Here is a 56,890-nt window from a genome sequence, read left to right as displayed (position 1 = left end):
AACGACTCGTGCAGGATCTCCAGCGCCGGGATCAGTTGCCGCACAGCAGCTTCGGTGGCGGCGATGTGGGTGGCCGTGGGGAACGTGTCGTTGGAGCTCTGCGACATGTTCACGTGGTCGTTGGGGTGCACCGTCACACCGTTGGCCGCCGCGATCGAGGCGATGACCTCGTTGGTGTTCATATTCGAGCTGGTACCCGACCCGGTCTGGAACACGTCGATGGGGAACTGGTCGTCGTGCAGCCCGTCCGCGATTTCGCCGGCGGCGGCGATGATCGCGTCGGCCTTATCGGCGTCCAGCAGACCCAGGTCCTTGTTCACCTGAGCGCATGCCGCCTTCAGCAGTCCGAGCGCCCGGATCTGCGTGCGCTCCAACCCGCGCCCGGAGATCGGGAAGTTCTCCACGGCCCGCTGGGTCTGCGCGCGCCACAGTGCGCGGGCAGGTACCCGGACCTCGCCCATGGTGTCGTGCTCGATGCGGTAGTCGCCGTCGACTGCGCTCTCGGTCATTAGCTCCCTTTGCTCGTTTCTTACGGAAGTGGATAGGCGGCGGATGTGTCCCCGGTGAAGTTCACCGCGGAGTATTCGTTGAGCTTGGACAGGCGGTGATACGCCTCGATCATGCGGACGGTGCCGGACTTGGACCGCATCACGATGGACTGCGTGGTGCAGCCGCCGCCGAAGAACCGGACACCCTTGAGCAGGTCGCCGTCGGTGACGCCGGTGGCGGAGAAGAAGACGTTCTCACCGGACACCAGGTCCTCGGTGGTGAGGATCTGGTCCAGGTCGTAGCCCTTGTCGAGGGCGCGCTGACGTTCGTCGTCGTCGGTGGGGGCCAACTTGGCCTGGATGGCACCGCCCATGCACCGGATCGCGGCGGCGGCGATGATGCCTTCGGGTGTGCCGCCGATGCCGACGAGCAGGTCGGTGCCCGAGTCGGGACGGCAGGCCGAGATGGCGCCGGCGACGTCGCCGTCGGAGATCAGCCGGATGCGGGCGCCCGCGTCGCGGATCTCGGCGACCAGATCGGCGTGGCGGGGCCTGTCCAGGACACAGACGGTGATGTCGGCGACTGAGGACTTGCGTACCTTGGCGACCTTCTTGATGTTGTCCGCGATGGGGGCGGAGATGTCGATGACGTCGGCGGCGTCGGGGCCGACGGCGATCTTGTGCATGTAGAACACCGCCGACGGGTCGAACATGGCGCCGCGCTCGGCCACCGCCAGCACCGAGATGGCATTCGGCATGCCCTTGCTCATCAAGGTGGTGCCGTCCACCGGGTCGACGGCGAAGTCGCAGTCCGGCCCGTCGCCGTTGCCGACCTCTTCGCCGTTGTAGAGCATCGGCGCGTTGTCCTTCTCGCCCTCGCCGATCACGACGACGCCGCGCATCGAGACGGAATTCACCAGCTCACGCATGGCATCGACGGCGGCGCCGTCGCCGCCCTCCTTGTCTCCACGCCCGACCCAGCGGCCGGCGGCCATCGCCCCGGCCTCGGTGACGCGGACCAATTCGAGGGCGAGGTTACGGTCTGGAGCTTCGCGACGACGAGCGGGCGTTTCGGGCGCGGCATTCATGGGGGTGATTGTCCCATTAGCAGAAGCGGCGTAGGGAGCTGGGATACTGGACGCGTGAGTACGGAACCGCAGCAGACGCCGGGCAGCGCGAGCCCCGGCGTTCCGACGCCCAAGGAGGCCAAGCCGCGGGTACTGCAGGATGGCCGCGACATGTTCTGGTCGATGGCACCGTTGATTCTCGGATGCATTCTGTTGGCGGGGATGCTCGGTATGTGCTCGTTCCAGCCCAGCGGCCCGTCACAAGGGCCGATCCCGACCTATGACGCCGAAGGGGCGCTCGGCTCGGACGCCGAGACACTTGGCTTCCCGATCCGGATGCCGGTCCTGCCCGAGGGCTGGAAGCCCAACTCGGGGCGTCGTGACGGCCTCGACGGCGCACGCACCGATCCCGTCACCGGGCAGCCGGCGCGCGCGCTGATCTCCAACGTCGGTTACATCACCCCCGACACCAAGTACATGAGCCTGACGCAGAGCAACGCCGACGAAGACGACCTCGTCCGTTCCATCGCCGCGGGGGCCTACCCGACGGGCACCGTCGAGGTGGGCGGGCGGCAGTGGATCGTCTACGAAGGCGCCGCGGAAGACGGGCCCGACGAGCCGGTGTGGACCACCAGGATCGGCAGTACGCAGTTGGCCATCACCGGCGGCGGTTCACCTGAGGAATTCCGGACACTGGCCAACGCCACCCAGACGCAGGCACCGTTACCCGCCGCATGATCTGCAAGCCAGGAGGACCCCGTTGAACGCACCCGAGGCTGACCTTGCGGGCTGGAGCGCCGCGCCGTTCACCGGTGGCGGCTACACCCACGACGTCTACCGCAAGGGTGCGGGGCCCGGTGTGGTGCTGATCCCCGAGATGCCCGGGCTGCACCCCGGCGTGCTGGCGTTGGGCAACCACCTGGTGGACAACGGGTTCACCGTAGCGGCGCCGTCGTTGTTCGGCACGCCGGGCGCACCGGCACTGGCACCGTCGGCGGTGCCGACGCTGGCACGGGGATGTATCGCCAGGGAGTTCGCGGCGTTCGCCACCAACAAGCAGCGGCCTGTGGCGATGTTCCTGCGCGCGTTGGCGCGCGACCTCAATGCCAGCACACCGGGCAAGGGAGTCGGTGTGATCGGGCAGTGCTTCACCGGTGGCTTCGCTTTGGCCGCGGCGGTCGACGAGAGTGTGCTCGCGCCGGTGCTGAGCCAACCCTCGCTACCTCTTCCTCTGACTCCGAAACAGCGCCGCGATCCCGGCGTCTCCGAGGGAGAGCTGAAGATCATCGAGAAGCGCGCCGCCGAAGAGGGGCTGTGCGCCCTCGGTCTGCGGTTCAGCGCGGACTGGATGAGCCCGGGGGAGCGGTTCACCACCTTGAAGCAGCGCTTGGGCGACGCGTTCGAGGTCATCGAAATCGATTCGGGCCCAGGCAATCCCGACGGGTTCACCCGGGCGGCGCACTCGGTGCTCACCGATCAGGTGCGCGAGGCCGACGGGCACCCGGCCTACGAGGCGCGCAAACGCGTCGTCGAATTCCTCACTCAGCGCTTGGGTTAGCGTTCAGCCGGCGGTTGGGCTGCCGCCGGGCCCACGGACTATCTATGCCTTTCCCGTCCGCTCCCGGTGCTTGCACCCCGGCCAACAGCACGGCCGACGCATGCCGTCTTCCAACTCTTCCTGGGTACGCCGGATGCGTCGCTCGCGGGTCTTGTCCTGTTTGGCGTCCTCGACCCAACAGATGAACTCGTTGCGCGCCAACGGCGTGATGTCTTTCCACGCCGCCAGCGCGTCGGCGTTGGCTGCCAGGGCCGCACGCAGATCGGCGGGCAGTTTGTGGACCACCCCGCCGGGGACCCGTGGTGCGCTCATCAGTCCTCCGCAGGTGCAGGTGCAGGTGCAGGTTTCTTGAACCGGGATATCAGCGACTTCCACACCGACGTCCGGGGTTCGGTCTCGGCCTCTGCTTCGGTGCCGACGTGGTGGTCTTCGAGCTCGACACCTTTGTATACGGCCAGGTACACGCTGATGGTGGTGACGATGATGATCATCAGCACGGGCCCGAGCACGATGCCCCAGAAGCCGAACATCTGTAGCCCGGCGAACACCGACAGCAACATCAGTGCCGCATTGAGGTGGGCTTCCTTGGGTACCAACAGGGGGCGTAGCACGTTGTCGATGTTGGTGGTCACCACGATGTGGAACACCACCACGAAGATGCCGCCGATCACGTTGCCGAATAACGCCATTCCGATGCCCAGTGGAATGGTGACGATGCCGCTTCCAAGCGGGATGAACGACAGCGCCGTCAAGAAGATGGCGAACATGAAAATCGCGTCGTGGATGCCGCCGATGTAGATCGAGATCGCTCCGGCGACACCTTGGCAGACCGCGATGATGAACTGGCCTTTGACGGTGGCCTTCACCATGGCGCCGATCTTGGCGATGTAGAGGTCAGATACCTCTTCTCCCAACGGGTTCAGCTGTTTGATCAGATCGATCACCTTGTGGCCGCCGATGAGCAGCGACAAGAACACGTACAGGAAGATGATCGCTGAGGTGAGCGTGCTGAAGGCGCTTCCGGCCGAATCGCTGGCGAAGCGCAGGGCGGCTTCGCCCACGGTCTGCCCGACCTTGACCATGTTGTCGCGGATGGAGTCCATGGTCAGGGTGATGTCCAGGAACGGAACCTGGGACAGCGCTCGGTTGGCCGAGTCGAGCAGACGGTTACCCAGTGCGCTCAGGTCGGTGTGGCCCACCCAGTTGCTGATACCGGCCACCATCTCGGTGATCTGCACAACCGCCAGGGTGATCACCGCCGCCACCGGCACCGCCACAATGGCGATCGCGGCCAACAACGTCAGCGTTGCCGAGAGCCCGGTACCCATTCGGCGCCGAAACCGTTGGTACACCGGGGTGAACAGGTATGCGGCCACCGCGGCGACGACGATCAGGACGAAGTACGTGCGCAAGAAGTAGGCGCCAAAAGCGAGCGCAACCACGGTCAGGATGGCCAGGGCGCGCTTCTGCGTAACGCTGAACTCGTTGATCATCGGCCCCAATACTAGGGGGCTATTACGTCTGACCTGCGAACTTCATCAGATGCTCGTGGATGTTGGGGTAGCGCTTCAGGTGGGCACCACCGTTGAGGTCGATGACTTCACCTGTCAGCCACGAGGATTTGTCCGAACACAGGAACGCCACGGCGTCGGCGATGTCCTGCGGCGTGCCGGTGCGTCCGAGCGGGGTGTTCTCGACGTACTCCTCCACCACGCCGGGGATCATCGCGGCCGGCTCGGTGAGCGGGGTCGGAACGAACCCGGGGGAGACGGCGTTGACGCGGATGCCACGCGGCCCGAGTTCGAGCGCAGCCACCTGCGTCAGCATTGCCAGCCCGGCCTTGGCCGAACAATAGGCGCTCATCCCGACCGCCGGCTGCCGCGCGTTCAGCGACGTCAGCGACACGATCGAGCCACCCTCGCCCATCCGCTGCCCGGCGTGCTTGAGCACCAGGAAGCCGCCGGTGAGGCAGACGTCGACCACCTCCCGGAACTGTGCGATGTCCAGATCGGTGATGGGGCTGAAGCCGCTGAAGCCGGCACAGTTCACGGTGGCGTCCGGGACGATGCCCTCGAACAGCGCCTGCACGGAGGCTTCGTCGGTGACGTCGACGAACGCGCCCGCGTGGGGCGCACCGAGTTCGGCGGCGCGTTGCCGTGCCCCGTCGACGTTGCGGTCGGCGATGGTCACCGTCGAGTCGGCGGCCAGGGTCTGCGCAATAGCCCAGCCGATCCCGGAGGCGCCGCCGACGACCACGGCGTGCCGCGTCACTGCTGGCCTTTCGCGGTCTCCGGACGCGGGTCGCCCCATTTGGCGGTGACGGCACCCCATGGGTCGGCGTAGATTCCCGGCGCCTTGTAGTAGGCGGCGCGCCGCGTGAGGATCTGATGGGCGATGGGCGCGGCCAGTCTGATCAGCGGCCGCTTCCAGCCCGCGTTCTCGGCCGTCTCGATCAGCATTTCCGGCCACGAATGACGTTGGAAGTCAAGCACTTCCTGTGCCCGGCTGGTGTCCATCCAGTCGGTGGCGAACCACTTGAGGTCACTGTTGGGGTCGCCTTTGCGTCCGATGGGCAGCCCGCCCACCAGACCCATGGCCGCGGCGGTGGCCGGCCCGATGTCGCCCTGGGTCAGCCGGTGGGTGCTGTCGCCGCCGATGAGCAGCGTCTCGCCCAGGCAGTCGGCGGTGGTGGCGTTGGCGAAGGCGCGCGCGACATCGCGGACATCGACGGTCTGGATGCGCCCGTCGGTGGGCAGCAGGCCTTCGAAGAAGATGAAATCGGGGTTGAGATCGAATTGCAGTGCCACCGTGAGCACTCCACCCAGGCGCAGGATCGCCCAGTCGAGATCCGAGGCGCGCACCAGTCCTTCGGCTTCGACTTTGTGCGCCCCGTAGATGTCGTAAGGCGCCACCGGGGTGTCCGCGGTCAGCACGTCGGTGATGCGGTGCGGGTTGCGCGGCCCGTACACCGCGACGCTGGACGCGAGCACGAATCGCGGTGGCGCCGCCTGCCTGGTGGCGGCGGCCAGCAGATTGGCGGTGCCGTCGACATTCACCTTCTTGGCCAGTGCGTGGCGGCTGTAGCAATGCGGGGCGATCACGGCGGCCAGGTGGATCACCGACGTGGGCACGACGTCGGCGAACAGGGCGTCGACGGCGGCCGGGTCGGTCAGGTCGGCGTAGCGCACCAGCACTCCGGGCGGGAGTTTGGTGGCCGCCTCACGGTTGGCGGGGATGTCGAGGTCGGTGGCGACGACTCGGCGCCCCTCGGCGGCCAGATGAGCGACGGTGGCGGATCCGACCAAGCCGAATGCCCCCGTGACCAGTACCGTCATGCGTCTCCCTCAGCCCGATCTGGAACGTGTTCCAGACCCTACTAGGTGAGGCCCGTCGGGTCACTGAGGAAGGTGCGTCTTGGCCTCGTCATAACCTGCGGACCCGCTCTCGCCACCCGGGCCGTAGACCACGTACCGCACTCCTGTGGAGAAGGCCGTCGACGACAGCAGCCGCAACGGCAGCGAATCACCCTGATTAGAATTCATCGCCGGACGCAGCGGAACCCGATGTGGCTCATCCCCGTGTCGACGGCCTGAGGCCGGCGGGCAGCCGGGCGGTAGCGCCGGCAGTAGCTGTCGGCGCACAGGAAGGACCCACCCTTGATGACACGACGCGCAACCCCGGACTGCGGGTCTCTGGACTCCTCGGCGCAGCAGGATGCGCTGCCCCGGTCCGAGCTGTAGAAGTCGGTGGTCCACTCCCAGACATTGCCTGCCATGTCGTAGAGGCCGTAACCGTTGGGCGGGTAACTGCCCACCGCCGCCGACTGGCCGTAGCCGGTGTCGGGCAGGTACGGGAATTCGCCGTGCCAGTAGTTGGCCAGCTTCTGACCGGGCGGCTCGGGTTCCTCGCCCCAGGTGTAGACGGCGTGCGGGAGCCCGCCCCGGGCCGCGATCTCCCACTCGGCTTCGGTCGGCAGGTGCAGGCCCGCCCAGTCGGCGTAGGCCTGCGCGTCCTCGAACGCGATGTGCACGACGGGGTGGTGGTCGCGGCCGCTGAGTCCGGAGCGCGGTCCACGCGGATGGTTCCAGCAGGCGCCGGGTGTCCATGTCCACCACTGCGACAGGTGACGGAGGTCGACGGGCCCGGGCGTGCGCCGGAACACCATGGAACCGGGCTGCAGGTTCTCGGGAGGGGCCCCGGGGTAGTCCGCCGGGTTCAGCGGCCGCTCCGCGACCGTCACGTGACCGGTGGCCGAAACGAACTGTTCGAATTCGGCATTCGTCACCTGGTGGGGCTGGATCCAGAACCCGTCGACCGTCACCTGGTGTGCCGGGGCTTCCTCGGGATAGTGGTCGTCGGAACCCACCATCGCCGTCTGCCCCGGGATCCAGACCATGTCACTCGCTGAAGACATGGGTCCAATCGTCGCGCATGCTGGCCACCGACCACTTGCGAGCCGCCGCCAACTCCAGAGCCTTCTCCGCGCCCGCGACATAGTCGAATTCGCGGGCCGCGTCGTCATGTTTGACCAGCAGCGCCAGCGACGGCAACACACCGGAGGTGGTGTACTCCAGCATCTCGATGTCGCCGTTGGAGTTACCGGCGGCGAAGATCGGGCGGCGGCCGGTGCGGCTCCAGATGCGGACCGGCTTGATGGGGCCGTCGTCGAGGAACTCCGCCTGCGCGGTGGTGAACAGCCGACCGTCCTGGTAGATCAGTCCGACCGAACTGCCGATCACCCGCTCCGGCGGAATGCCGTACATCGGCCCGGTGACCGGCCGCATGAAATCGCGTCCACCGCCGGAGACGATGTAGTTGGTGAACCCGTGCGCCTCCAGGTAACGCAACAACTCGACCATGGGCGGGTAGCCCGTGGCGGTGTAGGGGCGGTCCAGGGTGGGATGACGGATGTCTGCGAAGAACGTGCGCACCCGTTCGGCATGTTCCTCGGTGGAGATCGCCGCATTCGCGGAAAGTATCCCCGCCGCAAGCACTTTCAGATCGCTGTCGTCACCCTCGTAGTGCTTGGTGACGGCGGCGCCGAACCATTGCAGGTCGCCGGCCGCGGCGGCCCGGTACGGTTGACGCTCGGCCAGCGACGGATCCTCGGCCACCTGTTGCGCGAGCCGGCGCACCAGGAAGTCCAGCTGCACATAGGCCGGTTTCTCACACCACAGTGTTCCGTCGTTGTCGAACACGGCGATGCGTTCTTGCGGCGCCACATAGCTTTCTCCGGGAGCGGTGACAAGCGCGACGAAGTCGACGATGGCCGCCTTCGTGGGCCCGTCTTTCCATGAGTCCAGCATTTAGTCCTTCGCCAGGAATTCGTGGAGCTTCTCCAACGCCTGGTCGATGGTGAAGCTGGCCGGTTCGTGCCGGGGCGGGAACTCCTTGAACGTCTCCAGGAACTGCGTCACGATCGCGCTGGCGTAGAAGACCAAGAAGCCGCGGCGAATCAGCCAGTCCCAGTACGTGTTCGAGGTGATGTCGGCGCGTTCGAACGGATCGGTGCGCAGGTTGAACAGCTTGGGCACCCGCAGCGGCGTGAACGGCTCGGCCCACACCTGCAGCGTGCCCTGGCAGCGCTGCTCCTGGAACACCACCTTCCAGTTGTCGTAGCGCAGACCCAGGACGTCGCCATCGTCGGAGAAGTAGATGAAGCCTTCTCGTGGGCTCGCGTCGACCTCGCCGGTCAGGTACGGCAGCAGGTTGTACCCGTCGATGTGGACTCGGAACTCTTTCTCACCCGCCGCGTGACCCGCCTTCAACTTCTCCACGATGTCGGGTTCGCCGGCGGCGGCCAGAAAAGTGGGAAGCCAATCATGATGCTGCACAATCTCGTTCGAGATCGAGCCGGCGGCGATCTTGCCGGGCCAGCGGATCAACTCCGGCACCCGGAACGCACCTTCCCAGTTCGTGTTCTTCTCGCTGCGGAACGGGGTGGTGGCGCCGTCGGGCCAGGTGTTGGCGTGCGGGCCGTTGTCGGTGGAGTAGATGACGATGGTGTCCTCGGCGATGCCGAGCTCGTCGACCGCGTCCAGAATCTGCCCCACATGGCGGTCGTGATCGATCATGGTGTCGTGATAGGGCGACTGCCAGCGGCCGGCCTGTCCGACGCTTTCGGGCTTGGTATGGGTGAACAGGTGCATGTGCGTCGTGTTCATCCACACGAAGAACGGGGTGTCCGCCGCGGCTTGACGTTTGATGAAGTCGACGCACGCTTCGGTGGTTTCGTCGTCGATGCTCTCCATCCGCTTGCGGGTCAGCGGACCGGTGTCCTCGATGCGTTGTCTGCCCACCGGTCCCCATCGTGGATGATCGGGCTCATCTGAGACTTCGTCGGTGGCCCAGCACCTCAGGACTCCCCGGGGCCGCGCCGCCTCGTACATGCGGGGGAACTGCTCCCGGTCCGGGTAGTCGGGGTTCTCCGGCTCCTCCTCGGCGTTGAGGTGGTAGAGGTTGCCGAAGAATTCGTCGAAACCGTGCACCGTGGGCAGGTGCTTGTTGAGATCGCCGAAATGGTTCTTGCCGAACTGCCCGGTGGCATAGCCGAGAGGTTTGAGGAGCTCGGCGATCGTGGGATCATCGGCGGCCCAACCGATATCGGCCCCCGGCACGCCGACCTTGCTCATCCCGGTGCGATAGACACTCTGCCCGCTGATGAACGCGGCCCGGCCGGCGGTACAACTCTGCTCGCCGTAGGAGTCGGTGAACCGCATGCCCTCGGTGGCGATGCGATCGATGTTGGGGGTGCGGTATCCCATCAGTCCGTCGCTGTAGCAGCTGAGGTTGGTGATGCCGATGTCGTCGCCCCAGATGACCAGGATGTTCGGTTTGCCGTTCGGCATGCTCGAGTCTCCGTTCCCCACGCGGCCCTGCTTGGGCCAGGCGGGGACAACGCTATTCGGTTGACGGACGTCAGGTGAGGTAGTTCACGAACTACTGGTCTCGTCGTTGCGGCAACGTCGCATAGGTGAAATCGAACAGATAGTCGTTCAGCGCCAGGGAGGCCGTCTCGGCGGCGTCGCCGTCGCCCTCAGCGATCGACGCCAGAATGTCGTGGTGCAGTTTGGCGGCCCGGGCCAGATCATCGGCCGGTGCGGAGAGGTTGCCGAACCAGAACCGCCGGGACAGGCCCTGCAAGGGAGCCATGGCAACTTCGACGAACTCGTTGTGCGTGGCGCTGACCACCAGGGCATGCGCTGATCGCAGGAACCGGGAGAAGTCCTCGACCGACAGCGGTCCGCCCAGTACGTCGTCGGCGAGCCGGCGGGCCGTGGCGCGTTGCTCGGCGCTGGCGCGTAGCGCGGCGAGGCGGACGGCGAACGGCTCGAGCGTGCGGCGCAGCTCCAGCAGCTTCAGCTGCGCCTCGATGGAGGCCACCGGCACCAACACGCCGCGGTTCGGGTGGATCTCGACCAGCCGTTCGCGCGCGAGCCGCTGCAAGGCCTCGCGGACCGGGGTGCGACCCAGGCCCGTTCGCTCCATCAGCTGCTTCTCCGAGACCAGCGTGCCGGGTGCCAGCTCCTGCAACACGATCATCCGCTCGATGTCGAGGAACGCCTGATCGGACTTGTTCGGGGTGACGCCGGTCATGTCGGTGCCTTGTCTGTCACGGGGTAGACATTATCGCGACAGTCCATGTACGGTCCGTCTATGACTGATATATCGGTTGAATGGCGGTTGGATGCCGGTTGTGGGGAGGTGGCTGCTCGCAAATTGCCGGTGCTCGCCGACGTGGACGTCGCCGTGGTCGGAGCGGGTGCCGCCGGTGTCGCCGCGGCCACCGTGGCTGCTGAAGCGGGCGCATCGGTCCTGGTGCTCGAGAAGTACGGATTCGCAGGCGGTGCTGCGGTGGCCGGGATGTCGGGCACCATCTGTGGCATGTACCTGGCGTCGGAGGACGCCGCCAGGCCCCACCAGGTGGTCTACGGGTTCACCGAACGATTCGCCGGAGAGTTGACCGCCCGCGGCGGCCTCACCGAGCCGCAGCGATATGGCAAGACGTTCACCTCCGCCCACGATCCGCTGGTGTGGCGCGAGGCCGCCGATGATCTGCTGACCGCCGCCGGCGTGCGAATCCTGTTCCACACACAGGTGCTCGACGTCGTGACCGAAGGGGAGCAATACCGCGGTCTGGTGGTTGCGTCGAACGCCGGTGTCGCCGTGATCCGCGCCGCCCGCATCATCGACGCCTCCGGCGACGGGGCGGTCGTCGCCCGCGGCGGAGGCGCCTACCGATTCGGCGATGACGGCCGTATCCAGAACCCGACCATGTTCTTCAGGCTGGGCAATGTGGACCTCGAGACGTTCTGGGCCGCTTGGGGTCCCGACACGATCAGCCCGCCCTGGGTATCCGAGGCCATCGAAGTGGCTCGGTCCGCAGGACAGGACCTGCCACGTAACAAGATCTGGGTCTTCGCCACCAGCAGACCAGATGAGCTGCTGGTCAACGCAACCCGGCTGACGGGACCCGATGGCCGGATGCTCAACGTCATCGACCCCGCCGACTTCACCCTCGCCGAGATCGGTGGACGCCGCCAGGTCCGCGAATACGCCCGATTCCTCGCCGAAGCCATCCCGGGGTGCGCCGACGCCTTCGTCGTCGATACCGGTGTCGAGGCCGGAATCCGCCAGACCCGCACCGTGGCCGGGGTGGAGACGCTGCTGGACAGCGACGTGGTGAACGGCACCAAACGGTCCGACACCATCTGCCGGTCACCGTGGCCCATCGAACTGCACGATGGTCAGCGGCCGAAACTGCACTGGCTGCTCGACGATTACTACGACGTACCCTTCGGGACGCTGGTCCCCGAGCGTGGCGAGAACATCATCGTCGCCGGCCGCTGCCTGTCCGCTGAGCACCAGGCACTGGCCTCGGCGCGCGTGACCGCGCAGTGCTTCGAATACGGTCACGCCGCCGCCGTGGCCACCTTGGCCTCGCTCGACTCCGGAGTGGCCTACCGGGAACTCGACGTGCGGACCGTCCAGGACCGCATGATCGCCAACGGAAGTGCGCTCTCGCCCGCGACCCCGGTCGCAGCGCACACGGAAAGCGCAGTGCACAAGGAAAGGGACAGCGCATGACCGACAACTTCGAACGCGCCACCGACGGAGGCTTGCGCAGCAACTTCACCCCGGGCAGCACCCGGTGGGCGGTGCGCCGCGCGCAGTGGAGCGCCATGGGCATCAGCGTGGACGATCAACAGAAGCCGAAAATCGCGGTGGTCAACACCTCGTCGAAACTGTCGGTGTGCTTCGCCCACCTCGACGATGTGGCGGTGCGGGTGGCCGACTCGATCCGTGAAGCCGGTGGCTTACCGTTCGAGATACGCACCACGGCGCCAAGCGATTTCGTCACCAGCGCCGGACGCAAAGCCCGTTACCTGATGCCGACCCGGGACTTGATCGTCAATGACGTCGAGTCCGCGGTCGAGGGTGCGGTGCTCGACGGCATCGTGTTCCTGTCGTCCTGCGACAAGACCACCCCTGCGCATCTGATGGCGGCGGCACGACTGAATCTACCGTCGATCGTGGTGATCGGCGGCTACCAGAAGGGCGGCCGGTACAGCGGCTGTTCGGTCGACATCGACACCGTGTACGAGTCCGTCGGCGCTCTGGCGTCGGGCACCATGACCGTCGACCAACTCGGTGAACTGGCCGACCGAGCCATCGAAGGCCCCGGCGTCTGTGCGGGGCTGGCGACGGCCAACACCATGCACTGCCTTGCAGAGGCGCTGGGCATGACCATCGCTGGTTCGGCGCCCACCCGCGCCAACTCCGAAGCCATGCTGGCCAACGCCAGCTCGGCCGGCCGGCGCATCGTGGCCATGGTCGAGGAGAACTTGACCGCGCGCCAGGTGATCACCGATGCTGCCATCGAGAACGCCATCGAAGTGGCTCTGGCACTGGGTGGTTCGGTGAACTGCATCCGGCACCTCACCGCGATCGCCGCGGAGGCCGACCTCGATGTCGATGTGGTGGGTCTGTTCGAGAAACTCGGCCGCGATGCCGTGCAACTGGCGGCGATCCGCCCCAACGGCGCGCATCAGGTGTGGGACCTCGACGGGATCGGCGGTGTCCAGACGGTGCTGCGCACTCTGCTGCCGCGGTTGCACGGCGACGCCCTGACCGTCGACGGCCGCACCGTGGCCCAACGCGCCGAGCAGGCCCGCGCCGCCGACGGCGACGTGTTGCACGGGCTCGACGACCCGATCAACGACGAGCCCGGACTGATCATCCTGCGTGGCTCGCTGGCACCGGACGGGTCCATTGTCAAGGTAGCGGGCGTCGGTAAAGCCACCCGGCGTGACTTCACAGGTCCTGCCAAGGTTTTCGTCGGTGAGGACGACGCGATCGCCGCGCTCGGCCAGGGCGGGATCGAGCGCGGCGATGTGATCGTGCTGCGCGGCATGGGCCCACGCGGTGGACCGGGAACGGTGTTCGCCGCCAGCTTCGTGGCCGCGCTCAACGGTGCGGGACTCGGCGGGCACGTTGCCGTTGTCACCGACGGGGAACTGTCCGGACTCAACCACGGTCTGGTGGTGGGGCAGGTCATGCCCGAGGCCGCCGACGGTGGACCGCTGGCCGGGCTCCAGGACGGAGACACCATCAGCATCGATCTCGACGCCCGGCGCGTGGACGTGCACCCTGTCCGCGACGGTGCGCCGGTACGCGCCGCAGGCGATGCCCCAGAGCGGGGCTGGCTCGGTCAGTACGCCGCCCTCGTCGGCCCAATCCAAGGAGGCGCCGTCCTGCGTCGACCTGCTCGCTGACACAACACCTTTCACCTCACCGAAGGACTCCGTCGCATGACAACCACTGGATCCAAGCAGGCCCGCAAGGCCGGGATCGCCGCTCTGGTCGGCACCACCCTTGAGTGGTACGACTTCCTCATCTACGGCACCGCAGCAGCATTGGTGCTCAACAGCCAGTTCTTCCCGAGCGTCGACCCCACCGTCGGAACCCTCGCGGCGTTCGCCACCTATGCCGTCGGTTTCCTGGCGCGGCCGCTGGGCGGCATCGTGCTGGGCAACATGGGCGACAAGGTGGGCCGCAAGAAGATGTTGGTCTTCACCATCGTGCTGATGGGTGTGGCCACCACCTTGATCGGTGTGCTACCCAACTATGCGGCCATCGGTGTGTGGGCGCCAATCCTGCTGATCGTGCTGCGGCTGCTGCAGGGCTTCGGTGCCGGGGGCGAATATGCCGGCGCCGTGGTGCTTTCCGTCGAACATGGTGACCAGAAGCGCCGGGGACTCGCCGGCGCGTGGGCACCCGCCGGGTTCGCGCTGGCGACGTTGTTGTCGACAGGAGTGTTCCAACTCGCCACCCTGCTGCCCGAGGACGCGTTCCAGAGCTGGGGCTGGCGGGTGCCGTTCCTTCTCGGATCGGTGTTGCTGATCGTGGGTTACTTCATCCGTCGCAGCATCGACGAGACCGACGCGTACGTGAAGGCCGTGGAGGCTGAACAGGCCGGTGTGGTCGAAGCGACGAAGATCCCGGTGTTGGAGGCTATCCGGCGTAACCCGCGCAACTTCCTGGTGGTGATCGGAGCCCGCATGGCGGAGAACGGTTTCGCCTACCTGTTCCCGGTTTTCGCCGTCGGATTCGCGGTGAACACTCTTGCGGTGGAGCGCAGTACCACCCTGTTGGCCGTGGTGATCGCGTCCGCGGTGCAGGTGTTGTTCATCCCGATCTGGGCGCATGTCAGCGATCTGGTGGGCCGCCGCCCGGTGTATGCCGGCGGTGCGCTGCTCTCGGTCATCTGGTTGGTGCCGTTCTTCCTGATGCTGGAGTCATTGAGTGCGCCGCTGCTGATCCTGGGATTTGTTGTCGGACTGGGCATCCTGTACCCGGCGATGCTCGCACCCCAGGCCGCCTACTTCGCCGAACTGTTCGACACGCGCACCCGGCTGTCCGGATTCGCGTTTGCCCGTGAGATCGGTTCGGTGCTGGCCGGCGGCTTCTTGCCGCTGATCGCCACCGCGCTGATCGCCGCGTTCGGGCACTGGTGGGTGATCGTGGTGTACCTGGGAATCCTGACCGCGCTGACGATGGTGGCGCTGGCGTACGGACCGGAGACCAACCGGCGTGACATCGTGGAGGCGGCCGAGCCCGAGGACGCGACGACGGATTCGGCCAAGGCCACCTCACTCTGAGTTGGTGTGTCACCCGGTGAACTCGTGGCGGTGCGTCTGCGCCCACCCGGGACCACCGGTTGACGCGTACTCGATCCATGACCGGTGCATCTCGCTTGCCAGCGCTTGTGGCGGGGTGAGCGGCCCCAGCAGTCCACTGGAGCCGCGTAGCGCGGGCTCGTCGATACAGTCGAAGACAAACGGCAGTTCGACCGCGTGCGCGGCACCCAGCCGTCCGTTGAGGGCCGGCGACCGCCAGATGAACCGATACTCGTGCAGCGGCGCCTCGCCACGTGATGTGTGCGCGTCCACGAGCTGCCGCGTGCCTGCGCCGAAGAGTGCGTCGCTCAGCAGAGCAGAGCGTCTCTCACCCCAAGTCGAATCGGGCAGGCGCGAAAGCAGTTCGGCGACAGTCGCGTCGGGATCTGCGCTGCTACGTGCGGCCAGCTCACGCACATCGGTCTCCGAGGACCTGTCCAGATCACCCTGCGGCGCCAAATAGAGATTGCCCTCCTCGGCGTTGGTGCCGATGAGGAGTGGGACCTGTGCGCCGACACCCGCCGCGACCACCTCCGCGGGCTGACGCTCCAGCACCACACTGAACGGACTGAGCCCCACAAGAGGATCACAACGGCTGCCTGTCTGCAGATCGACCCCCGTCAGCGCAGCGCCCAGCTCGACCAGCTGACCATCGGAGAAGCTCGAGAACGTGGTCGAACTGGGTGCTGTATCGAGGAGCAGACCGGCACGGTGGGTGACACGGGCGGCTTGCTCGAGATCAAAGGCGCCAACCCCGTTGCCACTCTGGATGATCGCCCGCCGTATCAGCACTCCGATGTCAGGCACGGTCAGGAGAGCACCGACCATGGTGGCCCCGGCTGACTGCCCGAACAGTGTCACATTGTCGGGATCTCCGCCGAACGCCGCGATGTTGGTCTGCACCCACCGCAGTGCGGCCAACACGTCGAGCATCCCGCGATTGGGCGGGGCGTCAGCCACATCCAGGAAGCCGATGACGCCCAGTCGGTAGGTGACTGTCACCAGCACGACGCCGTCCCGCGCGAAGGTCGCGCCGTCGTACAGCGGCGATCGGGTGGAGCCGGAGACGAACCCGCCGCCGTGCACGAACACCATCACCGGCCGCTGGGTGGCGCCTTCCGGGGCCCAGACATTGACTTTCAGATAGTCCGGATCGCCCACGCGGGCGACCCCGAAGAACGGCGACATGTTCAGCGCACCGAACCCGGTGCGTGGCTTCTGGGGCGCTGCCGGCCCTGGCCGGGTGGCATCGAGAACACCTGTCCATCCCGGATGTGTTGCAGGGGCCGCAAACCGGGCCGGACCTGTCGGCGGTGCCGCGTAGGGAACACCCAGGAACACCGACCCCGCAGCACCGTTGATCCCGCGGACGGCGCCGGTAGCGGTGGCCACGATCACCTCAGACATCGGTCACCCGCGCGAACGCTGCCCATTTCTTGATCGCAAAGCCGTCGCCCTGGTGACGCACCTCGGCACCGCCGTGCCCACCGAGGTGCGCAGGGAACACCAGGGTGTTGGTATCTGCCGCCTGAGCGAGTACCCGCCGCCGGGTGGCCATGGCCTGGGTAGGGTCCTCGCAGAAACAGCTGTTGATGTCAGGGTCGATCACCTGCAGCGCAGTGTGTAGCAGGTCGCCGACGAACACCGCTCGCTCGGTGCCGGATTGGAGGCGCAGGATCGACGATCCCGGAGTGTGGCCCGGGGCCAGGTCGAGCCGAAGATTGCTGTCGATGTCCAGCTGTGTGTCCCAAAGCTGGACTTGTCCGGCATCGTGCACCGGAGCGACGCTGTCCTCGAACACGATCCGGCTTCTGTCACCGAGGCGGGACGGCCGGCCGTTGGCGGGGTTCCAGAACTCGAAGTCGGCGCGCGACATCAGGTACGTGGCGTTCGAGAAGGTCGGCACCCACTCGCCGTCGCGCAGGACGGTGTTCCACCCGACGTGATCGTTGTGCAGATGGGTGTTGACGACGACGTCCACCTCGTCGGGTCGGACACCTGCTCGTGCGAGGTTGCCCAGGAAGTCCGTCTCGAGGTGGTCCCAGACCGTGCCGGGGCGTTCCTTGTGATTCCCGGCGCCGGTGTCGATGAGAATCGTCCTGCCCTCGCTGCGCAGCACCCAGGTCTGCAGGGCGGATACACACATCCCGGAACCGGGGTCGTAGAAGTCAGGCACCAGCCAGTCCTGATTGGCCTCCCACGATTCATGACAGCTGTCCGGGAAGAAGGTTGCCGGCGACAGATCGACCGATCCGAAGTATTCCATGACGCGGGTGACCGAGACGTCGCCCAGTTCGAGTTTGTCCATGTCTCCCAGGGTCCGGCTGGTGTACCGCCGCAACCAGCCCCGGCGATGCCTATCACTGGCAGGGTCAGGAACCGACGGGGCGCGGATGCGCGCAAAGAGCGATAGTGGAGATATGACGTACACCAGCCTCGGGGAGTTCCTGCGTGCCCGGCGTGCCCAACTCGATCCGCACGACTTGGGGCTGACCATGGTGTCAGGACGACGCCGCGTGGCCGGGCTGCGCCGTGAGGAACTGGCTCAGCTGGCCGGAGTCAGCGTCTCCTACTACACCCGCCTGGAACAGGGCCAGTCCGTCAATGCCTCCGACGCGGTGCTCGATGCGATAGCCAGGGCGCTGCGCCTCGACGAGCACGAACAACGACACCTGCACATGCTGGCCGGCGCCCGACCCAGACGGGCGACCAGGATTCCTGCCGAACGTGTCGACCCGTTGACCAGGGATCTGCTGCTGTCTCTGGGGAACCTGCCTGCGCTGGTGGTCGGCCTTCGCCTGGACATCCTGGCCTGGAACTCGGCGGGGCACGCGTTGCTGGCGGGTCACCTGGACCGCGACGCGGTACAACGTCCTGTGGATCGGCCCAATCTGGCACGGATGCTGTTCTTGGACAACCACACTCGCGAGCTCTACGTAGACTGGCAGCGCAAGTCACGCGCCGTCGTCGGTGCCCTGCGCCACGTCGCCGGTCGTTACCCGGATGATCCGGCGCTGGCTGCTCTGATCGGTGAATTGTCGATGAAGAGCCCAGAATTCGTCGCACTGTGGCGTGACCACCGGGTCAAACCGTGTGAAGCGGACTCATACCAGCTGAGGCACCCGACGCTTGGACCGCTGACCGTCACCCAGCACAACTTGGGGGTGGCGCGGGCCACCGGGCAATCCGTGTGCATCGTGACGGCGAGCCCGGGATCGCCGTCGGCGGACACGCTCGACCTGTTGGCCACCCAGGTCCGGGACAGGCCAGGCCCTGTCGCGGTACCGGCTGACCGCTGAGTTCACTCGAAGATGTCGGTGGGCACCATTGCCGAAACCAGCACGTTCGGTACGTCGACAAGCTGGCTGATCCGGAGGTCGACGGCGACGCTGCACAGCGCATAAGCCTGCGCACGGGTGAAACCGCGTTCGCCGGCGAGGTGATCGACCATGTGACGCAACGCATTGCGGGTGGCGAGGTTGAGGTCCTCGGGATGGATCCGGCCGTCGGCGTCGACCGGGGTGCCCGTCACCGCGAAGTGCGGCCGGCTCGCCACGTCAGGAGGGCCTACGGTCAGCCGCTCGTAGCTCAGGTGCCGCAGTTCGACTGCGGATCCCTTGCGCACGTCGAGGCGTACTACCACCCGTGTAGTGGTTTCCACTGCGGCACCGCAGGATTCACCGTCACCCTGGGCGAAGTGTCCATCGCCCACGGAGAACAGGGCACCGGGTACCCAGACCGGTAGATACACCCGGCTTCCCGCCGTGAGGTGTTTGATGTCGATGTTGCCGCCGGCTTCGGTGGGGGAGATGGTGCGGCGAGCCGGGTCATCTGGGCGGTCCGGCGGCACCGCCGAGACGGGGTTCGGCAGTTCGACCAGACCGCCGTCGTCGGCGGCCCGTCGTTCCGCGGCTTTGGTGCGCTCGAACAGTTCGCGGGACGGCGCCACCCCCATCACGCCCATGAAGGGCGCACCGGGCAACCGCACGCCCGGTAGATCAACGGAACGGGCGAAACCGTCGGCGATCTCCCAGCGCACGATGTGCGGCTCGGTGAACTCGTCACGCAGGAATCCGAATCCGGGAATGTTCAGCGTGGCACCGAAGTCGCCGGTTTCGACCGACAGCACATCGACCACCAGCAGATCTCCCGGTTCCGCGCCCTCGATGTGCACGGGGCCCGTGAGCGGATGAATCCGGGTGGCGTCCATCAGCAGCACGTCGGCCGCAGTGGAGTCCCGGGTGATCTGGCCGTCGTACCCGTCGCGAGCGCGGAGTGAGACGGTGTCTCCAGGGTTGCAATGCAATACCGCCGGGATGTCGGGATGCCATCGGTTGTGACCGGCCCTGGGGTCGTCAACCAGCGGTGAGGTCAGATCGAGTTCGATCTCGTGCACAGCGCTCATGATGCCGTATCCGGGGGAGACGGAAAGCCTCCGCGGGCACGCTCGAAAGTGTGCGCGACGCGTAGCACTGTCGCGTCGTCGAAGTGTCTGCCCACGATCATCATGCCAGTGGGCAGGCCGTCGACCATGCCCGCCGGGACGCTGCACGCCGGGTGCCCGGTGACGTCAAAGGTCGCAGTGTTCGCCATCATCTCCAGGGCCCGCGCCATGGATTCCTCGAGAGTGGCGTCCGCGTCGGGGATCACGCTGGCGAGGATCGGGGTGGTGGGCATGACGAGTACGTCGTAGCGTCCGAGGGCCTCGTCATAGGCAGCACGCAGATGCGGCACCAGGTTGCGCGCCATCCCGTAATGGGCGCCATGATTACGGTCGATGGTGTGGCGTCCGGCGAGCAGGACGAGCTTGACGGTATCCGGGAAGAGGGTTCCGTCGGCCCGCCACCTGCCGCCGTAGTGCGCCATCAACGTAGGATCGTAGTGGCCCTGCCAATTCATGCCGTAGGCGTTACCGTCGACCATCTGGGCGGTGCCGCCCTCGATGGAGATCACGTCCCAGATCCTCTTGCCGTACCGATGCCAGGGCACCGAAACCTGTTCACAGAGAAGGCCTTCGCCGCTGAGTACCTCGACCGCGGCGCGAACGGCCTCGTCCACGCCGGGCACCGACTCCGGATGGCCGAACCCTTCGCGCACCACACCCACCCGCAGTCCTGCCGTGGGCCGCGCGAGCTCGGCGGTGAAGTCAGGCACGCTCACGCCGCCATGTTGCCTGGGGTCCAGCCCGTCCGTCCCGGCGATGACCCCCAACACGAGTGCGGCATCGGCGACGGTCCGTGTCATCGGGCCCACGTGATCGAGGGTCTGCTCGATGGGGAAGGCGCCGGTGTACGGCACCAGGCCGTGGGTCGGTTTGTGCCCGACGATGCCGGTGAAGGCGGCGGGCAGCCGGACCGACCCGCCCTGATCGCCGCCGAGCGCGACGTCGACGGCACCCGAGGCCACCAATGCCGCACTGCCGCTGGACGAGCCGCCGGTGGTTCGTCGGTGATCCCAGGGGTTGCGGACGGGGCCGGTGGCGGCGGTGTGCGAGGCGCCGGAGAAGCAGAGGTTCTCGCACACCGCTTTCCCGGTGATCATCGCGCCGGCAGCCAGCAACCGGGTGACTACGGTGGCGTCGAGCTGCGGGATGAAGGTGTCGAGTAGCGCCGAGCCGTTCATCATCGGTACGCCGGCCACCGCGATGTTGTCCTTGATCGCCACCGTCCGACCGCGGAGCGGGCCGGTGCCCCGTGCAGTCACCTCGCACTGGACGTACCAGGCTCCGAGCGGGTTGTCCTCGGGCTGTTGCCATGTCCTGCTTATCGGCGCCGTCGCGATCTCATGGTGTAGTTCTGCAACAACATCCCACGAATCGAGCACGTCCTTCACCAGCGGGGCGAACGACACGAGGTCGGCCGCGGACAGCCCGAGACCATATCGGGCGGAAATAGTTTCGAGTTCGGAGACTCCGGGTCGGTGGACAGCCATGGCTCAGCCGACCTCCAGGGTCTCGCGCGCCTTGGTGGCGAGATCGGTGTTGACGTTGTTCTCGTACGAGGTGGCATCGGACGGGTACTCCGCGATGTTCTTGGTGAACAACGAGATCTCCATGTTCTTGTCCCACGACTCCTTGGTCACGGTGATGTCCTCTGCGTAGCCTCTTGCCTCGATCTCACGTTCTACTGCCGCTGCGACGATCTCACGGGACAGGTCGGGGAAATAGCCGGCGGCGATGTCGATCGTCGCTTCCGGATCTGAGTAGATGAACTTCGACGCCTTGGCGATCGCGGTGACCACGCCTTGCGCCGCTTCGGGGTTCTCTTGCAGGTAACGGTCGGTGGTGGTCAGACTCGAGAACGCGAACGGATACCAGTCCTTGTTCGCCGGGAACGAATACACGACCTCGAGCCCCTGATCGACCACGGCTTGGCTCACTGTCGGCTCGAAGGAAAGTGCGAGATCGGCCTGTCCACTCGCGACCGCTGCGAGTTCACTACCCAGCGCCACATTCACCAGCGTCACGTTTTGCAGACCCTGTTGATCGATCAGGTACTGCATGAATGCCCAGCTGGTGTCCGGTTCGGGGCTGACAACCACTCGTTTACCCTCGAACACCGACGGATTGTCGAGAGTGGCGTTACCGCCCTCACGGCCGATCACGAATACCGACGGTGCGTTCTGAATGGCTGCGACCACCACTCCGGGGCCACCGTTCTCGTGTGACTTCGGCACAAAAACCGGATCCTGGATCGAGAAGTCGGCGGATCCACCGACCACCGCCGCCCAGGACTGCGTGCCACCACCACCGGTGGCGATCTCGACCGTCACGCCCTGCTCGGAGAAGAAGCCCTGTTCCTGAGCCACATAGAGCGGCAGGTAGAGCAGCGATTGGAAGGCTTGGCTGATCCGCACCGTGGTGGTGCCTGCGGCCGATTCGGTGGCCTGCCCACCGCAGGCTGCGACGAACAGCATCGCGATGGCACTGACGAGTGCAGTGAAGGGGCGCAGGAGAATTCGTGTGGACATGTGTCTCAAGACCTTTCCCAATGACCGAGGAACCGCTCGAGGGCGGTGACGAGGAGGTTGAAGACCAGCACCATGGCCATGACGATGGCGATGCCGGCGATGACGAGTGTGATGGTGAAATTGGAGCTGCCCAGTAGGATCATGTGTCCCACACCGGCATCGGAGCTGATGTACTCACCGACAATGGCGCCCACCAGTGCGAAGCCGATGTTCAGCTTCAATCCAGAGACCACCCAGGTCATCGCGGAGGGGACGACGAGCTTGCGAAAGATCTGTGAGCGGGAGGCTCCGAATGACCGCATGAGGTTTATCAGGTCAGGGTCGGTGCGCCGGGCGCCGCGGTAGGAAGTGGTCAGTGAGACCACCACGCACGAAAACGCAACGATGACCACCTTGGAGGTCATCTCGGTGCCGAACCAGATGATGGTCAACGGCGCAACCGCCAGGACCGGGATCGACCCGATGGCCGCGATGAAAGGGGCGGTGAGGTCGGCGACGAAGCGTGAGTACCACAGCAGCAGTCCAAGCGCGGAACCGCCGACCGCGCCGATCAAGAAGCCCAGGATCACCTCGAGACTGGTGACGCCGATATCGGTCCACAACTCACCTGTCAGGGCGCGTTTGTGAAGCACTTCCCAGACCGCGCTCGGGCTGCCGAAGAGGAAGGAACTGATGGCTCCGCTTCGAGCGCCGAATTCCCATGCGGCCAGGAACATCACGACGATTGACGCTTGCAACGTGTGAAGGACGACGCGGCGGAGACGTGCCGAGACCTGGAGCGACCGGCGCCGGCTCGGACGTGCCGCAGCGGTGGACGGCGGGGTGAGGACGGTGGTCATCGGGCCTCCTTCGGGGTGCGTGTCATGCGATTGCCGGGCTCTGACCGATACCGCGCCAGATCTTTTCGTAGAACTCGTTGAATCGGGGCGCCAGGCGTCGCTCGTTGATGTCGGTGCTGGTGGTGCCCAGATCGATGGCGAGTTCGTGGACCACCTGGCCCGGATGCGCTTTCAGGACGTACACGCGGTCTGACATCGTTACTGCTTCCTCGATGTCGTGCGTCACGGCCACAACGGTTTTACCTGTGGCCCGGGCGGTTTCGAGGAGCTCACCCTCCAGCGCGATCTTGAGGGGATAGTCCAGCGCCTTGTACGCCTCGTCCATCAGGATGATGTCGGGGTCGGTCACCATGGTGCGCATGAGGGCCGCTCGCTGCTTCATCCCGCCGGATAGGTCGGACGGATACTTGTCCTCGTAACCTTCGAGTTTGTAGGCGCTGAACAATCCGCGCGCCCGTTCGCGAGCATCCTTCTTGCGTGTTCCTCGGACCTCCAGTCCGAGCACGACGTTTTCCAACACCGTCCGCCATGGGAACAGCAGATCCTTCTGCAGGACATAGCCGATGTGTTGGGACGTGGTACCGGTGACATCTTCGCCGTTCACCTTCACCGATCCGGATGTCGGCGCCACCAGGCCGGTGATGATGTTGAACAGAGTCGATTTGCCGCAACCGCTGGGCCCGACGATCGAGATGAATTCGCCGCGGTCGGCGTGCAGGGTCAAGCCCCGCAACACCTGCGTGACGCCGGTGTCGGCGCGGTACTCCTTATCGATCCCGACGACTTCCAATCGGTGGGTCATGCGCGGTCTCCGGTGCCGTGCGGATGACTCTCAGCAAATCGGTAGTCGACTGATATGTCACTCATGCCTAGCTTTGTCCGTTCCTCGATGGCGGAGTTCTCGGTGTGAAACATGGATGTAAAACTTGGGCGGGGGCGGCCTGTGAAGCCCGTGAGCCCATCGCGATGGACATAGCGAAGCACACCTGGACGGGTTGAGCAACCGATTGTTCATTTTCGCTTGTGCCGTGGACAACCGATTGCGCAAGCTGATTAAATGCAGCCGGGTCGCATGTCGGCCCGCTTCCCGAAATCGTGTCTATAGGAGACGCCGATGCCTATGCTCGACGGAATCCAGGTCGTGAGCTTCACCCACTTCCTTCAGGGTCCATCCGCTACCCAGCTACTAGCCGACCTCGGCGCTCGCGTGGTCAAGATCGAGCCGCCCGGCGGGGCGTTCGAACGCTCGTGGTCGGGTCCGGACGCCTACTTGAATGGCGAGAGTGTCTTCTTCCTGCTTGGCAACCGCAATGCCGAGAGCCTGGTGGTGGACCTCAAGGACAGTGAGTGGCTCGAGGTTGTGCTGCGGCTGATCGACGAGGCGGACGTCCTGATCGAGAGTTTCCGTCCTGGGGTGATGGATCGGCTGGGATTGGGATGGAATCGACTGCGCAAGAGAAACTCTCGTCTGGTGTATTGCTCGTTGTCGGGGTACGGCAGTGACGGACCCTACAGGGACCGTCCGGGACAAGATGTGTTGCTCCAGTCCATGTCGGGTATTGCGGCAGCAACAGGCACCGCCGCAGGCCCACCGACACCGGTCGGTACCTCGCTGGTGGACCAACACGGCGCTGTGCTCGGTGCATTCGGCATCCTGGCCGCTCTGCACGGGCGCGAACGTACCGGACAGGGGACGCGGGTGGAGAGCAACCTGCTCAGCGCAGCGCTGGATCTGCAGATAGAACCGCTGTCCTATTACCTCAACGGATTCCAGGGCAAGCGCAGCGTTTCAGGAATTTCGTCGCCGTACTACAAAGCGCCGTACGGGGTATTCGGCACTGCCGACGGGTACCTGACCCTCTCGCTCAACGCCCTCGCGCGGCTGGCGGAGGTGTTCGACGACGCCTGGTTTCTCTCTGTCGGCGAGGACCGCTCATACGAAAGGCGCGATGACGTCAACGACCGGGTAGCCAAACACATGCTGCAACGCACGTCGGCGGAATGGAGCACGGTCTTCACCGCAGCCAAGATGTGGTTCGCGCCCGTCAACACCTACGCCGATGTCTGTGAGGACCCTCAGGTCCGGCACAACGGGTCCGTTGTCGAGATCGACCACCCCCGAGCAGGTTCGGTGAAACTCCTGGCGCACCCTGTGCTCTACGACGGCGAGCGGCCCGGTGTCCGGGCCGTGCCGCCTGAACTGGGTGCGGCGAATCGGACCATTCTGACGGAGTTGGGATACGGCGCCGCGGACATCGACCGGCTGCAGGCGAAGGTGGGTAGGTGATGGCTGAGACCCTGGAGTTTCTTCGTCTGGAACGGCAGGCCGACGAGTGCATTCTCACCATCGTCCTCGAACGGCAGGACAAGCGTAATGCTCTCAATGTGGGCATGATTCGGGAACTCACACGTGTGATCGACGCACGAGAGCCCGGTGTCCGGGTGATCGTGATCAGCGGTGGAGGCTTCTTCTCAGCGGGAGCGGACATCGGTGTCTACGGTCGGGGCGACCAAGGTGAGATCGGTGAGATCACCCGGGCAGCCGGGGTGCTCGTCGAGACCATCAGCACCGCAACGGTCCCGGTGATCGCAGCCGTGGAGGGGATGGCGCTCGGTGGCGGATTCGAGGTAGCACTGGCGGCTGACTTGATCATCGCCGGTCAGACGGCGAGATTCGCACTGCCGGAGGTGTCACTCGGGCTGATTCCGGGATGGGGCGGTACACAACGCCTGGCCGCCCAGGTGGGCAGTCGAAAAGCCAAACAACTCATCATGTTCGCCCAGCGACTGACGGCACCCGAAGCTCTGGAGCTGGGACTCGTCAACGAAGTGGTCGAGGAAGGGGCCAGCTTGTCGCGGGCGCTCGAGTTGGCCGGGCAGTTGGGGGCATCTTCGCGTACCGCGCTGGCCGCGACCAAGCTGATGGTGTCCGGTGCCGAAAGAGCACTGGCTTACGGTGAGGAACGTGCCGTGCTGATGAGCCTGTTCACCTCACCGGACGGTCGAGAAGGGGTGGCCGCCTTCGTCGAGAAGCGGCCGGCGGACTTTCGTCGCTGACTGTCAGTCCCGAGACGGCGCGGCGCTGGTCTCCATGATCACGAGTTCGGGAGCTGGGTCATCAACTGTGACATCGGTCAGCGCCGCACCCCCGAGGTGCTCGATGAGCAACGTGGCGGCCACTTCGCCGAGTCGGCGCAACGGTAGCCGCACCGTCGTGATCGCGGGATACACCGTGTTCGACACCCACGTGGTGTTGATGCCGACGATGGACAGGTCCCCGGGTACGCGCAGGCCGAGACGTTGCGCGGTGGACAAGGCGCCCACTGCGGCGTTCACGCTCGCGACCACTACGGCCGTGGGACCGTCGCGCTGTCCCAGCCGCGCCGTGCGATGCAGTTGGTTGATCGCCGACGCCCCGGCGTCGGCTTCCCAGCCCGCGTCCACGATCCAGGCGGGATCGGACTGGATGCCGGCGGAGGTGACGGTATCGAGATAGCCCGCCTTGCGCCGTGCCGCCGTGTCGTGCATCTGGGTGCCGGAGATGAACGCGATACGTCGATGGCCAAGGGCGATCAGGTGTTCCGTGGCGATGGTCGTGCCACGGTGATCGTCGAGGATCGCCGATCCCACCCGGTCGGGGATCCGGGAGTTGATGGTGATCGCCGGGACGCCGGGTTGCAACACCGCACTCAGCATGGCGTCGTCGAAGTCTTCGCGCCGCTGGATCAGCAGGCCGTCCACCCGGCCCTCGCGGACCAGGCGGGACAACTGCTGGGTGCCGTCCGGTGGCGCGTCGACCTGTCCGAGCAGCACATCGGTGTCGTGGACCGCGGTGGCCTCCTGGACACCGAGCAGCATATCGGCGAAGACGGCGTTGTTGACGTCGGGAACTATTAGTCCGATTGCGCCCGAACGTGACTGGCGAAGTGCACGGGCTCGCGCGTTCGGGATGTAGTCGAGTTCGGCGGCGGCCGCCAGCACACGCGCCCGTGTCGACTCACTCATCCGTGCACGGACATCGCCGGTCAGCGCGCGAGAGGCGACGGACTTCGAAACCCCTGCAGCTCGTGCCACGTCATCGAGGGTTCCCATGGAGCTCATAGTAAGTGGCGCTTGCCCGCCGACCCGACGGGCCGTCAAGCTGGTGTCGGCGCAGGTTCGCCGGCGGCGGCTTTCATCTTGGCGAACAGCTCGGTGTAGTACGGCAGGCACTCTTGCAAGGCCTGCTCGGTGGTGAACAGCGGCTGGTAGCCGAGGTCGCGGCGCGCCTTGTCGATGGAAAAGTAGTTGTCCAGCGAAATGCGCTCGATGGCAAGTGGTTCCAGTAGCGGCTTGGGCAGCCCGAACCGGAAGTGCAGGAACTGCCACACCGTCATAACCGCGTGCACCAGCTTGCCGGGGATTCGGAACGTCGGCCACGGCTGGCCACAGGCCTGTACCACCGGGCGGGAGAACTCGAACATGTTGATCGGTTCGCCGTCGTTGATGAAATACGCCTGCCCGGGAGCGGTGCCGCCGGGGACGAGATGCTCTGCGGCCAGGATGAACCCGTGCACCAGGTTGTGCACGTACGAGTTGTCCAGCTTGACGTTCTTGCTGCCCACCAGCACCTTGACGTGCCCGGCGAGCACACTTTCGAACACCTTGCGGAACATCGTCTGATCACCGCGGCCCCAGATGCCGCTGGGCCGGATGGAACAGGTCAGCATGCCCTGCTCGCCGTTGGCGGCCAGCACGAACTTCTCTGCCACCACCTTGGTCTCGGTGTAGAGATCGTTGAATCGGCCGGTGTATGGGAGCGTCTCGTCACCGCCGGAGATCTGCTGACCACCCATCACGACGCTGTTGGACGCGGTGTAGACGAACCGTTCCACCCCTGCCCGTTGAGCGGCGTGGACCAGGTTCTTCGTGCCTTCGACGTTGACCGCGAAACTGCGCCGCCGGTACTCCTCGGTGACCGAGGCGCCGCCCATCAGGTCGATGATCGCAGCGGTGTGGAACACCGTGTCCACGCCTGCGACCGCGGCGGCGACGTCATCAGGGTTGCAGATATCGCCAACGGAGGTCGTCAGCGCCGCATGGTCGGGCAGCGACGACGGCACCCGGTCGAACGAATGCACCTGGTGTCCGCGAGCCAGGAGTTCGGCCACCAGATTGGCGCCGACAAATCCGGAGCCGCCGGTGACGAGGACTCGTCCGAGGTCGGTGGTCAGCGTTGCATCACCCCGCGAAGAAACCATGGGGGTCAGCATACCCAAGAAACTGGAACCTGTTCCAGTTCTCGTTCGGCGCGGTTTAAGCGGGCCCTCAGTCGTCGTCCTCGTCGTCGTCCGAACCCAGCGCATTCTCGACACGCTGACGGGCTCCAGCTAAGTGCTCTTCGCAGCGTTTGGCCAGCTTTTCGCCGCGTTCCCACAGAGTCAGCGACTCGTCGAGATCCAGCCCGCCCTGCTCGAGGGTGCGCACGACGTCGATCAATTCATCTCGGCACTCTTCATAGCCGAGTTCACTAAGGGGATTAGTCTCTTCACTCATCAACAGCCCCCTGTCTTCTGGGCCCGGCCCTCTTTCGCCCTCGTCCCTCGGGCTCGGAGACCGGGCCGTGTCTTTCGGGCCCGGCCCTCTTTCGCCCTCGTCCCTCGGGCTCGGAGACCGGGCCGTGTCTTTCGGGCCCGGCCCTCTTTCGCCCTCGTCCCTCGGGCTCGGAGACCGGGCCGTCGCTGGTCGCCGTCACGGCTCCGTCAGCCACCCTGATCCGCAACCGCGTTCCCGCCGGCGCGTCGGCCACCGAACGCAGCACCTGGGAACCGGCCTGCACCACCGCATAACCACGGGCCAGCGTCGCGGCCGGGCCCAGTGTGGCCAACCGCGCCGACAAATGCTCCACGCGGTCGGTCTCGGCGGCGATGAACCGAGTGATGTCGCGGCGCAGCGCCGCGACGGCGCGGTCGATCTCGTGGCCGCGGTCATCGATCGCCCGCAGCGGATCAGCCAGCACCGGGCGGCTGCGCAGCTGCGCGATATGGCGTTCCTCGCGGTGCACCCAGTTGCGCAGCGCCTGCGCGCTGCGGTGCCGCAGCTCGGCGACCAGCCGCTGCTCGGCCACCGCGTCGGGGACCACCCGCTTGGCGGCATCGGTGGGTGTCGCGGCGCGCAGGTCGGCCACCAGGTCGCACAGCGGGTTGTCCGGTTCATGCCCCACTGCGCTGACCACCGGTGTCGTGCACCTGGCGATCTCGCGGCACAGGGTCTCATCGGAAAACGGCAACAGATCCTCGACGCTGCCGCCGCCGCGGGCCAGCACGATGACGTCGACCTCCGGGTCACGATCGAGGGCGCGCAGCGCCTCGACGATCTGAGGCACGGCGTTGGCGCCCTGCACCGCGGCGTTGCGGATGGCGAACCGCACCGCCGGCCACCGCGCGGTCGCCACGGACGTCACGTCGTGCTCGGCGGCGCTGGCGCGGCCGGTGATCAACCCGATCTGCGACGGCAGAAACGGCAACGGCCGCTTCAACCGCGGGTCGAACAGCCCCTCGGCATCCAACAGCCGTCGCAGCCGTTCGATTCGGGCCAGCAGCTCACCGACACCAACCGCGCGAATCTCGCTGATGCGCAAGCTGAACGACCCGTTGCGGGTGTAGAACTGCGGCTTGCCCAGCATGATCACCTGGGTGCCTTCGGTCAGCGGCACCGGGGCATTGGCCACCAGATCCCGGGGACAGCTCACCGACAGCGACATGTCCGCCGCCGGATCGCGCAACACCATCCACGCCGTCGACTGGCGCACTTTGAGTTCGGTCAGCTGACCTTCGACCCACACCATGCCGAGCCGGTCGATGTACTTGGCGACGCGCGTCGCCACCGCCCGGACCGGCCAGGGATTGTCGGCGGACTTTCCCTGTTCAGCCTCGGTCACTTGGCAGAGGCGCGAGTGATCCTGTTGGCCAGCAGCGTCTGGAAGGGGGCCCGCGCCTTGGTGGACTCCTCGAACGCAAGCAGGGCCTCGAGTTCGCCGACCGAGAGCGACTGCAGCCGGGCGCGCAACTGAGCCAGCGTCAACGTGGTGTAGTCGATGTCGGCCACCACCTGCGGTGCCTCGCCGTTCACCGGTTCAGGCGGGGACACCGGGTTGGCCGGAACCTCGTCTTCGGACACCGAGTAGAGCGCGAAACGCCCCTCGGTGAGCCGCTCTCCGTTCGGTTCGGTGACTTCGACGTCGGGGATGTCCTCGTCGAACGTTGCCCATTCGGGTTGCTCGTTCTTCGGCGGAAACAGATTCTCCAGGGTTTCGTCACCCTTGTTCACCAGGTCGGCGACGTCCTGCTGAACCTTCATCACCAGTTGGGCGACCTGGCTGACCAGGGTCATCGGGTACGTGACGATGGTTTGCGGCAGCTTCATGGTCTCTTCGACTGCGGTGGCGGCCACGCCCACCAGCAGCCGAACTCCGTACGGTGCAGTCGACATGGCAGCCAGAGTACTTCTGTCCGGTCGACGAGCCCGAGGGACGAGGGTGAAGGAGGGCCGGGCACATGACGTCTGTCCGGTCGACGAGCCCGAGGGACGAGGGTGAAGGAGGGCCGGGCACATGACGTCTGTCCGGTCGACGAGCCCGAGGGACGAGGGTGAAGGAGGGCCGGGCACTATGACTCTGAGCTGCTGAGTGGCCCGCCGAGACCGCGGGAAAGTACCCTGGAGCCCATGCCGCCAACCGTCAACATGGGGATTCCCGGTGCCACCGTCTCGGTCGCTCGATCTTCTGCGGGGCAGGCGGCGGTGAAGCGAGTCCTTCTCGCCGAACCTCGCGGCTACTGCGCCGGGGTGGATCGGGCCGTCGAAACGGTGGAACGCGCGCTGGAGAAGCACGGAGCTCCGGTGTACGTGCGCCATGAAATCGTGCACAACCGCTACGTCGTCGACACCCTGGCCAAGGCCGGGGCAGTGTTCGTCGAGCAGACCGACGAGGTACCCGAGGGCGCCATCGTCGTTTTCTCGGCCCACGGTGTGGCCCCGACGGTTCACGAAGAGGCCGCTGCCCGCAATCTGCAGACCATCGACGCCACCTGCCCGTTGGTGACGAAGGTGCACAACGAGGCCAAGCGCTTCGCGCGCGACGACTACGACATCCTGCTCGTCGGTCACGAAGGCCACGAAGAAGTGGTCGGCACCGCCGGCGAGGCGCCCGACCATGTTCAGGTGGTCGACAACCCGGACGCCGTGGACAAGGTCACCGTGCGTGACCCGAACAAGGTGATCTGGCTGTCGCAGACCACCCTCAGCGTCGACGAGACCATGGAGACCGTGCGGCGGCTGCGGGAGAAGTTCCCGACGCTGCAGGATCCCCCGAGTGACGACATCTGCTACGCCACCCAGAACCGCCAGGTGGCGGTCAAGGCGATGGCACCCGAGTGTGAACTGGTGATCGTCGTCGGTTCGAAGAACTCGTCGAACTCGGTGCGTCTGGTGGAGGTGGCGCTGGGCGCCGGATCCCACGCGGCTCACCTGGTGGACTACGCCGAGGACATCGACCCGGCCTGGCTGTCCGGGGTCACCACCGTCGGCGTCACCTCCGGTGCCTCGGTGCCCGAAGTGCTGGTGCGGGGAGTGCTCGAGCGGCTGGCCGAATACGGTTACGACACCGTGCAGCCGGTCACCACCGCCAACGAGACCCTGGTGTTCGCGCTGCCGCGCGAGATCCGGCCGTCGCGCCGCAGCAACTGATCGCCGCTCGCTTGGCCTTGATCGCTCAGCTGTCGTAGCGCCAGCGATCCGAATCCATGCTGTGCCGCGCCGTGGTGCGCGGGCGGGTGCGGTGCTCGACGCGATCGTCACCCTCGTCGGAGCCGCGGTAACGCACCCGCGACACCGGGTGGTGGGTGCTGCCCGATCCGCTGCCGGCCGCAGGCCGCCGGGGCCGCGGCGGGGGAGCGTCGTAGGACTCTGACGGCTCGTAGGACTCATACCGGTTGGGTCGGCGACGCGGCCGTTCGTACAGATCGGAATCCCGGGGATCGCGATCACGCGGATCCCGCTCCCGGGAGCGGTACTCCCTCGACGACCGCGAGCCGGGCTCGCGGGGTTCTCGTTGCTCCCGTGGGGGGCGGGGGCGGCGCCGCGGTGGTTCGTCCTGCTCGCCGAGATCGCGGGCGGAACGACGGCGCCGGGGCGGCTCGGCATCCAGGTCGTCGATCGGCGGGCGGGCGTGCCGCGAGCGCGTGGGCGGCGGCCGCTTCGGGTTCCGGCTGCCCGCGGTGCGACGGGTGCCGCTCTTGCGGGCGGTCGCGGCAGAACGCTCGACACCGTGCGCGCGGGGGCGCGGCGTGGACTCGTCGGCGTCGTCGAGATCCCCGGGGTCGGTGCCGTTGATCAGCGCTGACAGCTTGGCGCGCAGGCCGGCGAAGGCCGGCTTGGCGTCGTCGCCGGCGCTGTCCTGGTCGGCCTCCGGGGCGGCGTGGGAGCCGAAGTACCAGCGAGCTGCGCCGATCACCAACACCGCCACGGACGTGGTGAGCATCAGCAGGAACCGTTCAATCAACGGGTAACCGCAGTTGATCAGGATGTCTTTGATGCCGTTGATGCTGGCGCTGTTGAACAGGTAGTAGGCGCTCGGGACCGCGACGAACAACAGCAGCGGTGGCTGTACCACCGCGGTGAAGACGCTGTTCTGGCGCACGGCGAGCACGGCCGCTACACACCCGATGAAGTACAGGGCGCCGAAGACCGAGGTGAGCTCTTTGTTGCCCGAGCCGGCGTCGAACGCGAACCCGATGGTGGTGGCTGTCACGGCGATGACAACGGCACCCCACCACGGCACACCAGGGAAATTCGGGTGGGCCGAGCGGTGAGTGGCCGGCGTCCGCGACCTCGCTCCCTGCACTGACACACGTCGACCGTACCGGCTTTGTATGCGCGACGACGCCCAGCGGGCGTCTACTCCGCATGTCGAGTCTCTACACTTTGGGTCCTGTGAGCTTGAACCTGGGAATCGTGGGCCTGCCCAACGTCGGAAAATCGACGTTGTTCAATGCGCTGACGCGCAACAACGTGCTGGCCGCCAACTATCCGTTCGCGACGATCGAGCCCAATGAGGGTGTCGTGCCGTTGCCCGATCCCAGGCTCGGTGAGCTGGCCAAGGTCTTCTCGTCGGAGAAACTGGTGCCGGCAACTGTGACGTTCGTCGATATCGCAGGCATTGTGAAAGGGGCCTCAGTCGGGGAGGGGCTGGGCAACAAATTCCTGGCCAACATCCGCGAATCCGACGCCATCTGCCAGGTGGTCCGCGTCTTCGCCGACGAGGACGTCGCCCACGTCGACGGCCGGGTCGATCCGAAATCCGACATCGAGGTCATCGAGACCGAACTGATCCTCGCGGATATGCAGACGCTGGAGAAGGCGGTGCCGCGGCTGGAGAAGGAGGCCCGCAACAATAAGGACCGCCGCCCGGTGCACGAGGCGGCGGTGGCGGCGCAGGAAGTGCTCAACAGCGGCAAGACGCTGTTCTCGGCTGGTACCGATGTCTCGTTGTTGCGCGAGCTGAACCTGCTGACCACCAAGCCGTTCCTTTACGTCTTCAACGCCGATGAGGCGGTTCTGACCGACGAGTCGAAGGTGGCCTCGCTGCGCGAGTTGGTGGCCCCGGCCGACGCGGTGTTCCTGGACGCCAAGATCGAAGCCGAACTGGCCGAGCTCGACGACGAGTCCGCGATGGAGCTGCTGGAATCGATCGGCCAGACCGAACGCGGCCTGGATGCCTTGGCGCGCGCCGGTTTTCACACGTTGAAGCTCCAGACCTATCTGACGGCCGGCCCGAAGGAGGCCCGGGCGTGGACCATCCACCAGGGTGACACCGCGCCCAAGGCAGCCGGGGTGATCCACACCGATTTCGAGAAGGGCTTCATCAAAGCCGAGATCGTGTCCTATGACGACCTGATCGCCGCCGGGTCCATGGCCGCCGCCAAGGCCGCCGGCAAGGTGCGCATGGAGGGCAAGGACTACGTGATGGCCGACGGCGACGTGGTGGAGTTCCGCTTCCAAGCAACGTCTGGTCACCAGAAGTAAGGCGCGAGGGTGGCTCGCAATATCAGGCAGGCAGTCGCAGCAGACCTGGATGAAGCCTCCCGAACACTCGGTGCGGCATTCGAGTCATACCCCTGGACGCGATGGTCGATTCCAGCAGACGACTATGCACATCGACTCGAACAGCTACAACGTTTGTACCTGGGCTATGCACTCGATGAGGGCCTCGTGCTGGTCACCGACGATCTGCACGGCGTGATCGCTCTGCTGCCGCCGGTCACGTCTCCACCGACAGACGACTTCCAGGAACAGGTGGCCAGGTTGCACGGAGAGCGACTGGCACTAGTTGCGCAGGTCGGTATTCCGGCTCAACCGGAAGGTGCCTGGAACCTGGCCACCCTCGGAGTCCATCCGAGTAGTCAAGGCGAGGGTGTTGGTGGCGCGATGATTCGGGCCGGGCTGAACGCGGTTGACGTCACGCACTCGGGACACTGTGCCTGCGTCGCCTTGGAGACCTCTGATGAGCGGAATGTCCGACTCTATGCACGAGCCGGGTTCGAGGTGACTGCGACGACACTCATCGAGCACGGGCCGGCGGTCTACTCGATGGTGCGTACCGAGGCATAGATGAAGCGAGACGTGGTGGAGTTTGCATGGAGTCGTAAAACCCTGCGGACCTCTCGTAGTCGAGCACGGCGAACTCGACATGACTGCAGTACCACCCCGGCTATTACGCGGTCTTTTCTTCGACGATCCGATCAATGGGATCCATCGGGAGTTGGCCTGGGTACTCAGAATTCCGAGCCCCCGCCAGGTCTTGGCGTACTACCGGGCACTTCGTGGGTTTGCGAGGGACCGCCAAGATCTGGCGAACACGGTGTCTGGCCTCATCTTGCAGTCAAAGCGCCGACTCCCGCGACGATGACGAATTCGGCCCTGACGATGAGAGGGGACGTGGTGGAGTTCCGGTTCGGAACAACGTCTACGTCAAAGAGCAAGACATAGGATGGCGCGCCCGCGCAAATTGAGCCCCATCGGTGGGAAACTGTCGTATGCCCCCCGGCAAGTCCCCGCTCGTCCTACTGCATGGCCTTGCAATGTCGGGCAACGCATGGCGCGAAGTCGTCCCGCTCGTAGGTGCCTATCACGAAACACATGTACCGACAGCTGCGGGCCACCGAGGCGGTCCCTCGGTGCAGCGACGCCCCGCAACGATGACCGACATAGTCGATGCGGCCGAGAGGTACCTGGACGAATGTGGCCTTGATCGTCCCCATCTTGCTGGCAATTCGATGGGCGGATTCGTAGCCATAGAGCTGGCCCGGCGGGGTCGTGCAGCGACCGTCTGCGCCTTCTCTCCGGGCGGATTCTGGGCGTCTGGCGACGGCTTCCAGCAGCGAGCGTTCGGCAGACTGCAACGGGGCATCGCGCTCGGTCGTCGCACGCGTCCGCTCCTCCCCGTGATCTACAGGTCGCCGACGTTGCGTCGGCTCATCTTGCGCGACGTGGCCTGCCACGCGGATCGGATATCGGCGGCCCGCGCCCTCGAGTTCATCGACGACGGGATCGGGTGCTCAGTGCTCGCTGACCTGTGCGCCGCCGAATGGCTCGTCGAGAAGGTGGACCCGCCACCATGTCCGATCACGGTCGCTTGGGGTGAGAAGGAGACTCTGCTACCGGCTGGGGTCCTCGGCGAGATTGAACCCCTCCCGCATGCGTCGGTGAAAATATTGCCGGATGTCGGTCACGTCCCGATGGTGGACAATCCGGGATTGGTGGCTCGCACCATATTGACCACCACTGGTGCTGTCCACAGTAAGGATTAATAGACGGCGACCCGGTGGAGTTCCGCTTCAACGTGTAGGCGCGGTCGCGGCCCCGGCAGGACAACCAATCGCCTGCAGGTCGTCATCAAGTGTTGACGGTCGCGAGTCGGTAGTCAGGCCAGACCGCGGCGAGTCAAGAGTCGGTGTCTTCCCTTGAGTGTCAGCGATTGATGACGCCGCGCGAACGTCTGTGTTCACGGGGCATGGTGCCGCGTAAGCGACTGGCGGCGGTCCGGTGATTGCGGGGGAGTCGCGGCGTTGTCCGACGACGGCATGCCGTGGAGTTCCGCAATCGCCTACAGGTCGTCATCACATGTTGACGGGTTTGCAGTCGATGGTCAGCCGTTGATGACGCCTCGCGAACGTTTGGGTTCACTGAGCACGGTGCTCAGGCGAGTGTGACACCCGCGCTTCCTGCCGTCGTGGAGCGCATCAATGATGCGCATGGGGGGTGTCGCATGCGGACCACCGTCACGAGGACTTCAGACGCTGATACAAAGCGGGCGGCGTCTTGCGCCGCTCAGTAGAGCGGATTAGCGGCCAAGGCTGCGTCCGCTCACGGAGGTGTCGGTAACGATTGACATTGCTGGACATCGCTATTCGGCGGAGGTGAGATTCAACGTCCAGGCAGCAACAGATGTATCCCTGCGTGTGTTGCAGGCACCTGACGGTTCCGGAACCGCCCGGGCATTTCTCCCTCTGCGGAATCTGCTTCTGGGAGGACGACGTTATCCAGCTTCGTTGGCCGACCATGAGCGGTGGGGCAAATGATGCAGATGAGATCGTCGAGGTTGGGCGGCGACAGCTGGATGAGGCGCGTGACCGTTTCGAGTCGCCGGAGTCGCAGCCCCAAGCGGACTGGCCTGACGACAGCACCGTGCTCTACTGGTGGCGGCCAACCTACTGGAGGCGCGTCCCGCGACGCGTGGCGTGCCGGTGGTCGGGTTGAACGTGGGCCACTTGCGAGCGATGAGATCGGGATAGCGGTGGGAAAACAAGATCTGCTCGCGGTCTACCGCGACTACCTGGCTTGCCTGAACGCACGACGGTGGGACGAACTCGAACGTTTTGTGGGCGAGGAGGTGGTCCACAACGGAAGACTGCTGGGTCTGCGTGGCTATCGGGCGATGCTGGAGGCGGACATCGAGGCGATACCAGATCTCCGTTACGTACCCGAGATCCTGATCGCCGACGATCGCGTGGTGTCCTGCAGACTCTTGTTCCACTGCACCCCGCAGCGAGAATTCCTCGGATTCGCGCCCACGGGTGGGCGAGTCTCGTTCTCGGAGCACGTCTTCTACGCGTTTCGCGAAGGGCGTATAACGGAGGTCTGGTCACTGATCGACAGGGAAGCAGTTCGCGCACAGCTGTCGTGACGTGGTGTGGCGTTGCCCGGCGAGGCTGCGGGCTGTGCGGAAGTGGTTGCGAGAGGAGCTGTTCAGACAACTGCAGATTCCCAGCAACGGTCGGGGTGCGAGCGCGGTTCGCCAACCCGTGTGGTCCAACCCGTGCCGCGGAGTTCTGCAGCATGGGTTGGCAAATCGAATCTGCCACAATGTATTTGCGCTGTCAGGTAGGCCGTGGCGCCGCGGCCCCGAACTTGGGTCAAAACCGCCGCAACCTCCCGTCACACTCTTAGTGTTGACGGCGATTGAATACGAAGAGATGTTCACCCGCGCAAAGTGAGAAGCGATGAAGCGACTGGCGGTTGCCACCGCGGTGGCGGCAATGGTGTTCACCATGTCACCGTCAGCGCATGCCGAGGTCGACTACGGGATGGGCTCGGGGGCACGCGTCGCCGCGCTGGCCGGGGCGTTCGGGACGCCGCAGGTGACCATGCGGCAGTTGCAGGGCAAGGTGTGTGCCGCGCCGAATGTCTGCGAGCCGGTGTATTACTTCAACCCCGGGTCGTTCCTCGGCGGGAACATGGGTTTGATGAGCCTCAACGACGGCGTGGCGAAACTCGACCAGTGGGTCCGCGCCACGCCGGGAAAGAAGATCGCCTACGGCCACTCGCTCGGCTCGTCGGTGATCTACAAGTGGCTGCGACTGCATTCGGCCGACCCGAGCGCGCCGCCTCCGAGCGAGCTGAGCTTCATCACCAGCGGCGCCCCGGAACGTCGGGGGACCGGGTATGTCTACAGCGACCCCACCGGCTTGTATGACTACCGCAAGCAGGAAGGGTTCGGCATCCCGGCCGACACCCCGTATCGGGTCGTCGATGTGTGCCGCAAATGGGACGGCTGGTGCTACTGGATACCGGGTGACGGCCGCTGTGAGAACGGCCGGAACCAACTCCACATCGACTACACCATGGTCGACATCAACGACCCCGTCATGGAGGTCTCCGTCGAAGGCAACGTCACCTACGTACTGGCCCCGACGCCAGGATGGGACTGACGCTAGGTCAGAACCGAAATCTCCTTGCCCAATTCATATCCCGGAACCAGCGGCAGCTCGTCGCCGCTCCAGAACGAGCCTGGGTCGAAGTAATTCTCGCGCTTGTCGGTAGAGATCAACCCCATCTCCTCGTAGGTGATGGCGACGGTCTCAGCACAGTACGCGGTCTCCAGAGCGGCACGGCGGGTGACCTTGCTGCGCTCGGCGGACTCGCGGACCCGTCTGTGTACCAACGGAAGTCCGCGAGTCCAGTCGCTGACCGTGGGCAGCCGGCCGCGTATCCACCGGCCGGTCAAGCGCGCGGTGGTGGGGAAAGCGGTGCCGTCCATGCGGGCGATCACCCGTAGCATCGCGTCTTCCTGCTCGCGGGTGGCGAACGGGGTGAGCTGTCGCAACCAGCACCGCTGCCCGTACTTCGTCGCCCACTGCTGCACGGCGGCGCGCAGGTCATTGAGCTGAACGCCGCGGTGATGACTGCCCGTCCACATGTCCAGCAGTGTGTCGCCCAGTTCGGCATGCCAGATCAGCGGCGGCAGGTCGTCGATCGCGACGGTCATGCCCACGTGGTTGACCGGCGCGTTGGTCAGGGTCTGAATGGCCCGGTCGGGGCCAGACCCGCCGCGGAACAGCCAGAGGTCACCGGTGCGGGTGACCTCGAGGGCGTTCTCCAGGGACACGCTGTGGTTGCCGGTGCTCGCGCTCACCCCGGCAGCTTAGGCACACTGAGCGGGTGCGCAACGTGTGGAAATGGATCGGCCTGGCCGGTGTCGTCGGGGTGGCCGCCGGTGGGGTGCTCGTCGCCCGTGACCAACGCAGGCGAAACGCGTACACACCGAATGAGATCCGGGCTCGCCTGCACCAGCGGCTGGCCGAGTCGCAGGACACCCCCTAGCTGGTCTCGAGTGCCCGCACCCACAATCGGGTCAGGGTCTCGATCAGCAGTTCACATTCCACGGGCTCCCGGGCATCGATGATCGCCGCGTGCACCTGCGCTTCGATTCCGGAGACCACCATCGACGCCACCAGCTTGCGGTTGGTCTTGGCGACGTCGAGTCGCTCGAAATGCCGCTCCACCTCGTCGGCGATCGCCGCGTTCGCGGCGCGCAACCGCTTCAGCAGTTCTTCCGAGCGGGGAGCGCTGTCGTAGAGCAGTCGGTGCAGCTGAGGCTCCTCGACGTGCAGGCGCACGTTCACTTCGATACCCGCCCGCAGGGACTCTTCCAGCCCCGGCGCGGATTCCCGCAGCCGCGCGAACACGGCCATCATCGACTCGCGGGCACCGGCGAGGTGACGTTCGGCCAGGGAGTACAGCAACGCGTCCTTGTCCGGGAAGTAGTGATACAGGGTGCCGATGGAGATGCCGGCCGCTTCGGCCACCTTGTTGGTGGTGGTGCCGGTGTAGCCGCGTTCCTCGAATGTCTTGGCGGCGACATCGAGAACGCGTTCGTAGGTTTCGCGGGACCGTTGCTGTCGGGGGGAATTTCGTGGTTTTGGCATCGAGTTGTATTTACTTCTGGGAGTACGATCTTCGTGATCGGTGCTCACGTCGCTATCGGCAAGGTACCCCACCCGGCAACCGCAGCGCACCAACTCTCGTTTTCAACTATCTGCGCGCAATCGCGGCCTCGGTGAACGGGTATCGGTAGCACTGTGAACCGAATCGACGTCATGGAAATGGCGGCCGCGGAACGGACTGATCTCGCGCGGTTCGTGGAGAAATTGACGCCGCAGCAATGGATTGCGCCGACTCTGTGCTCTGAATGGCGGGTGGGCGAGGTGGTGGCCCATACCGTGGGGTTCGACGGCCTGAGTCCGTGGCAACTGGCGGCGGTGTTCTTGCGGGGGCGGCTGTGGGTGGACCGGATCAACGCCATCGAAGTCGCCCGGTTCAAGGAGTTGTCGCCTGAACAACTGGTGCAGCGGGTACGTGCCCACGCCCACCCAACCGGCCTGGCTTCGGGTTTCGGCGGGAGAATCGCGTTGACCGACAACATGATCCATCATCAGGACATCCGCCGACCGCTGGGTTTGCCACGCGACATCCCGGCGCCGCGACTCGTCGTCGCGCTGGACTTCGCCCGCTGGGCTCCGCTGATCCGGGGGGCGTGGCGGGCCCGGGGTCTGCGTTTGACGGCCACCGACCTGGACTGGGCGGCCGGATCCGGGCCGGTGGTGCGCGGCACCGGGGAAGCGCTGCTGATGGCGATGGCGGCCAGGCCGGCGGCAGTGGCCAATCTCGACGGCCCGGGCGTGCCGACGCTTGCCCGGCGCATCGCTCAGCCTGCCCGGCCCGCCGCGGGGCGTTGATCAGCCGCGGGTGACGAACTGCACGACGGCCTCACTGAAGGCGTCGTTGTCGTCCCCGGCGGCGGTATGACCCGCACCGGACAGCTCGACGAACTCGGCCCGCGGCACCTTCTGCAGGAAGTCGTTGACCCCTTCGGTGCTCACCACATCGGAGAGCTTGCCGCGGATCAGCAGGATCGGGATCTGCAGGCCCATGGCGGCGGCTTCCAGCTTGTCGGCCCGCTCGAAGGGATCGTCGGCGGGTTTGGTCAGGAACGCGGGATCCCAGTGCCAGTACCACCGGCCGTCGCGCAGCCGGAGGTTCTTCTTGAGGCCTTCAGGGCTGCGCGGTTTGGTGCGATGCGGCAGGTACTCGGCGACTGCATCGGCAGCGTCTTCGAGCGAGTCGAAACCGTGCACGTGGTTGAACATGAAATCCCGGATCCGGGCGCTGCCGGACTTCTCGAAGCGTGGCACGACGTCGACGAGGACGAGCTTGGCGACGCGCTGCGGGCCGGCCTGGCTGGCCACCAGGATTCCGGTCAGCCCGCCCATGCTCGCCCCGATGATCACCACCGGGGCACCCACCTGCTCGATCAGCGCGTGGACATCGGCAGCCAGGTTCTCCAGTGCGTAGTCGGCGTTGGGGGAGCGGTCGCTGTCGCCATGGCCGCGGGTGTCGACGGCAACCACGTGAAAGTCGCGATCGGCGAGGATCTGCCCGGTCTTCTTCCATGAGTGCCGGTTCTGCCCGCCGCCGTGCAGCATCAGGACCGTGGGATGTTCGGCCCGCGCGGTGTTGTAGGCGCGCGGCTCCTCTTCGCGCAAGCGCTCATCGGCCCGCGCGGTGTTGTAGGCGCGCGGCTCCTCTTCGCGCAAGCGCTCATCGGCCCGCGCGGGACCCCTCCACTCGTCGGCAACCAGCGTGATCCCGTCGGCGCCGGAGAATTCGACGGTCTGTGGTGTGTTCACGGGCGTCCTCTCGATTGCCGCAGGCACCCGACGTTACTGCCCGCCGCCGCCGGCCTGGGGGAGCAGCCGCGTCAGGTGCGCGACGGCCGCATCCATCACCGCAGCCGCGGTCTCGTCGTCGTCACACGTCATCACCTGCGCCGCGGACTCGGTGAGTACCGCGATCAACACCCGGGACAGCAGTGCGCCGGCCGCCGAGGTGTCGAGATCGAGTTCGGCGAGCCAGTCGCGGAACCAGTCGTGCATGCTGTCGCGCCGGATGCGTTCATATCCGGGCGGCACGTCGCCGGCCGACAGGATCACCGCGATATCCCGGTGGGTCCAGATGGCTTCCAGGTAGCCGCGGGCTTGTACACCGAACGACGCTTCTGCCCCGGTGTTCGCGATCTGGTTCTCGACGGTGACGCTGAGCCGGTCGTGGATCGCCAGGAACAGTTCGCACTTGCCGCCGAAATGGTGGTAGATGCTGCCGATGCTGGCACCCGAGGCGGTGACCACCTCGCCGATCGTGGCGGCGGTGAAACCATGCGCGCGGAATACGTCGGCGGCGGCATCGAGAATGCGTTGTTGAGTCGCGCTGGTTTTGGCCCACCGCCTGCGCTTGATCTTGACACGTGTCAATTGTGCGGGCGCGCCCGAAACGCCATCGGCGGTGGCGGGCGCTGTCATGGAGGGACGCTAACTCTTCGTCATCATTCAATGGCGAAATGCGAAATAGCGTTCTAGAACCGTGACCATTTGTGGTCCCAATTTGTCATTGTTCAATTGTCGGTCCGCATTTTCGACAGGGAATTTGCTGTTCGATTCCGCGGCGAGCACGTGTGATCCAGATTGCCCAGAGCCTGCACCTCGCTGCGCTCGGTGTGCGAAGATCGCAGGCGTCACTGGGTGCCCGGAGAGGTCTGTCCGTCGAGGTCAGGCCAAGTGTTGCTCGGCGCGAAATGCGTGGTGTACGTTCTTCGGGCGGTCTGTGTCATGAGTCACAGTTTTAACGCAGGAAGAGGTTCTGTGTCGGAAGGAAATCAGCGGCTCATGCGATTGATGCAGATCCGGCCGGCGCAGTGGGTTCGGGTCAGTATCGGCCGGGCCGCCTAGTGGCCACGCCCGAAGTGATCGCCAAGCCGGTCCGGTCTGTCGGCGGCTTCTTCGCCATGGCACTGGACACCTTCGTCGCGATGTTCCGGACGCCGTTCGCGTGGCGGGAGCTGATCCTGCAGACCTGGTTCGTGGCCCGGGTGTCGATCGTGCCCACGCTGATGCTGTCGATCCCGTTCACGGTGCTCCTGGTGTTCACGTTCAACATCCTGCTGGTCGAGTTCGGCGCTGCCGACTTCTCCGGCACCGGAGCCGCCATCGGCACCGTCACCCAGATCGGGCCGATCGTCACGGTGCTGGTGGTCGCCGGCGCGGGTGCCACCGCCATGTGCGCCGACCTCGGTGCCCGCACCATCCGCGAAGAACTCGACGCCCTGCGCGTCATGGGGATCAACCCCATCCAGGCCCTCGTCGTACCCCGCGTCCTGGCGGCCACCATCGTGGCGCTGATGCTCTCGGCGTCGGTGGTGGTGGTCGGCATCGCCGGCGGGTTCTTCTTCTCGGTGTTCGTCCAGCACGTCACCCCGGGCGCTTTCGTCGCCGGACTCACGCTCATCACCGGTCCCGCCGACGTCATCATCTGCCTGGTGAAAGCCACCCTGTTCGGTCTCTCTGCGGGCCTGATCGCCTGCTACAAGGGCATTTCCGTAGGCGGTGGCCCCGCCGGTGTCGGCAACGCGGTGAACGAGACCGTGGTGTTCACCTTCATCGCACTGTTCGTCATCAACGTGCTGGCGACCGCGGTCGGCGTGGAGGCCAACGTATGAGGGTGCAAGCATGACGGCCGTCCATGGAAACAGTCCACGTCTGCAGCGCACGTTCCGGAGCTGGTCAGACGGCTGGAACCGGATCGGGCTGCAGACCAAGTTCTACGGCTACACCCTCAAAGGCATCGTCGACGCCTTCCTGTACTACAAGACCGAAATCGTCCGCCTCATCGCACAAATGGGCCTCGGTGCCGGTGCCCTGGCCGTCATCGGCGGCACCATCGCCATCGTCGGCTTCCTCACCCTGTCCACCGGTGCGCTGGTGGCCGTCCAGGGGTACAACCAGTTCGCCACCATCGGCGTCGAGGCCCTCACCGGCTTCGCCTCCGCATTCTTCAACGTGCGCCTGATCGCGCCGCTGACCGCGGGTGTCGGCATGGCGGCCACCATCGGCGCCGGTGCCACCGCGCAACTGGGCGCCATGCGGATCAACGAGGAGATCGACGCTCTCGAGGTCATCGGTATCCGCACCATCGCCTACCTGGCTTCGGCGCGCGTGATCGCCGGTGTGGTCGTGGTGATCCCGCTGTACTGCGTCGCGGTGCTGATGTCGTTCCTGGCCGCGCGGGTGGGCACCACTTTCATCTACGGCCAGTCCACGGGTGTGTACGACCACTACTTCCGGACGTTCCTCAACCCCGTCGACCTAATCTGGTCGTTCCTGCAGGCGATCATGATGGCCCTGGTGATCATGCTGGTGCACACCTATTACGGCTTCACCGCCTCCGGAGGTCCCGCCGGAGTGGGTGAGGCGGTCGGTCGCGCTGTGCGCACGTCGCTCATCATCGCCGCACTGGTGACCGTGATGATCTCACTGGCCGTGTACGGCCAGTCCGGCAACTTCAACCTCTCCGGATAGGGCCGGCAGGACTCGTCATGGACTTCGCGGAAAAGGAAAAAGGCAAAGGCCTGCACCCCGGATGGTGGACCGCCATCCTGTTGCTGGTCATCGCTGCGTTGGTGTACGGCACGGCCGCCTTGTTCTCCGGGTCGTACAAGACCTACGTTCCGGTGACCCTGACGTCGGACCGCGCCGGTCTGGTGATGGAGAGCGGCGGCAAGGTCAAGATGCGCGGGGTTCAGGTCGGGCGGGTCAGCTCGATCAAGGGTGGCACCGAGCCCGTCAGCCTCAAGCTCGAGATCTTTCCCGACCAGATCCAGCACATCCCGGCCAATGTCGAGGCAGAAATCAGGGCCACCACCGTCTTCGGCGCCAAGTTCGTCGACCTGATCTACCCGGAGAACCCGAGCTCCGACCGCCTGGCCTCAGGTGCTGTGGTGAAATCCCGCAATGTGACCACCGAGGTAAACACGGTGTTCCAGAACCTGGTCGGAGTGCTCGATCAGGTGGACCCGATGAAGCTCAACGCGGTGATCTCCGCGCTGGCCGAAGGTGTCCGCGGCCAGGGGGAGCGCATCGGGCAGGCCACCACCGACTTCAATCAGGTGCTGCTGGCGCTGAACCCGCGCAGTGAGACCATCCGCGCCGATTGGCAGGCGCTGAAAGGCTTCAGCGACGCCTACAGCGGGGCCGCGCAGGACATCTTGGCCACCTTGAGCGCCGCCTCCACCACCAGCACCACCATCGTGGAGAACTCCAAACCGCTGGATGCCTTGCTGCTCAACGTGATCGGGCTGTCCAACAGCGGTATTGCCCTGTTGGCTCCCAACCAGGAGAACCTGATCAAGGGCATCAACAACCTGGAGCCCACCACCAACCTGCTGATGAAGTACAACCCCGAGTACACCTGCATGCTGGTGGGCGCAAAGTGGTTGCTGGACAACGGTGCCTACGACGCCACCGGCGGCAACGGCAAGTCCTTCATCGTCGACGGCGGCGCGCTGCTGGGTGACGACCAGTACCGTTACCCGGACCACCTGCCGATCATCGGCGCCAAGGGCGGCCCCGGCGGCCAGCCGGGCTGCGGCTCGCTGCCCATCCCGGACAAGAACTGGCCGGTGCGGGCGCTGGTCACCAACACCGGCTGGGGTACCGGCGTGGACATCCGGCCGAACCCGGGTATCGGGTTCCCCGGCTACGCCAACTATCTGCCGGTCACCCGCGGTGTTCCCGAACCTCCGAGTGTGCGCAACCTGTTCGGTGGTCCCGCCCCGGGACCGAACGCCGGAAACCCGCCGAAGGTCATCCCGGAACCGGGCGACTACCCCTACGGCGCGCCGATGTACGCCCCCGACGGCACCCCGCTGTGGAACAACCTGCCGCCCGCGCCGCCGCCGATGGATGCGCGGGAGCCGGGGCCGACACCGGGATCGGAGCCGTTCTTCGTGCCGAACCCGGGGCAGACGCCCACCCCGCTGCCCCCGACGCCGGTGCCCAACCCGGCCACACCGGGCCCCTGATCATCACGACGTCAACGAGAGGTAAGCGGAAGTGAAAGACAACCTGGGAGGCGCCATCTGGCGTTTGGGTATCTTCCTGGTGGTCTGCTTGCTGGGGATGTTCTCGCTGTTCGCGGTGTTCGGTCAGTTGCGGTTCGACAAGGAGCAGACCTACCGGGCCGAGTTCAGCAATGTGACGGGCCTGGAGCCCGACGACTTCGTGCGTATCGCCGGTGTCGAGGTGGGCAAGGTGAAGAACCTGTCGATCCGCGACGACTCCACGGTGTTGGTGGAGTTCAGCGCCCAGGATTCGGTGGTGCTGACCGAAGGCAGCCGCGCCGTCATCCGGTACGACGACCTGATCGGCGGCCGCTACCTGCAACTGGTCGAAGGTGCCGGCGGCACAAGGAAACTGAACCCCGGCGACACCATCCCGCTGGCACAGACCGAGCCTGCGCTGGACCTCGATGCGCTGATCGGCGGCTTCCGCCCACTGTTCCAGGCGCTCAACGCCGAGCAGGTCAATGCGCTGACCGGTCAGCTGATCAGCGCTCTGCAAGGCCAGGGCGCCACCATCGGGTCGTTCCTGTCGCAGACCGCGTCGCTGACCAACACCCTGGCCGACCGCGACCAGCTGATCGGCGAGGTGATCGTCAACCTCAACACGGTGCTGGGTTCCCTTGCCGGGCAGAGTGATCAGTTCGGAAAGGCCGTCACGGCGCTGTCCGAACTGGTGCAGGGCCTCGCTGAGCGCAAAGACGACATCGCCACCGGACTGGCCTACACCAACGAGGCCGCCGGCTCCATCACCGCACTGCTTTCCGAAGCGCGGCCGCCGTTGCAGAAGGTCGTCACTGAAACCGATCGCAGCGCAAGCATCGTGCTGGCCGATCACGATTATTTCGACAACCTGCTCAACACGCTGCCCGACGCCTACCAGATCCTGAACCGCCAGGGCATGTACGGCGATTTCTTCAGCTTCTACCTGTGCGATATCGCGCTCAAGCTCAACGGCAAGGGAGGCCAGCCGGTGTACGTCAAGGTGGCCGGCCAGAGCACGGGGAGGTGCGCACCGCGATGAAACCCTTCGCTGAACGCAACTCCTTCGTCATCGGTCTGGTCGGTATTGTCGGCATCGTCGCGATCGTGCTGCTGGCGCTGAACTACAAGAAGCTCCCGCTGATCAACTCCTCGACGTCGTACTCGGCGTATTTCGCCGAAACCGGCGGGCTGGACAGCGGTTCACCCGTACAGGTGTCGGGCCTGCAGGTCGGTCAGGTCACCGGTGTCGAACTCGACGGCGCCCAGGTGCTGATCACCTTCAGCGTCAACGACGGTGTGCGCCTTGGTGATCGGGCCGAAGCCGCGATCAAGACCAAGAGCCTTCTGGGCGCGAAGTTCCTGGAGGTCACCCCCCGCGGTGACGGACAGCTCGACGGGCCCATCCCGACCGACCGCACCACCCCGCCGTATGAACTGCCCGACGCGCTCGGGGATCTCACCACCACCATCAGCGGCCTGAACACCGACCAGCTGTCGGACTCGCTGCGGGTGCTCTCGGAGACCTTTTCCCAGACCCCGCCGGACCTGCGGATCGCGGTCGAAGGTGTGGCGCGGTTCTCCGAGACGCTCAACGAACGCGACGCGCAACTGCGGGAACTGCTGGGCAACGCCAACAAGTCCACCGCCGTGCTGGCCGAGCGCAGCGATCAGGTGGTGTCGCTGATCGCCAACACCAACGCACTGCTGGCCGAGTTGCAGACCCAGAGCAGCGCTCTGGATCAGATCTCGAACAACATCTCGGCCGTGAGCCAGCAGTTGGTGGGTTTCATCAACGAGAACCGGTCCACCATGAAGCCGGCACTGGACAAGCTCAACGGTGTGCTGGCCACCATCGAGAACCGCAAGGATCGGGTGGCGAAGTCGATCAACATGTTGTCGACGTATGCGATGGCGCTCGGTGAATCGGTGGCCTCGGGGCCGTTCTTCAAGTCCTACATCAGCAACCTCATCCCCGGTCAGTTCTCCCAGCCGTTCATCGATGCGGCGTTCTCCGATCTGGGCCTGGACCCGAATGTGTTGCTGCCCACCGAACTCACCGATCCTCAGATCGGTCAGCCGGGCACCCCCGCGCTGCCGATGCCGTTCCCGCGCACTGGCCAGGGTGGCGACCCGCGCCTGAACCTGCCCGACGCGATCACCGGTAACCCCGGAGATCAGGGCTGCGGTCCGCCCGGCATCCCGCTGCCCGGCCCCACCGGCTGCTATCCCTACCGCGATCCGGGCCCCGCGCCCGCACCCGGCGGCCCCCCGCCGGGCCCGCCCGCGGCCGCACCGCCCGGCGTCGCGACCGCACCCGCACCGTCGGTGGCGCCGGTCGCGGTTCCGGCCCCGGGCCAAACGCCGCCGGTGACTCAGACTCTCGGCCCCGCGCCGGGACCCGTTGATCCCGCGAACCCGGGAGGTGGACAGTGACGCTCTCCCGGAACACCAAGCTCGGGGTCGGCATCGTGCTGGTGCTGATCCTCGTCGCCGGCGTCGCGGTGCTGCTGCGCCCCGGTGGCCCGGCCAACCGCACCAACGTCGTCGGTTACTTCGCCAACAGCAACGGCATCTTCGTCGGCGACGACGTGAAGATCCTCGGGGTGTCGGTGGGCAAGATCGACAAGATCGAACCGGAGCCGCAGCGGGTCAAGATCTCGTTCTGGTACGACAGCAAGCACAAGGTGCCCGCCGACGCGAAGGCCGCGATCCTGTCACCGGCACTGGTCACGGGTCGCGCCATCCAGCTGACCCCGGCCTACACCACTGGACCCGTGATGGAATCCGACGCGGTGATCCCGGAGGACCGCACGGCTGTGCCGGTGGAGTACGACTCGTTCCGCCAGCAGCTGCAGCGGCTGACCGACACGTTGGAGCCCACCGAACCGGGCGGAGTGAGCACGCTGGGTTCGGCCATCAACACCGCCGCGGACAACCTCCGCGGCCAGGGCGCCAACATTCGCGACACCGTCATCAAGCTGTCGCAAGCCTTTTCGGCGCTCGGTGATCACAGCACCGACATCTTCTCGACCGTCAAGAACCTGTCGATCCTGGTGGCCGCGCTGCAGGAAAGCACCAACCTGATGCGCCAGCTCAACCAGAACCTCGCCGACGTCACTGGCCTGCTGGCCGACGACCCCGACGAGATTTCCTCGGCAGTACGGGATTTGAACGTCGCCGTCGGTGAGGTGCAGACCTTCGTCGCGGAGAACCGGGAGACCCTGGGAACCACGTCGGACAAACTGGCGGCCGTCACGAGCATCCTCAACGACAACCTCGACGACGTGGAGCAGCTCCTGCACGTCGCGCCCAACACATTGCAGAACTACATCAACATCTATCAGCCGGCGCAGGGCGCGGCCACCAGCGTGTTGGCCATCAACAACTTCTCCAACCCGATCTCGTTCCTGTGCGGCGCCATCCAGGCGGCGTCTCGGCTGGGTGCCGAGCAGTCGTCGAAGCTGTGCGTGCAGTACCTGGCGCCGATCGTCAAGAACCGGCAGTACAACTTCCTGCCGATCGGGCAGAACCTGTTCGTCGGTACCCAGGCCCGCCCCAACGAGGTGACCTGGAGTGAGGACTGGATGCGCCCGGATTACATTCCTCCCCGGCCGCCGGCCCCACCGGCACCGCCCGCCCCGGTGTCCCCGCTTCCCGCGGAAGCCGTTGCGCCACCTCCGGCAGCGCCGACTTCACCTCTTGCTGCTGAAGCGGTGCCGACCAATCCCGCCGACGGCCTGCAGGGGCTGATGGTTCCGGGAGGTGGACAGTGATCAGGCGTCTGACGAGTGCCGGTCTGGCTGCCGCAGCTGCACTGACTCTCAGCGGCTGCGGCGACTGGCAGGGGCTGAACTCGTTGCCGCTGCCCGGAACCGAAGGTGCCGGGCCCGGGGCGTTCACCATCACCGCGCAGATGCCCGATGTGGACAACATCGAACAGAACTCGCGGGTGCGGGTGGGCGACGTCACCGTGGGCAATGTCAGCAAGATCGAACGGCAGGACTGGCATGCCCTGGTGACCATGACCCTCAACGGTGACGTCGAACTGCCCGCCAACGCGACGGCGACCGTGGGCCAGACCAGCCTGCTGGGCTCGCTGCACATCGAGCTGGCGCCACCGAAAGACGAAGCCCCGCAAGGACGCCTGGGTGAGGGCTCGGTGATCCCGCTGTCGTCGTCGGGGGCCTACCCGACCACCGAGCAGACGCTGGCGGCGGTGTCGCTGATCCTCAACGGCGGCGGTATCGCGCAGGTCCAGGACATCACCGCAGAGCTCAGCACCGCCTTCACCGGCCGCGAAGGTGACCTGCGCTCGCTGATCCAGCAGCTGGACTACTTCATCCAGTACAACAACGACCAGAAGAACGACATCATCGCCGCGGCGGAGAGCCTCAACAATCTGGTGGGGCAGATCGCCGAGCAGAAACCCGTTGTCGACGAGGCGCTGCGCACCATCCCGGACGCGCTCGACGTGCTCAAGGATCAGCGTGAGCAGCTGTCGGAGGCACTGGTGCAACTCGGCAAGTTCAGCGCCTTCGCGGCGAACTCGGTGAACCAGACCCGGGAAGCGCTGGTGCAGGAGCTCAAAGACCTTGGGCCCGTGCTGCAGTCACTTGCCGATGCCGGTCCGGCGCTGACCCGGGCCTTGAGCTTCTTCCCGACCTTCCCGTGGCCGAAGGAAACGCTGCACAACTGGATGCGGGGCGACTACGGCAACCTGAGTCTGGTGTTCGACCTGACGCTGAGCCGCCTCGACGCCGGCATCTTCACCGGAACGCGGTGGGAGGGTGACCTCACCGAGCTCGAACTGCAGTGGGGCCGCACCATCGGCCAGCTGCCGAGCCCGTACACCCGCGCGAATCCACTGGTCGCTCCGTACCGCTGGGATCAGGGGCCGTAGACATGCATCTGAGTAAAAAGATCCTGACGCAGCTGGCGATCTTCGTCCTGATCGCCGTGATCGCCGGTGCGGTGATGATCTTCAACTTCATCAACCTGCCCGCGATGCTGTTCGGTGTCGGCGAGTACCGGGTCACCATCCAGCTGCCCGAGGCCGGCGGAATCTACCAGCGCGGCAACGTCACCTACCGTGGCACCGAGGTCGGCCGGATCGAGGACGTGCGGCTGACCGACGATGGTGTCGAAGCCACCCTGGTGTTGCGCTCGAATCAGAGCATCCCCGCCAACCTGGACGCCGAGGTGCACAGCCAGTCGGCGGTGGGCGAGCAGTTCATCGCGCTGCTGCCGCGCAGCGGGGATGGGCCCACCCTGCAGGACGGCGATGTGATCCCGATGGATCGCACCACTGTTCCGACCGACGTCAACACCTTGCTGGATGCGACAAATCGTGGGCTGCAAGCAATTCCGGGCGACAACCTCAAGACCGCGGTGGACGAGGCCTATATCGCGATCGGTGGTCTGGGCCCGGAGATCCAACGGTTCGTCAAGGGTTCGACCGCGTTGGCCATCGACAGCCGGGCCAATCTCAACGAGCTGACCACCCTGATCGACCAGTCCAAACCCGTGCTGGATTCGCAGACGGACACCGGTGATTCGATCCAGGCGTGGGCTTCGCACCTGGCCACCATCAGCGGCGAGCTACGCGACCAGGATGCTGCGGTCGAAGGCGTGATCACGCGGGGTTCACCCGCAGCCGACGAGGTGCGCGCGCTTCTCGACCGGTTCCAGCCGACGCTGCCGGTACTGCTGGCCAACCTGGTCAGCGTCGGCGAGGTGGCGATCACCTATCAGCCGAACCTCGAGCAGCTGCTGGTGCTGCTGCCGCAGGGGACCGCGGTGACCTCCGCGACCGGCGTCGCCAACCGGCACACCAAGCAGGACTACAAGGGCGCCTACCTGAGCTTCAACTTGAACCTCAACCTGCCGCCACCATGCACCACGGGGTTCCTGCCCGCCCAGCAGCAGCGTCCGCCCGCCGCGGTGGATGCTCCGGACCGGGTGGCGGGCAACCTGTACTGCCGGATCCCGCAGGACTCCTCGTTCAACGTGCGCGGGGCGCGCAACATCCCGTGTGTGACGGTGCCGGGCAAACGTGCGTCGTCGGTGCGCGAATGCGAGAGCGACGAGGTGTACGCCCCGCTGAACCCGGGCTTCAACTGGAAGGGCGACCCGAACGCCACCAATTCGGGGCAAGCCGTTCCCGACATTCCGCCCGGCATGCCACCTGCGGAAGCGGCACCACCGCCCGCCCCGCCGCTGCCGCCGATCGCGGCCGCTGAATACGACCCGACCACCGGCACGTACGTTGGACCAGACGGGCATGTGTACAAGCAAGCCGATTTGGCCCGTGGTGCCGCAGAGGAGCAAACATGGCAGACGATGCTGCTGCCCCCGAAGGGAAGCTGAGCGGGAACGACCCCGACCTCACAGCTGATCCCGAGGGGGCGACGGAATCGCCTCGAGAAGCCGACCAGGACGACACACCGACCGCGGTGCAGGACGCGCAGACCGACTCCGCAGCGCCGGAGGATTCTGCCGTGTCGGAGGATTCCGCTGTGTCGGAGGATGGGGTGTCGGATACCGAGGACCCCGAAGACGAGGAACTCGCCGAGGAGCCCGCGCCGGCCAAGGAGCCGATGTCGCCGCTGAAGCTGGCGACGCTCATCGGTGTGGTGGTGGTGCTCGTGTTGGGTGGCACTGTGGGCTGGCTCGGGTACCGCGCGTTGGACTCCCGTGAGACCGCCGAGCAGCGCAGCGTGTTCCTGCAGGTGGGGCGGCAGGCCGCGCTGAATCTGACCACCATCGATTTCGCCACCGTCGATGCCGATGTACAGCGCATCCTGGACTCGGCCACCGATTCGTTCTACGACGACTTCTCCGCGCGGACGCAGCCGTTCGTGGACGTGGTGCGGCAGGCTCAGTCGAAGTCCGTCGGTGAAGTCACGTCGGCGGGATTGGAATCCGAGGACGCCACCGGCGCGCAGGTGCTGGTCGCGATCACGGTGCGGACCTCGAATGCCGGTGCCCCCGAACAGGAACCACGCGCCTGGCGGATGCGCATCAGCGTCAAGCAGGTCGGTGAGGAGACAAAGGTGTCCAACGTGGAGTTCGTCCCGTGACCGCCGATGACAAGACCCGGGAAGCGGACGACACCGTTGTTGATGACACCGCTGTTGATGACACCGTTGTTGATGACACCGCTGTTGATGACGCGGTGTCCGAGGCTTCTGAATCCGACGCCACGGCCGAGGAGGCCACCGAGGGCTCCGCACCGGACGAGGCGGACGGATCCGACACAGAGACCACCGATTCGGCTGCGGAACCGGACTCCGACAACAAGGCGGGCATCAACTGGGCGCGGGTGTTCGCCTTCGGCATCCTGCCCGCGCTGGCGCTGCTCCTGGGTGCCGGGGCCGGTTTCCTGAAATGGCAGGACTCGTCGGTGCGGGACACCGACGCGGTGCGAATCGAGTCCGTGCAACTCGCCAAGGACGCCACCGTCAGGCTGTTGTCCTACAAGCCGGACACCGTCGAGCAGGATCTCGGCTCGGCTCGTGAACTGCTCACCGGTGAGTTCCGCGATTCCTACACCCAGCTCATCAACGACGTCGTGATCCCCGGGTCCAAGGAACGTCAGATCTCCGCAGTGGCCACCGTTCCCGCCGCCGCGTCGGTCTCCGCGGAGCCGAACAAGGCCGTGGTGCTGGTGTTCGTCAACCAGACCGTGGTGGTGGGCACCGACGCGCCCACCGGCACCACGTCCAGCGTTCAGGTCACCATGGACCGGGTGGGGGATCGCTGGTTGATCTCCGAATTCGATCCCGTCTGAGCCGGCCGTGACCGCTGATCCCCAGTGGACCGATATCGCGGGGTCCGAGGTGAGCCTGAAGGCGCTCACCTGGGCCGCCGACGAGCGTGACCGGCCGCTTGCATTGTGTCTGCACGGTTTTCCCGATACCGCCTTCGGGTGGCGCAAGGTGGCGCCGCTGCTGGTGGCCGCGGGCTACCGGGTGGTCGCGCCCATGATGCGGGGCTACGCTCCCTCGGGTTTCCCGGTGGACGGCAGTTACCACGTCGGGGCGTTGATGGATGACGCGCTGCGGGTGCGCGAGACGGTCGGGGGAGGCGATCACGATCTGCTGATCGGCCATGACTGGGGAGCGATAGCCGCGGCGGGGCTGACGGCCATGCCGGCGAGCCCGTTCAGCAAGGCGGTGATCATGTCGGTGCCGATGGCCGCGGCGTTCCGGCCGTGGGGCGGTGTCCCGCACCCGCTGCGGCTGGCTGCCCAACTACCCCGTCAGCTCGTACGCAGCTGGTACATCATGTACTTCCAGTTGCCGTGGGCACCCGACCGTTCGGCGAAATGGGTGACGCCACGCCTGTGGCGGCAGTGGTCACCCGGCTACGACGCCGCCGAGGATCTGCAGCACGTGTCCGCCGCGATCGGCGCACCCGAACACTGGCGTGCGGCGCTGGGGCCCTACCGTGCGACGGTGCGCAATTCTGCTCCGCCGCAACGGTTTGCCGAACTCCACCAACACTGGTTGTCGGCGCCGCTGCTGCCGACGCTGTACCTGCACGGCGCCGACGACGGCTGTGCGTCGGCCGAATACACCGAGTGGGTCAGGCGGGTCCTGCCGGACGGCGGGCGCGCCGAGATCGTCCCCGGCGCCGGGCATTTCCTGCAGCTCGAGCAGCCCGGCCAGGTGGCCGAGCTGATCGCCGGATTCGCGCCCGTCGCATCCTGAGTACGGTGGTCATCCGGCTCGCCGCCGCCGACGCCCAGACCTATTGGCTGTCGGCGAAGATCCCCAGCGACCAGTTGCTGCTGTACGCCTTCGACGGTGCACCCGCCATCGAACCGGTGGTGGTACAGCTGCGTCGCCGTGCCGCGATGTGCCACGATCTGCGGCTGCGGATCGTCGACGATTGTGTTGCGGCGTACCCGGCGTGGGCGTACGCCCCGGTGCGGCCCGCCCAGTTCGTGGTCCATGACGGGCGCAACTGGGCGAGCTGCCTGGACGCGGTGGCCGGGCTTGCCGACCAGCCGCTGGATGCGACCGAGGTGACGTGGCGGGTGCATGTGTTCACCCCGGTCGCCGATGTCCCGGATGCGTCCGGCCCGGCAACGGTTGCGGTAGTGCAGGTCTCGCATGCCCTGGCCGACGGTACCCGCGCCGCCGACCTCGCCGGCTGGCTGTTCGGCCGGTCTGTGCCGGTGACGCCGGTGGTCGCTGCCCGCCCGGGCAGCCTGGTGCTGCGTTCGGTGGCCGCAGCGCGTGCGCACCGTCACTTGGTCCGCGACACCGCCGCAGGTGTGCTGCCCGCGGCTCCACCGCCGCGGCCGGAGGCGTTGACCAACTCCGCGCCCGCCGGGCGGCGTCGGGTGCGCACGCTGCTTCGGCCTCGCGCGGCGCTGGGCGGTCCCACCGTCACCGTCGCGGTGCTCGCGGCGATCAGCGAGGCGCTGGACGGGCACCTCGCCGAGCGCGGACAGGACATTCCCCGGCTCGGCGCGGAAGTGCCGGTGGCCCACGGTGGGATTCGGTTCGCGCACAACCACTTCGGCAACGTCGGGGTGGGCCTGTATCCGGAACTCGCCAGCGCAGCGCGGACCGACCGCATTGCCGCGGATCTGGCGGCGGGCCGCGCCCGTGGTGACCATCCGGCCGCGGTGGCGGCCCGGCGTTCCTTCGCGGCCGTGCCGGCCCCGCTGCTCAGGTGGGGTGTGCGCCAGTTCGACGAAACCGTCCGCTCACCCGTGGTGACCGGTCACACCGTGGTGACGAGTGTCAACCGGGGGGCCGCCGACTTGCACTTCGGTTCAGCGCCCGTCCTGTTCACCGCCGGCTACCCGCTGCTCTCTCCGATGATGGCACTGGTGCACGGGGTGCACGGAATCGGTGCCACGGTGGCGATCAGCGTTCACGCCGCCGAAACCGCCGGTGACATCGACGACTACGTGGCCCGGCTGGACCGCGCGCTGGGCTGACTTCCGCGCAACGCCGCGATCCCCGCGTCGAGGGCGTCCTCCAGATAGCGCAGATCGCCGGTGGCCATCAGCACCCCGACCCCACCCTGGATGCCGGCCAGCAGCGCTCGGGCCGTGGCGTCGGCGTCCACCCGTGCGGGCACCTTGCCCGTCGACTGCATGGCCCGGATACCGGAGGCGATCTCGCCGTGCCAGCGTCCCATCAGCGCTGTTGTCACCGCCTGCGCCCCGGGGGTGGTCCGGCCGATCTCCGACATCAGCACCGACAGCGGGCAGTTCTGGCCCTGGCGGCGGTACCGGTCGACCACCACGTCGCGCCAGCGTGTCCACGCCGCCCAGGACGTCAGTTCACCCAGGTAGGGCTGCTGGTCGGAGATCACCTGGCGGGCCTCGTGCTCGGCCACCGCCAGCAGCAGCTCTTCCTTTCCGGCCGGAAAGTAGTGGAACAGCTGGCTTTTCGAGGTCCGGGTGCGGGCGCGGATATCGTCGAGGGTGGTGGCGGCCACGCCGTTGGCGCGGATCTCCTCGGCAGCGCCGGTGATGATGCGCTGCCGGGTGGCCAGCCCCTTCTTGGTCAGGCCGAGTTGGTGGACCTGCGGGTCCAGTTCCCACGGCCGGCTGTCCGGGCTCATGGGCGCACACAGTACGCGGAACGCCCGGCGGCGAGGCGGATCGGTCGAGGGGGTCGAGCAGCGGCGTGACAGATGGCCTACATTCTGTTACGTGACTGCCTACGACTTCGCACTGCTTGTCCTCCGGGTCGTACTCGGACTGACGATGGCTGCACACGGTTACAACAAGTTCTTCGGCGGCGGGCGGATCCCCGGAACCGCGGGGTGGTTCGACAGCATCGGGATGAAACCGGGCATGTTCCACGCCCGGGTCGCGGCCACCACCGAGATGGCCGCGGGCATCGGTCTGGCCCTGGGGCTGCTGACTCCGGTGCCGGCCGCGGGCTTCGTGGCTTTGATGCTGGTGGCCGCCTGGACGGTGCACCGCAAGAACGGGTTCTTCATCGTCAAAGAGGGCTGGGAGTACAACCTGGTTCTGGCTGTCACGGCGGTGGCGATCGCCGGTACCGGCGCCGG

The 56,890-nt window shown here is 66.1% G+C and carries 58 protein-coding genes and 1 pseudogene (2 of these 59 running past the window's edge); 30 read left to right on the top strand and 29 right to left on the bottom strand.

The annotated features are described in order from the left end of the window. Both NL241_RS27670 and glpX read right to left on the bottom strand, forming a co-directional pair. A protein-coding gene (locus NL241_RS27670; protein WP_494395603.1) for a class II fumarate hydratase crosses the window boundary here: on the bottom strand, positions 1-509 show its 5' end (the start). 904 nt of this gene lie to the left of the window's left edge; only the first 509 of its 1,413 coding nucleotides appear in the window; its start codon is at positions 507-509; its stop codon lies beyond the left edge, outside the window. 20 nt (positions 510-529) lie between these two features. Then, a complete protein-coding gene (glpX, locus tag NL241_RS27665; RefSeq protein WP_487692872.1) occupies positions 530-1,576 on the bottom strand; it encodes a class II fructose-bisphosphatase in 1,047 nt (348 codons plus the stop codon). 54 nt (positions 1,577-1,630) lie between these two features. On the opposite strand from glpX, the gene NL241_RS27660 reads away from it, so the two are divergent. Next, a complete protein-coding gene (locus NL241_RS27660) occupies positions 1,631-2,293 on the top strand; it encodes a DUF4245 domain-containing protein (protein WP_494395602.1) in 663 nt (220 codons plus the stop codon). Between the two features lie 22 nt (positions 2,294-2,315). Next, on the top strand, positions 2,316-3,113 hold the full coding sequence (locus NL241_RS27655; protein WP_494395601.1) for a dienelactone hydrolase family protein: 798 nt from the start codon (positions 2,316-2,318) through the stop codon (positions 3,111-3,113). Positions 3,114-3,155: 42 nt separating this feature from the next. Here the strand turns inward: NL241_RS27655 and NL241_RS27650 are convergent, their stop codons facing one another. From NL241_RS27650 to NL241_RS27610, 9 genes are all read right to left on the bottom strand, one after another. Next, a complete protein-coding gene (locus tag NL241_RS27650) occupies positions 3,156-3,425 on the bottom strand; it encodes a YdeI/OmpD-associated family protein (protein WP_494395600.1) in 270 nt (89 codons plus the stop codon). Further along, a complete protein-coding gene (locus NL241_RS27645; protein WP_494395599.1) occupies positions 3,425-4,606 on the bottom strand; it encodes an AI-2E family transporter in 1,182 nt (393 codons plus the stop codon). The genes NL241_RS27650 and NL241_RS27645 overlap by 1 nt, the downstream gene beginning before the upstream one ends. A 22-nt stretch (positions 4,607-4,628) precedes the next feature. Beyond that, on the bottom strand, positions 4,629-5,384 hold the full coding sequence (locus NL241_RS27640; protein WP_494395598.1) for an SDR family NAD(P)-dependent oxidoreductase: 756 nt from the start codon (positions 5,382-5,384) through the stop codon (positions 4,629-4,631). Then, entirely contained in the window at positions 5,381-6,448 is a 1,068-nt protein-coding gene (locus NL241_RS27635; RefSeq protein ID WP_487692885.1) for an NAD-dependent epimerase/dehydratase family protein, read from the bottom strand. Before NL241_RS27635 ends, NL241_RS27640 begins: the two co-directional genes overlap by 4 nt. A gap of 60 nt (positions 6,449-6,508) precedes the next feature. Continuing rightward, complete coding sequence (locus tag NL241_RS27630) at positions 6,509-6,655, bottom strand: hypothetical protein (RefSeq protein WP_494395597.1); 147 nt, start codon at positions 6,653-6,655, stop codon at positions 6,509-6,511. Further along, complete coding sequence (locus NL241_RS27625) at positions 6,652-7,527, bottom strand: formylglycine-generating enzyme family protein (RefSeq protein WP_494395596.1); 876 nt, start codon at positions 7,525-7,527, stop codon at positions 6,652-6,654. Before NL241_RS27625 ends, NL241_RS27630 begins: the two co-directional genes overlap by 4 nt. Further along, entirely contained in the window at positions 7,511-8,419 is a 909-nt protein-coding gene (locus NL241_RS27620; RefSeq protein ID WP_494395595.1) for an HAD family hydrolase, read from the bottom strand. Before NL241_RS27620 ends, NL241_RS27625 begins: the two co-directional genes overlap by 17 nt. Further along, positions 8,420-9,961: an arylsulfatase gene (locus NL241_RS27615; protein ID WP_494395594.1), complete on the bottom strand. Its 1,542-nt coding sequence runs from the start codon at positions 9,959-9,961 to the stop codon at positions 8,420-8,422. 91 nt (positions 9,962-10,052) lie between these two features. Then, positions 10,053-10,709: a GntR family transcriptional regulator gene (locus NL241_RS27610; RefSeq protein ID WP_487692890.1), complete on the bottom strand. Its 657-nt coding sequence runs from the start codon at positions 10,707-10,709 to the stop codon at positions 10,053-10,055. A gap of 60 nt (positions 10,710-10,769) precedes the next feature. Here NL241_RS27610 and NL241_RS27605 point away from each other — a divergent pair, with 60 nt between their 5' ends. From NL241_RS27605 to NL241_RS27595, 3 genes are read left to right on the top strand one after another with little or no spacing between them, the layout of a single operon-like run. Beyond that, positions 10,770-12,200, top strand: a complete 1,431-nt coding sequence (locus NL241_RS27605; RefSeq protein WP_494395593.1) for an FAD-dependent oxidoreductase — start codon at positions 10,770-10,772, stop codon at positions 12,198-12,200. Continuing rightward, positions 12,197-13,888 carry a dihydroxy-acid dehydratase domain-containing protein gene (locus NL241_RS27600; RefSeq protein ID WP_487692892.1) on the top strand — a complete coding sequence of 564 codons (1,692 nt, stop codon included), beginning with the start codon at positions 12,197-12,199 and terminating at the stop codon, positions 13,886-13,888. Before NL241_RS27605 ends, NL241_RS27600 begins: the two co-directional genes overlap by 4 nt. 36 nt (positions 13,889-13,924) lie before the next feature. After that, on the top strand, positions 13,925-15,274 hold the full coding sequence (locus NL241_RS27595) for an MFS transporter (RefSeq protein WP_494395592.1): 1,350 nt from the start codon (positions 13,925-13,927) through the stop codon (positions 15,272-15,274). A gap of 9 nt (positions 15,275-15,283) precedes the next feature. Here NL241_RS27595 and NL241_RS27590 read toward each other — a convergent pair whose 3' ends face one another. Both NL241_RS27590 and NL241_RS27585 read right to left on the bottom strand, forming a co-directional pair. Continuing rightward, positions 15,284-16,699 (bottom strand): carboxylesterase/lipase family protein, encoded by a 1,416-nt coding sequence (locus NL241_RS27590; protein WP_494395591.1) that lies wholly within the window; start codon positions 16,697-16,699, stop codon positions 15,284-15,286. Then, complete coding sequence (locus NL241_RS27585) at positions 16,692-17,600, bottom strand: MBL fold metallo-hydrolase (RefSeq protein ID WP_494395590.1); 909 nt, start codon at positions 17,598-17,600, stop codon at positions 16,692-16,694. Before NL241_RS27585 ends, NL241_RS27590 begins: the two co-directional genes overlap by 8 nt. A 112-nt stretch (positions 17,601-17,712) precedes the next feature. Between NL241_RS27585 and NL241_RS27580 the strand changes: the two genes are divergently transcribed. Beyond that, complete coding sequence (locus tag NL241_RS27580; protein WP_494395589.1) at positions 17,713-18,591, top strand: helix-turn-helix transcriptional regulator; 879 nt, start codon at positions 17,713-17,715, stop codon at positions 18,589-18,591. 2 nt (positions 18,592-18,593) lie between these two features. On the opposite strand, the gene NL241_RS27575 is transcribed toward NL241_RS27580, so the two are convergent. From NL241_RS27575 to NL241_RS27555, 5 genes are read right to left on the bottom strand one after another with little or no spacing between them, the layout of a single operon-like run. After that, positions 18,594-19,697 (bottom strand): acetamidase/formamidase family protein, encoded by a 1,104-nt coding sequence (locus tag NL241_RS27575; protein WP_494395588.1) that lies wholly within the window; start codon positions 19,695-19,697, stop codon positions 18,594-18,596. Next, positions 19,694-21,223: an amidase gene (locus NL241_RS27570; protein ID WP_487692898.1), complete on the bottom strand. Its 1,530-nt coding sequence runs from the start codon at positions 21,221-21,223 to the stop codon at positions 19,694-19,696. The genes NL241_RS27575 and NL241_RS27570 overlap by 4 nt, the downstream gene beginning before the upstream one ends. A 3-nt stretch (positions 21,224-21,226) precedes the next feature. Next, positions 21,227-22,261 carry an ABC transporter substrate-binding protein gene (locus NL241_RS27565; protein WP_494395587.1) on the bottom strand — a complete coding sequence of 345 codons (1,035 nt, stop codon included), beginning with the start codon at positions 22,259-22,261 and terminating at the stop codon, positions 21,227-21,229. Between the two features lie 5 nt (positions 22,262-22,266). Continuing rightward, positions 22,267-23,100, bottom strand: coding sequence for an ABC transporter permease (locus NL241_RS27560; RefSeq protein ID WP_494395586.1), 834 nt, complete (start codon positions 23,098-23,100; stop codon positions 22,267-22,269). A gap of 22 nt (positions 23,101-23,122) precedes the next feature. Then, positions 23,123-23,902, bottom strand: coding sequence for an ABC transporter ATP-binding protein (locus NL241_RS27555; protein ID WP_494395585.1), 780 nt, complete (start codon positions 23,900-23,902; stop codon positions 23,123-23,125). A 312-nt stretch (positions 23,903-24,214) separates the two neighbouring features. Here NL241_RS27555 and NL241_RS27550 point away from each other — a divergent pair, with 312 nt between their 5' ends. Together NL241_RS27550 and NL241_RS27545 are read left to right on the top strand one after the other, a co-directional pair. Next, positions 24,215-25,387: a CaiB/BaiF CoA transferase family protein gene (locus NL241_RS27550; RefSeq protein WP_494395584.1), complete on the top strand. Its 1,173-nt coding sequence runs from the start codon at positions 24,215-24,217 to the stop codon at positions 25,385-25,387. After that, the gene (locus NL241_RS27545; RefSeq protein WP_494395583.1) at positions 25,387-26,157 is read left to right on the top strand and encodes an enoyl-CoA hydratase/isomerase family protein; all 771 of its coding nucleotides are present in this window, start codon (positions 25,387-25,389) and stop codon (positions 26,155-26,157) included. The genes NL241_RS27550 and NL241_RS27545 overlap by 1 nt, the downstream gene beginning before the upstream one ends. A 3-nt stretch (positions 26,158-26,160) precedes the next feature. On the opposite strand, the gene NL241_RS27540 is transcribed toward NL241_RS27545, so the two are convergent. The 5 genes and pseudogenes from NL241_RS27540 to NL241_RS27520 form a co-directional block, all read right to left on the bottom strand. Beyond that, positions 26,161-27,192, bottom strand: coding sequence for a LacI family DNA-binding transcriptional regulator (locus tag NL241_RS27540; protein ID WP_494395582.1), 1,032 nt, complete (start codon positions 27,190-27,192; stop codon positions 26,161-26,163). Positions 27,193-27,236: 44 nt separating this feature from the next. Beyond that, entirely contained in the window at positions 27,237-28,340 is a 1,104-nt protein-coding gene (locus NL241_RS27535) for a 3-beta-hydroxysteroid dehydrogenase (protein WP_494395581.1), read from the bottom strand. A 67-nt stretch (positions 28,341-28,407) separates the two neighbouring features. After that, a complete protein-coding gene (locus tag NL241_RS27530) occupies positions 28,408-28,635 on the bottom strand; it encodes an exodeoxyribonuclease VII small subunit (protein ID WP_494395580.1) in 228 nt (75 codons plus the stop codon). Between the two features lie 178 nt (positions 28,636-28,813). Then, positions 28,814-30,019, bottom strand: a pseudogene (gene xseA, locus NL241_RS27525) (exodeoxyribonuclease VII large subunit); the annotation flags it as partial. After that, a complete protein-coding gene (locus NL241_RS27520; protein WP_494395579.1) occupies positions 30,016-30,570 on the bottom strand; it encodes a lipid droplet-associated protein in 555 nt (184 codons plus the stop codon). The pseudogene xseA and the gene NL241_RS27520, both read right to left, overlap by 4 nt. A gap of 234 nt (positions 30,571-30,804) precedes the next feature. On the opposite strand from NL241_RS27520, the gene NL241_RS27515 reads away from it, so the two are divergent. Continuing rightward, a complete protein-coding gene (locus tag NL241_RS27515; RefSeq protein ID WP_487692909.1) occupies positions 30,805-31,824 on the top strand; it encodes a 4-hydroxy-3-methylbut-2-enyl diphosphate reductase in 1,020 nt (339 codons plus the stop codon). A 25-nt stretch (positions 31,825-31,849) separates the two neighbouring features. Here the strand turns inward: NL241_RS27515 and NL241_RS27510 are convergent, their stop codons facing one another. Further along, entirely contained in the window at positions 31,850-32,986 is a 1,137-nt protein-coding gene (locus NL241_RS27510; protein ID WP_487692910.1) for a DUF6542 domain-containing protein, read from the bottom strand. Between the two features lie 83 nt (positions 32,987-33,069). On the opposite strand from NL241_RS27510, the gene ychF reads away from it, so the two are divergent. The 6 genes from ychF (at position 33,070) to NL241_RS27480 (ending at position 38,345) form a co-directional block, all read left to right on the top strand. Beyond that, on the top strand, positions 33,070-34,161 hold the full coding sequence (gene ychF, locus NL241_RS27505) for a redox-regulated ATPase YchF (RefSeq protein ID WP_494395578.1): 1,092 nt from the start codon (positions 33,070-33,072) through the stop codon (positions 34,159-34,161). Between the two features lie 186 nt (positions 34,162-34,347). Further along, complete coding sequence (locus NL241_RS27500) at positions 34,348-34,746, top strand: GNAT family N-acetyltransferase (RefSeq protein ID WP_487692912.1); 399 nt, start codon at positions 34,348-34,350, stop codon at positions 34,744-34,746. Between the two features lie 425 nt (positions 34,747-35,171). After that, a complete protein-coding gene (locus tag NL241_RS27495) occupies positions 35,172-35,945 on the top strand; it encodes an alpha/beta fold hydrolase (protein ID WP_494395577.1) in 774 nt (257 codons plus the stop codon). A gap of 637 nt (positions 35,946-36,582) precedes the next feature. Beyond that, positions 36,583-36,894, top strand: a complete 312-nt coding sequence (locus tag NL241_RS27490) for a CPCC family cysteine-rich protein (protein WP_494395576.1) — start codon at positions 36,583-36,585, stop codon at positions 36,892-36,894. A 37-nt stretch (positions 36,895-36,931) separates the two neighbouring features. Further along, the gene (locus NL241_RS27485) at positions 36,932-37,321 is read left to right on the top strand and encodes an ester cyclase (RefSeq protein ID WP_494395575.1); all 390 of its coding nucleotides are present in this window, start codon (positions 36,932-36,934) and stop codon (positions 37,319-37,321) included. 316 nt (positions 37,322-37,637) lie between these two features. Further along, a complete protein-coding gene (locus tag NL241_RS27480; RefSeq protein ID WP_494395574.1) occupies positions 37,638-38,345 on the top strand; it encodes a PE-PPE domain-containing protein in 708 nt (235 codons plus the stop codon). Positions 38,346-38,347: 2 nt separating this feature from the next. On the opposite strand, the gene NL241_RS27475 is transcribed toward NL241_RS27480, so the two are convergent. Next, positions 38,348-39,022 (bottom strand): guanylate cyclase, encoded by a 675-nt coding sequence (locus NL241_RS27475; RefSeq protein ID WP_494398402.1) that lies wholly within the window; start codon positions 39,020-39,022, stop codon positions 38,348-38,350. Between the two features lie 53 nt (positions 39,023-39,075). On the opposite strand from NL241_RS27475, the gene NL241_RS27470 reads away from it, so the two are divergent. Continuing rightward, entirely contained in the window at positions 39,076-39,237 is a 162-nt protein-coding gene (locus NL241_RS27470; protein WP_487692916.1) for a hypothetical protein, read from the top strand. Here the strand turns inward: NL241_RS27470 and NL241_RS27465 are convergent. After that, entirely contained in the window at positions 39,234-39,842 is a 609-nt protein-coding gene (locus tag NL241_RS27465; protein ID WP_487692917.1) for a TetR/AcrR family transcriptional regulator, read from the bottom strand. The genes NL241_RS27470 and NL241_RS27465 overlap by 4 nt on opposite strands. Positions 39,843-40,013: 171 nt before the next feature. On the opposite strand from NL241_RS27465, the gene NL241_RS27460 reads away from it, so the two are divergent. After that, positions 40,014-40,652: a maleylpyruvate isomerase family mycothiol-dependent enzyme gene (locus NL241_RS27460; RefSeq protein WP_494398401.1), complete on the top strand. Its 639-nt coding sequence runs from the start codon at positions 40,014-40,016 to the stop codon at positions 40,650-40,652. Here the strand turns inward: NL241_RS27460 and NL241_RS27455 are convergent, their stop codons facing one another. Next, positions 40,653-41,603 (bottom strand): alpha/beta fold hydrolase, encoded by a 951-nt coding sequence (locus NL241_RS27455; RefSeq protein ID WP_487692918.1) that lies wholly within the window; start codon positions 41,601-41,603, stop codon positions 40,653-40,655. A 33-nt stretch (positions 41,604-41,636) separates the two neighbouring features. After that, a complete protein-coding gene (locus NL241_RS27450; RefSeq protein WP_494395573.1) occupies positions 41,637-42,272 on the bottom strand; it encodes a TetR/AcrR family transcriptional regulator in 636 nt (211 codons plus the stop codon). A 482-nt stretch (positions 42,273-42,754) separates the two neighbouring features. Between NL241_RS27450 and NL241_RS27445 the strand changes: the two genes are divergently transcribed. The 12 genes from NL241_RS27445 to NL241_RS27390 are packed head-to-tail and all read left to right on the top strand — an operon-like array spanning position 42,755 to position 55,802. Then, on the top strand, positions 42,755-43,465 hold the full coding sequence (locus NL241_RS27445) for an MlaE family ABC transporter permease (protein WP_487693004.1): 711 nt from the start codon (positions 42,755-42,757) through the stop codon (positions 43,463-43,465). 10 nt (positions 43,466-43,475) lie between these two features. After that, a complete protein-coding gene (locus tag NL241_RS27440) occupies positions 43,476-44,324 on the top strand; it encodes an ABC transporter permease (RefSeq protein WP_487692920.1) in 849 nt (282 codons plus the stop codon). A gap of 17 nt (positions 44,325-44,341) precedes the next feature. Next, complete coding sequence (locus NL241_RS27435; protein WP_494395572.1) at positions 44,342-45,826, top strand: MCE family protein; 1,485 nt, start codon at positions 44,342-44,344, stop codon at positions 45,824-45,826. 31 nt (positions 45,827-45,857) lie between these two features. After that, the gene (locus NL241_RS27430) at positions 45,858-46,886 is read left to right on the top strand and encodes a virulence factor Mce family protein (RefSeq protein ID WP_487692922.1); all 1,029 of its coding nucleotides are present in this window, start codon (positions 45,858-45,860) and stop codon (positions 46,884-46,886) included. Next, the gene (locus tag NL241_RS27425) at positions 46,883-48,280 is read left to right on the top strand and encodes an MCE family protein (RefSeq protein WP_494395571.1); all 1,398 of its coding nucleotides are present in this window, start codon (positions 46,883-46,885) and stop codon (positions 48,278-48,280) included. The genes NL241_RS27430 and NL241_RS27425 overlap by 4 nt, the downstream gene beginning before the upstream one ends. Continuing rightward, complete coding sequence (locus NL241_RS27420; RefSeq protein WP_487692924.1) at positions 48,277-49,620, top strand: MCE family protein; 1,344 nt, start codon at positions 48,277-48,279, stop codon at positions 49,618-49,620. Before NL241_RS27425 ends, NL241_RS27420 begins: the two co-directional genes overlap by 4 nt. Beyond that, complete coding sequence (locus NL241_RS27415; RefSeq protein WP_487692925.1) at positions 49,617-50,747, top strand: virulence factor Mce family protein; 1,131 nt, start codon at positions 49,617-49,619, stop codon at positions 50,745-50,747. The genes NL241_RS27420 and NL241_RS27415 overlap by 4 nt, the downstream gene beginning before the upstream one ends. A gap of 2 nt (positions 50,748-50,749) precedes the next feature. Then, entirely contained in the window at positions 50,750-52,213 is a 1,464-nt protein-coding gene (locus NL241_RS27410) for an MCE family protein (RefSeq protein ID WP_494395570.1), read from the top strand. Continuing rightward, on the top strand, positions 52,177-52,926 hold the full coding sequence (locus tag NL241_RS27405; RefSeq protein ID WP_494395569.1) for an Rv1363c family protein: 750 nt from the start codon (positions 52,177-52,179) through the stop codon (positions 52,924-52,926). Before NL241_RS27410 ends, NL241_RS27405 begins: the two co-directional genes overlap by 37 nt. Beyond that, positions 52,923-53,636 (top strand): hypothetical protein, encoded by a 714-nt coding sequence (locus NL241_RS27400; RefSeq protein ID WP_494395568.1) that lies wholly within the window; start codon positions 52,923-52,925, stop codon positions 53,634-53,636. Before NL241_RS27405 ends, NL241_RS27400 begins: the two co-directional genes overlap by 4 nt. Before the next feature lie 7 nt (positions 53,637-53,643). Beyond that, positions 53,644-54,558, top strand: a complete 915-nt coding sequence (locus NL241_RS27395; RefSeq protein ID WP_494395567.1) for an alpha/beta fold hydrolase — start codon at positions 53,644-53,646, stop codon at positions 54,556-54,558. A 5-nt stretch (positions 54,559-54,563) separates the two neighbouring features. Next, the gene (locus NL241_RS27390) at positions 54,564-55,802 is read left to right on the top strand and encodes a WS/DGAT/MGAT family O-acyltransferase (protein ID WP_494395566.1); all 1,239 of its coding nucleotides are present in this window, start codon (positions 54,564-54,566) and stop codon (positions 55,800-55,802) included. Here NL241_RS27390 and NL241_RS27385 read toward each other — a convergent pair. Further along, the gene (locus NL241_RS27385; RefSeq protein WP_494398400.1) at positions 55,769-56,407 is read right to left on the bottom strand and encodes a TetR/AcrR family transcriptional regulator; all 639 of its coding nucleotides are present in this window, start codon (positions 56,405-56,407) and stop codon (positions 55,769-55,771) included. The two genes, NL241_RS27390 and NL241_RS27385, sit on opposite strands and share 34 nt — an antisense overlap. Positions 56,408-56,525: 118 nt before the next feature. Between NL241_RS27385 and NL241_RS27380 the strand changes: the two genes are divergently transcribed. Further along, positions 56,526-56,890: the 5' portion of a DoxX family protein gene (locus NL241_RS27380; RefSeq protein ID WP_494395565.1), read on the top strand. It continues 151 nt past the right edge of the window; the window shows 365 of its 516 coding nt (coding positions 1-365); it begins with the start codon at positions 56,526-56,528; the stop codon falls past the right edge of the window.

This window comes from Mycolicibacterium sp. SMGY-1XX, assembly GCF_059132455.1.
Note: the sequence above shows the minus strand (reverse complement) of the source record. Positions and strands in the feature narration are given on the sequence as shown.

Bases quoted from the DNA above. Each gene is read 5' to 3' on its own strand.
- glpX (WP_487692872.1), bottom strand. From the start codon at position 1,576: ATGAATGCCGCGCCCGAAACGCCCGCTCGTCGTCGCGAAGCTCCAGAC.
- NL241_RS27650 (WP_494395600.1), bottom strand. From the start codon at position 3,425: ATGAGCGCACCACGGGTCCCCGGCGGGGTGGTCCACAAACTGCCCGCC.
- NL241_RS27645 (WP_494395599.1), bottom strand. From the start codon at position 4,606: ATGATCAACGAGTTCAGCGTTACGCAGAAGCGCGCCCTGGCCATCCTG.
- NL241_RS27635 (WP_487692885.1), bottom strand. From the start codon at position 6,448: ATGACGGTACTGGTCACGGGGGCATTCGGCTTGGTCGGATCCGCCACC.
- NL241_RS27630 (WP_494395597.1), bottom strand. From the start codon at position 6,655: ATGAATTCTAATCAGGGTGATTCGCTGCCGTTGCGGCTGCTGTCGTCG.
- NL241_RS27625 (WP_494395596.1), bottom strand. From the start codon at position 7,527: ATGTCTTCAGCGAGTGACATGGTCTGGATCCCGGGGCAGACGGCGATG.
- NL241_RS27620 (WP_494395595.1), bottom strand. From the start codon at position 8,419: ATGCTGGACTCATGGAAAGACGGGCCCACGAAGGCGGCCATCGTCGAC.
- NL241_RS27615 (WP_494395594.1), bottom strand. From the start codon at position 9,961: ATGCCGAACGGCAAACCGAACATCCTGGTCATCTGGGGCGACGACATC.
- NL241_RS27610 (WP_487692890.1), bottom strand. From the start codon at position 10,709: ATGACCGGCGTCACCCCGAACAAGTCCGATCAGGCGTTCCTCGACATC.
- NL241_RS27605 (WP_494395593.1), top strand. From the start codon at position 10,770: ATGACTGATATATCGGTTGAATGGCGGTTGGATGCCGGTTGTGGGGAG.
- NL241_RS27600 (WP_487692892.1), top strand. From the start codon at position 12,197: ATGACCGACAACTTCGAACGCGCCACCGACGGAGGCTTGCGCAGCAAC.
- NL241_RS27595 (WP_494395592.1), top strand. From the start codon at position 13,925: ATGACAACCACTGGATCCAAGCAGGCCCGCAAGGCCGGGATCGCCGCT.
- NL241_RS27590 (WP_494395591.1), bottom strand. From the start codon at position 16,699: ATGTCTGAGGTGATCGTGGCCACCGCTACCGGCGCCGTCCGCGGGATC.
- NL241_RS27585 (WP_494395590.1), bottom strand. From the start codon at position 17,600: ATGGACAAACTCGAACTGGGCGACGTCTCGGTCACCCGCGTCATGGAA.
- NL241_RS27580 (WP_494395589.1), top strand. From the start codon at position 17,713: ATGACGTACACCAGCCTCGGGGAGTTCCTGCGTGCCCGGCGTGCCCAA.
- NL241_RS27575 (WP_494395588.1), bottom strand. From the start codon at position 19,697: ATGAGCGCTGTGCACGAGATCGAACTCGATCTGACCTCACCGCTGGTT.
- NL241_RS27570 (WP_487692898.1), bottom strand. From the start codon at position 21,223: ATGGCTGTCCACCGACCCGGAGTCTCCGAACTCGAAACTATTTCCGCC.
- NL241_RS27565 (WP_494395587.1), bottom strand. From the start codon at position 22,261: ATGTCCACACGAATTCTCCTGCGCCCCTTCACTGCACTCGTCAGTGCC.
- NL241_RS27560 (WP_494395586.1), bottom strand. From the start codon at position 23,100: ATGACCACCGTCCTCACCCCGCCGTCCACCGCTGCGGCACGTCCGAGC.
- NL241_RS27555 (WP_494395585.1), bottom strand. From the start codon at position 23,902: ATGACCCACCGATTGGAAGTCGTCGGGATCGATAAGGAGTACCGCGCC.
- NL241_RS27550 (WP_494395584.1), top strand. From the start codon at position 24,215: ATGCCTATGCTCGACGGAATCCAGGTCGTGAGCTTCACCCACTTCCTT.
- NL241_RS27545 (WP_494395583.1), top strand. From the start codon at position 25,387: ATGGCTGAGACCCTGGAGTTTCTTCGTCTGGAACGGCAGGCCGACGAG.
- NL241_RS27540 (WP_494395582.1), bottom strand. From the start codon at position 27,192: ATGGGAACCCTCGATGACGTGGCACGAGCTGCAGGGGTTTCGAAGTCC.
- NL241_RS27535 (WP_494395581.1), bottom strand. From the start codon at position 28,340: ATGGTTTCTTCGCGGGGTGATGCAACGCTGACCACCGACCTCGGACGA.
- NL241_RS27530 (WP_494395580.1), bottom strand. From the start codon at position 28,635: ATGAGTGAAGAGACTAATCCCCTTAGTGAACTCGGCTATGAAGAGTGC.
- NL241_RS27520 (WP_494395579.1), bottom strand. From the start codon at position 30,570: ATGTCGACTGCACCGTACGGAGTTCGGCTGCTGGTGGGCGTGGCCGCC.
- NL241_RS27515 (WP_487692909.1), top strand. From the start codon at position 30,805: ATGCCGCCAACCGTCAACATGGGGATTCCCGGTGCCACCGTCTCGGTC.
- NL241_RS27495 (WP_494395577.1), top strand. From the start codon at position 35,172: ATGCCCCCCGGCAAGTCCCCGCTCGTCCTACTGCATGGCCTTGCAATG.
- NL241_RS27490 (WP_494395576.1), top strand. From the start codon at position 36,583: ATGTATCCCTGCGTGTGTTGCAGGCACCTGACGGTTCCGGAACCGCCC.
- NL241_RS27480 (WP_494395574.1), top strand. From the start codon at position 37,638: ATGAAGCGACTGGCGGTTGCCACCGCGGTGGCGGCAATGGTGTTCACC.
- NL241_RS27465 (WP_487692917.1), bottom strand. From the start codon at position 39,842: ATGCCAAAACCACGAAATTCCCCCCGACAGCAACGGTCCCGCGAAACC.
- NL241_RS27460 (WP_494398401.1), top strand. From the start codon at position 40,014: ATGGAAATGGCGGCCGCGGAACGGACTGATCTCGCGCGGTTCGTGGAG.
- NL241_RS27450 (WP_494395573.1), bottom strand. From the start codon at position 42,272: ATGACAGCGCCCGCCACCGCCGATGGCGTTTCGGGCGCGCCCGCACAA.
- NL241_RS27445 (WP_487693004.1), top strand. From the start codon at position 42,755: ATGGCACTGGACACCTTCGTCGCGATGTTCCGGACGCCGTTCGCGTGG.
- NL241_RS27440 (WP_487692920.1), top strand. From the start codon at position 43,476: ATGACGGCCGTCCATGGAAACAGTCCACGTCTGCAGCGCACGTTCCGG.
- NL241_RS27435 (WP_494395572.1), top strand. From the start codon at position 44,342: ATGGACTTCGCGGAAAAGGAAAAAGGCAAAGGCCTGCACCCCGGATGG.
- NL241_RS27425 (WP_494395571.1), top strand. From the start codon at position 46,883: ATGAAACCCTTCGCTGAACGCAACTCCTTCGTCATCGGTCTGGTCGGT.
- NL241_RS27410 (WP_494395570.1), top strand. From the start codon at position 50,750: ATGCATCTGAGTAAAAAGATCCTGACGCAGCTGGCGATCTTCGTCCTG.
- NL241_RS27405 (WP_494395569.1), top strand. From the start codon at position 52,177: ATGGCAGACGATGCTGCTGCCCCCGAAGGGAAGCTGAGCGGGAACGAC.